The organism is Nostoc sp., from assembly GCF_036919615.1.
Lineage (GTDB): Bacteria > Cyanobacteriota > Cyanobacteriia > Cyanobacteriales > Nostocaceae > Nostoc.
The window spans coordinates 1-57,671 of record NZ_JBALCN010000062.1 but is presented as its reverse complement, the minus strand read 5'-3'; the positions used below and the strand labels follow the sequence as shown (position 1 = coordinate 57,671).

At 42.7% G+C, this 57,671-nt stretch carries 49 protein-coding genes and 3 pseudogenes (1 of these 52 running past the window's edge); 27 read left to right on the top strand and 25 right to left on the bottom strand.

Going from position 1 to position 57,671, the window contains the following annotated elements:
- Nucleotides 1–474, bottom strand: partial view of a PEP-CTERM sorting domain-containing protein gene (locus V7K48_RS18605; RefSeq protein ID WP_335074716.1) — the 5' portion only. It extends 198 nt beyond the left edge of the window; the window shows 474 of its 672 coding nt (coding positions 1–474); it begins with the start codon at nucleotides 472–474; its stop codon lies beyond the left edge, outside the window.
- A gap of 1,086 nt (nucleotides 475–1,560) precedes the next feature.
- Between V7K48_RS18605 and V7K48_RS18600 the strand changes: the two genes are divergently transcribed.
- Nucleotides 1,561–2,385, top strand: a complete 825-nt coding sequence (locus tag V7K48_RS18600; protein ID WP_335074715.1) for a SirB1 family protein — start codon at nucleotides 1,561–1,563, stop codon at nucleotides 2,383–2,385.
- Between the two features lie 77 nt (nucleotides 2,386–2,462).
- Here V7K48_RS18600 and V7K48_RS18595 read toward each other — a convergent pair whose 3' ends face one another.
- Complete coding sequence (locus V7K48_RS18595; protein ID WP_335074714.1) at nucleotides 2,463–3,053, bottom strand: DVUA0089 family protein; 591 nt, start codon at nucleotides 3,051–3,053, stop codon at nucleotides 2,463–2,465.
- A 406-nt stretch (nucleotides 3,054–3,459) separates the two neighbouring features.
- Entirely contained in the window at nucleotides 3,460–3,903 is a 444-nt protein-coding gene (locus tag V7K48_RS18590; RefSeq protein WP_335074713.1) for an SRPBCC family protein, read from the bottom strand.
- A 200-nt stretch (nucleotides 3,904–4,103) separates the two neighbouring features.
- Between V7K48_RS18590 and V7K48_RS18585 the strand changes: the two genes are divergently transcribed.
- From V7K48_RS18585 to V7K48_RS18575, 3 genes and pseudogenes are all read left to right on the top strand, one after another.
- Complete coding sequence (locus tag V7K48_RS18585; protein ID WP_335074712.1) at nucleotides 4,104–5,756, top strand: mechanosensitive ion channel; 1,653 nt, start codon at nucleotides 4,104–4,106, stop codon at nucleotides 5,754–5,756.
- Nucleotides 5,757–6,300: 544 nt separating this feature from the next.
- Complete coding sequence (locus V7K48_RS18580; protein ID WP_335074711.1) at nucleotides 6,301–7,332, top strand: HNH endonuclease; 1,032 nt, start codon at nucleotides 6,301–6,303, stop codon at nucleotides 7,330–7,332.
- A 153-nt stretch (nucleotides 7,333–7,485) separates the two neighbouring features.
- Nucleotides 7,486–8,313: pseudogene (locus tag V7K48_RS18575) on the top strand (Rpn family recombination-promoting nuclease/putative transposase).
- 110 nt (nucleotides 8,314–8,423) lie between these two features.
- On the opposite strand, the gene V7K48_RS18570 reads toward V7K48_RS18575, so the two are convergent.
- A complete protein-coding gene (locus V7K48_RS18570; RefSeq protein ID WP_335074710.1) occupies nucleotides 8,424–9,905 on the bottom strand; it encodes a GTP-binding protein in 1,482 nt (493 codons plus the stop codon).
- Between the two features lie 757 nt (nucleotides 9,906–10,662).
- Here V7K48_RS18570 and tpiA point away from each other — a divergent pair.
- Complete coding sequence (gene tpiA / locus V7K48_RS18565; protein WP_335074736.1) at nucleotides 10,663–11,394, top strand: triose-phosphate isomerase; 732 nt, start codon at nucleotides 10,663–10,665, stop codon at nucleotides 11,392–11,394.
- 52 nt (nucleotides 11,395–11,446) lie between these two features.
- The gene (gene folP / locus V7K48_RS18560; protein ID WP_335074709.1) at nucleotides 11,447–12,307 is read left to right on the top strand and encodes a dihydropteroate synthase; all 861 of its coding nucleotides are present in this window, start codon (nucleotides 11,447–11,449) and stop codon (nucleotides 12,305–12,307) included.
- Here the strand turns inward: folP and V7K48_RS18555 are convergent.
- A complete protein-coding gene (locus V7K48_RS18555; RefSeq protein WP_335074708.1) occupies nucleotides 12,304–13,146 on the bottom strand; it encodes an SPFH domain-containing protein in 843 nt (280 codons plus the stop codon). The two genes, folP and V7K48_RS18555, sit on opposite strands and share 4 nt — an antisense overlap.
- 412 nt (nucleotides 13,147–13,558) lie before the next feature.
- Here V7K48_RS18555 and V7K48_RS18550 point away from each other — a divergent pair, with 412 nt between their 5' ends.
- Nucleotides 13,559–13,903, top strand: coding sequence for a hypothetical protein (locus tag V7K48_RS18550; RefSeq protein ID WP_335074707.1), 345 nt, complete (start codon nucleotides 13,559–13,561; stop codon nucleotides 13,901–13,903).
- 418 nt (nucleotides 13,904–14,321) lie between these two features.
- On the opposite strand, the gene pth is transcribed toward V7K48_RS18550, so the two are convergent.
- The 3 genes from pth to psbH all read right to left on the bottom strand — a co-directional run bounded on the left by pth (nucleotide 14,322) and on the right by psbH (nucleotide 17,157).
- Entirely contained in the window at nucleotides 14,322–14,963 is a 642-nt protein-coding gene (gene pth, locus V7K48_RS18545; protein ID WP_335074706.1) for an aminoacyl-tRNA hydrolase, read from the bottom strand.
- A 189-nt stretch (nucleotides 14,964–15,152) separates the two neighbouring features.
- On the bottom strand, nucleotides 15,153–15,425 hold the full coding sequence (locus tag V7K48_RS18540) for a TatA/E family twin arginine-targeting protein translocase (RefSeq protein WP_335074705.1): 273 nt from the start codon (nucleotides 15,423–15,425) through the stop codon (nucleotides 15,153–15,155).
- A gap of 1,528 nt (nucleotides 15,426–16,953) precedes the next feature.
- The gene (psbH, locus tag V7K48_RS18535) at nucleotides 16,954–17,157 is read right to left on the bottom strand and encodes a photosystem II reaction center phosphoprotein PsbH (RefSeq protein ID WP_334978964.1); all 204 of its coding nucleotides are present in this window, start codon (nucleotides 17,155–17,157) and stop codon (nucleotides 16,954–16,956) included.
- 85 nt (nucleotides 17,158–17,242) lie between these two features.
- Here psbH and psbN point away from each other — a divergent pair, with 85 nt between their 5' ends.
- The gene (gene psbN, locus V7K48_RS18530; RefSeq protein ID WP_300422391.1) at nucleotides 17,243–17,374 is read left to right on the top strand and encodes a photosystem II reaction center protein PsbN; all 132 of its coding nucleotides are present in this window, start codon (nucleotides 17,243–17,245) and stop codon (nucleotides 17,372–17,374) included.
- 140 nt (nucleotides 17,375–17,514) lie between these two features.
- On the opposite strand, the gene V7K48_RS18525 is transcribed toward psbN, so the two are convergent.
- The gene (locus tag V7K48_RS18525; protein ID WP_335074704.1) at nucleotides 17,515–20,937 is read right to left on the bottom strand and encodes an alpha-mannosidase; all 3,423 of its coding nucleotides are present in this window, start codon (nucleotides 20,935–20,937) and stop codon (nucleotides 17,515–17,517) included.
- Nucleotides 20,938–21,042: 105 nt separating this feature from the next.
- On the opposite strand from V7K48_RS18525, the gene V7K48_RS18520 reads away from it, so the two are divergent.
- The gene (locus V7K48_RS18520; protein ID WP_335074703.1) at nucleotides 21,043–22,695 is read left to right on the top strand and encodes a hypothetical protein; all 1,653 of its coding nucleotides are present in this window, start codon (nucleotides 21,043–21,045) and stop codon (nucleotides 22,693–22,695) included.
- A 145-nt stretch (nucleotides 22,696–22,840) separates the two neighbouring features.
- Here V7K48_RS18520 and mltA read toward each other — a convergent pair whose 3' ends face one another.
- Both mltA and V7K48_RS18510 read right to left on the bottom strand, forming a co-directional pair.
- Nucleotides 22,841–24,124: a murein transglycosylase A gene (gene mltA, locus V7K48_RS18515; protein ID WP_335074735.1), complete on the bottom strand. Its 1,284-nt coding sequence runs from the start codon at nucleotides 24,122–24,124 to the stop codon at nucleotides 22,841–22,843.
- Between the two features lie 3 nt (nucleotides 24,125–24,127).
- Nucleotides 24,128–24,382, bottom strand: coding sequence for a hypothetical protein (locus V7K48_RS18510; RefSeq protein ID WP_099100341.1), 255 nt, complete (start codon nucleotides 24,380–24,382; stop codon nucleotides 24,128–24,130).
- Between the two features lie 477 nt (nucleotides 24,383–24,859).
- Between V7K48_RS18510 and V7K48_RS18505 the strand changes: the two genes are divergently transcribed.
- Both V7K48_RS18505 and V7K48_RS18500 read left to right on the top strand, forming a co-directional pair.
- Entirely contained in the window at nucleotides 24,860–25,183 is a 324-nt protein-coding gene (locus tag V7K48_RS18505; protein ID WP_335074702.1) for a hypothetical protein, read from the top strand.
- 1,333 nt (nucleotides 25,184–26,516) lie between these two features.
- Nucleotides 26,517–28,355, top strand: a complete 1,839-nt coding sequence (locus tag V7K48_RS18500; protein WP_335074701.1) for a hypothetical protein — start codon at nucleotides 26,517–26,519, stop codon at nucleotides 28,353–28,355.
- Nucleotides 28,356–29,000: 645 nt separating this feature from the next.
- On the opposite strand, the gene V7K48_RS18495 is transcribed toward V7K48_RS18500, so the two are convergent.
- Complete coding sequence (locus tag V7K48_RS18495; RefSeq protein WP_335074700.1) at nucleotides 29,001–29,210, bottom strand: hypothetical protein; 210 nt, start codon at nucleotides 29,208–29,210, stop codon at nucleotides 29,001–29,003.
- A 457-nt stretch (nucleotides 29,211–29,667) separates the two neighbouring features.
- Here V7K48_RS18495 and V7K48_RS18490 point away from each other — a divergent pair, with 457 nt between their 5' ends.
- Nucleotides 29,668–29,979 (top strand): hypothetical protein, encoded by a 312-nt coding sequence (locus V7K48_RS18490; protein ID WP_335074699.1) that lies wholly within the window; start codon nucleotides 29,668–29,670, stop codon nucleotides 29,977–29,979.
- A 460-nt stretch (nucleotides 29,980–30,439) separates the two neighbouring features.
- Nucleotides 30,440–30,793, top strand: coding sequence for a thioredoxin (gene trxA, locus V7K48_RS18485; protein ID WP_335074698.1), 354 nt, complete (start codon nucleotides 30,440–30,442; stop codon nucleotides 30,791–30,793).
- Between the two features lie 310 nt (nucleotides 30,794–31,103).
- Here the strand turns inward: trxA and V7K48_RS18480 are convergent, their stop codons facing one another.
- The 4 genes from V7K48_RS18480 to V7K48_RS18465 all read right to left on the bottom strand — a co-directional run bounded on the left by V7K48_RS18480 (nucleotide 31,104) and on the right by V7K48_RS18465 (nucleotide 35,777).
- Nucleotides 31,104–31,637, bottom strand: coding sequence for a dihydrofolate reductase family protein (locus V7K48_RS18480; RefSeq protein WP_335074697.1), 534 nt, complete (start codon nucleotides 31,635–31,637; stop codon nucleotides 31,104–31,106).
- A gap of 35 nt (nucleotides 31,638–31,672) precedes the next feature.
- A complete protein-coding gene (locus V7K48_RS18475; protein WP_335074696.1) occupies nucleotides 31,673–31,927 on the bottom strand; it encodes a TIGR03643 family protein in 255 nt (84 codons plus the stop codon).
- Between the two features lie 127 nt (nucleotides 31,928–32,054).
- Nucleotides 32,055–33,842 carry an ABC transporter ATP-binding protein gene (locus V7K48_RS18470; RefSeq protein ID WP_335074695.1) on the bottom strand — a complete coding sequence of 596 codons (1,788 nt, stop codon included), beginning with the start codon at nucleotides 33,840–33,842 and terminating at the stop codon, nucleotides 32,055–32,057.
- Between the two features lie 141 nt (nucleotides 33,843–33,983).
- Nucleotides 33,984–35,777 carry an ABC transporter ATP-binding protein gene (locus tag V7K48_RS18465; RefSeq protein ID WP_335074694.1) on the bottom strand — a complete coding sequence of 598 codons (1,794 nt, stop codon included), beginning with the start codon at nucleotides 35,775–35,777 and terminating at the stop codon, nucleotides 33,984–33,986.
- A gap of 201 nt (nucleotides 35,778–35,978) precedes the next feature.
- Here V7K48_RS18465 and V7K48_RS18460 point away from each other — a divergent pair, with 201 nt between their 5' ends.
- Nucleotides 35,979–37,040, top strand: a complete 1,062-nt coding sequence (locus V7K48_RS18460) for an L-histidine N(alpha)-methyltransferase (RefSeq protein WP_335074734.1) — start codon at nucleotides 35,979–35,981, stop codon at nucleotides 37,038–37,040.
- 7 nt (nucleotides 37,041–37,047) lie between these two features.
- Here the strand turns inward: V7K48_RS18460 and V7K48_RS18455 are convergent, their stop codons facing one another.
- A complete protein-coding gene (locus V7K48_RS18455; RefSeq protein WP_335074693.1) occupies nucleotides 37,048–37,710 on the bottom strand; it encodes a TetR/AcrR family transcriptional regulator in 663 nt (220 codons plus the stop codon).
- A 311-nt stretch (nucleotides 37,711–38,021) separates the two neighbouring features.
- Here V7K48_RS18455 and V7K48_RS18450 point away from each other — a divergent pair, with 311 nt between their 5' ends.
- From V7K48_RS18450 to V7K48_RS18410, 9 genes and pseudogenes are all read left to right on the top strand, one after another.
- The gene (locus V7K48_RS18450) at nucleotides 38,022–38,348 is read left to right on the top strand and encodes an antibiotic biosynthesis monooxygenase family protein (RefSeq protein WP_335074692.1); all 327 of its coding nucleotides are present in this window, start codon (nucleotides 38,022–38,024) and stop codon (nucleotides 38,346–38,348) included.
- A 156-nt stretch (nucleotides 38,349–38,504) separates the two neighbouring features.
- Nucleotides 38,505–39,809 carry an alpha/beta hydrolase family protein gene (locus V7K48_RS18445; RefSeq protein ID WP_335074691.1) on the top strand — a complete coding sequence of 435 codons (1,305 nt, stop codon included), beginning with the start codon at nucleotides 38,505–38,507 and terminating at the stop codon, nucleotides 39,807–39,809.
- Between the two features lie 34 nt (nucleotides 39,810–39,843).
- Nucleotides 39,844–40,401 carry a hypothetical protein gene (locus V7K48_RS18440; RefSeq protein ID WP_335074690.1) on the top strand — a complete coding sequence of 186 codons (558 nt, stop codon included), beginning with the start codon at nucleotides 39,844–39,846 and terminating at the stop codon, nucleotides 40,399–40,401.
- A 207-nt stretch (nucleotides 40,402–40,608) separates the two neighbouring features.
- Nucleotides 40,609–40,923: a hypothetical protein gene (locus tag V7K48_RS18435; protein ID WP_335074733.1), complete on the top strand. Its 315-nt coding sequence runs from the start codon at nucleotides 40,609–40,611 to the stop codon at nucleotides 40,921–40,923.
- A gap of 107 nt (nucleotides 40,924–41,030) precedes the next feature.
- Nucleotides 41,031–42,668, top strand: a complete 1,638-nt coding sequence (locus tag V7K48_RS18430) for an FAD-dependent monooxygenase (RefSeq protein WP_335074689.1) — start codon at nucleotides 41,031–41,033, stop codon at nucleotides 42,666–42,668.
- Nucleotides 42,669–42,700: 32 nt separating this feature from the next.
- On the top strand, nucleotides 42,701–43,006 hold the full coding sequence (locus V7K48_RS18425) for a putative quinol monooxygenase (RefSeq protein WP_335074688.1): 306 nt from the start codon (nucleotides 42,701–42,703) through the stop codon (nucleotides 43,004–43,006).
- 444 nt (nucleotides 43,007–43,450) lie between these two features.
- Nucleotides 43,451–43,621, top strand: a pseudogene (locus V7K48_RS18420) (C4-dicarboxylate ABC transporter).
- Nucleotides 43,622–43,637: 16 nt separating this feature from the next.
- Nucleotides 43,638–43,871 (top strand): DUF1392 family protein, encoded by a 234-nt coding sequence (locus V7K48_RS18415; RefSeq protein WP_335074687.1) that lies wholly within the window; start codon nucleotides 43,638–43,640, stop codon nucleotides 43,869–43,871.
- A 32-nt stretch (nucleotides 43,872–43,903) separates the two neighbouring features.
- Nucleotides 43,904–44,068: a hypothetical protein gene (locus V7K48_RS18410; RefSeq protein ID WP_335074686.1), complete on the top strand. Its 165-nt coding sequence runs from the start codon at nucleotides 43,904–43,906 to the stop codon at nucleotides 44,066–44,068.
- A gap of 206 nt (nucleotides 44,069–44,274) precedes the next feature.
- Here V7K48_RS18410 and V7K48_RS18405 read toward each other — a convergent pair whose 3' ends face one another.
- Nucleotides 44,275–44,484: a type II toxin-antitoxin system HicB family antitoxin gene (locus V7K48_RS18405; protein WP_335074685.1), complete on the bottom strand. Its 210-nt coding sequence runs from the start codon at nucleotides 44,482–44,484 to the stop codon at nucleotides 44,275–44,277.
- On the bottom strand, nucleotides 44,471–44,737 hold the full coding sequence (locus V7K48_RS18400; protein WP_335074684.1) for a type II toxin-antitoxin system HicA family toxin: 267 nt from the start codon (nucleotides 44,735–44,737) through the stop codon (nucleotides 44,471–44,473). The genes V7K48_RS18405 and V7K48_RS18400 overlap by 14 nt, the downstream gene beginning before the upstream one ends.
- 607 nt (nucleotides 44,738–45,344) lie before the next feature.
- On the opposite strand from V7K48_RS18400, the gene V7K48_RS18395 reads away from it, so the two are divergent.
- The 3 genes from V7K48_RS18395 (at nucleotide 45,345) to V7K48_RS18385 (ending at nucleotide 49,233) form a co-directional block, all read left to right on the top strand.
- Nucleotides 45,345–46,115 (top strand): pentapeptide repeat-containing protein, encoded by a 771-nt coding sequence (locus V7K48_RS18395; RefSeq protein ID WP_335074683.1) that lies wholly within the window; start codon nucleotides 45,345–45,347, stop codon nucleotides 46,113–46,115.
- Nucleotides 46,116–46,193: 78 nt separating this feature from the next.
- Nucleotides 46,194–46,817: a TenA family protein gene (locus V7K48_RS18390; RefSeq protein ID WP_335074682.1), complete on the top strand. Its 624-nt coding sequence runs from the start codon at nucleotides 46,194–46,196 to the stop codon at nucleotides 46,815–46,817.
- A gap of 1,012 nt (nucleotides 46,818–47,829) precedes the next feature.
- Nucleotides 47,830–49,233, top strand: a complete 1,404-nt coding sequence (locus V7K48_RS18385) for a collagen-like protein (RefSeq protein ID WP_335074681.1) — start codon at nucleotides 47,830–47,832, stop codon at nucleotides 49,231–49,233.
- A 3-nt stretch (nucleotides 49,234–49,236) separates the two neighbouring features.
- On the opposite strand, the gene V7K48_RS18380 is transcribed toward V7K48_RS18385, so the two are convergent.
- The 6 genes and pseudogenes from V7K48_RS18380 to V7K48_RS18355 all read right to left on the bottom strand — a co-directional run bounded on the left by V7K48_RS18380 (nucleotide 49,237) and on the right by V7K48_RS18355 (nucleotide 55,267).
- Nucleotides 49,237–49,797 (bottom strand): nitrate transporter, encoded by a 561-nt coding sequence (locus V7K48_RS18380; RefSeq protein WP_442949448.1) that lies wholly within the window; start codon nucleotides 49,795–49,797, stop codon nucleotides 49,237–49,239.
- A 463-nt stretch (nucleotides 49,798–50,260) separates the two neighbouring features.
- Complete coding sequence (secA, locus tag V7K48_RS18375) at nucleotides 50,261–53,053, bottom strand: preprotein translocase subunit SecA (protein ID WP_335074680.1); 2,793 nt, start codon at nucleotides 53,051–53,053, stop codon at nucleotides 50,261–50,263.
- 306 nt (nucleotides 53,054–53,359) lie between these two features.
- Complete coding sequence (locus V7K48_RS18370; RefSeq protein ID WP_335074679.1) at nucleotides 53,360–53,953, bottom strand: cytochrome C; 594 nt, start codon at nucleotides 53,951–53,953, stop codon at nucleotides 53,360–53,362.
- A 201-nt stretch (nucleotides 53,954–54,154) separates the two neighbouring features.
- Nucleotides 54,155–54,538, bottom strand: coding sequence for a type II toxin-antitoxin system RelE/ParE family toxin (locus V7K48_RS18365; protein WP_335074731.1), 384 nt, complete (start codon nucleotides 54,536–54,538; stop codon nucleotides 54,155–54,157).
- Nucleotides 54,528–54,785, bottom strand: a pseudogene (locus tag V7K48_RS18360) (type II toxin-antitoxin system RelN family antitoxin). The gene V7K48_RS18365 and the pseudogene V7K48_RS18360 overlap by 11 nt, the downstream one beginning before the upstream one ends.
- 242 nt (nucleotides 54,786–55,027) lie before the next feature.
- Nucleotides 55,028–55,267: a hypothetical protein gene (locus V7K48_RS18355; RefSeq protein WP_335074678.1), complete on the bottom strand. Its 240-nt coding sequence runs from the start codon at nucleotides 55,265–55,267 to the stop codon at nucleotides 55,028–55,030.
- A 174-nt stretch (nucleotides 55,268–55,441) separates the two neighbouring features.
- Here V7K48_RS18355 and V7K48_RS18350 point away from each other — a divergent pair.
- Nucleotides 55,442–57,671: NACHT domain-containing protein (locus V7K48_RS18350; RefSeq protein ID WP_335074677.1), on the top strand; the 2,230-nt coding region annotated here is incomplete at its 3' end.

The window sequence follows — 57,671 nt, the reverse complement described above, 5'->3', positions numbered from 1 at the left end:
AAAACTTCGGCTAATGGTTGTAAACCCTTGCGATGGGGGTAGGGAAAATGTTTCGTTAAACAAATTCCCCAGAGTTACGGTGACAGGGTCAATCATGGCATTTCGTTGGTTCCCAGCAAGCTGGAAGCTGAGGTTAACTATGTCTCCTGGTTGAAAGTTAAATGTTGTTTTAGATTGAAGTGTACCAGCTAGAAATGTTGATCCATCCAGATCTACATATAGTCCGTTACCAGGAAGGAAATCAAAAAAACCATTTCCAATCAAGTCCACAGATCCGTTTATAACATCAAAGTTGGCAAACTGATTGTAATTTAAAGTGCCAACACCGTTATTTTCTTGATTAAAATCATCCTGTAAGAGGGTTGTAACTGTTGCGGCGCTAGCAGAATTTGTAGTAGCAAATCCGATTGCAGTCAAGGCTGTTAATGCTATACCAATCTTATTTAAGCTTTTGAAAACAATTGATTTGTTCATGATTCTAGTTTCCTCAAAAATCCCAAAGGTGTGTATTCTTCCAAACGACAACTAATGACTGTCGATTAATGCTGATAAACTCAGTTGTGATTGCACTCGAATTTTTCAGCAAAATTAGGCATAAATTCCCCCTGTGATCAGTAAGGGTTTAGCCTTTTGCTGCGATCGCAGATATAAGCAACTAGTGAAAATGACTAAAGCTTAGAACTTAGCTTTAGTCTTCTAGTTATTAAGGAAATTATTACCAGTGTTTTCCTCACTTGCTTATTTACTTAGATTAGTAAAAAAATTATTTAGTGTCGATAACGTTTGCGTGTATTCACATAACAAATATATTCTAAATTAGATTAAATAGCAGTTAAAACCCAGATTTGACAGGACTTATATACGTAGTATCAAGTGAATATTGACTTAAGCTTTGTAAAATTAAGTTGTTGCTTTAAGATAGTTTTATCAACGTAATTATGCGTAAATATGGCTATGTAATCAGAATCTAGACTTAAGAACATTGTAGTAATACACTGTTATGATACCTAGCGATGAAAACCACAGCGGTTAAAAACTTAGGGTAGCGATGCCTGCGGCGAGCTTCTCTTCTTAGGCTACGCTAACGCTAACGCTTGCTAGATTAGCTTAGAAAAGCTTATATAAAAAATCTGCTCTCCCTAGCAGATCGCAGAAAGAGCAGAGTACTATACCATTTCATTCAAATAGTTAATACACATGCTCTCAACACCATTTCGGAATCTAAGCAATCAATAATTACTAACAGACCATTTAATAAAGTAAATCAAAAGTTAGGGTGTGTTATGGCTTTAGCCTAATGCACCAGATTAAGGCGAATTTAGGATGGCTGTTACTATAAATATGCATTTTAGTCAATAAAAAATAGCTATATTACCCATTTTCATCCCCTGGATAGGTTTATTTCATGAAACCTATGTACAACCTACATTTCCTAATCTTCTGAAATATCCCTAATATAAAAATAGGTACAGAAAAATGTTTTCAGTTTAGCCAAGCCGCGATGCCTGCGGTTTTTGCTAGTTTAGGCTTTATCCTCACACCTCCACCGAGCAACAGCTTATGAATTACTCGTCAGCACGACAATATTTTTACCAAGAGATTCAGCAGCCTGACGAGGGCATTGATTTAGCAAAGGCAGCTTTGTATATTGCACAAGAAGAATATCCCAACCTAGATCCAGAGGAATATCTCAATTCCCTTGATACAATGGCATGGGAGCTTCAAGAACGCCTGCCTGACTCACGATATCCTTTGCGGATAGTTCAAAGTATTAACCAGTATCTCTACGATGATTTAAAGTTTTCTGGTAATAAAATTGACTATTACGACCCGCGCAATAGCTTTTTCAATGATGTAATTGACCGCCGATTGGGGATTCCCATTACCTTAGCACTGGTTTACCTGGAGGTTGCTCGACGGATTGATTTTCCGATGGTGGGTGTGGGAATGCCAGGACATTTCCTGATCCGCCCAGATATTCCAGATATAGAGATTTTCGTCGATGCTTTCAGTAGCGGTGAAATAATATTTGCCCAAGATTGCGAAGAACGACTGTCTCAACTTTATCAGCAACCTGTGACGCTACAACCAGAATTTTTAGCCGTAGTCAGTCATCGGCAATTTTTGGCACGGATGCTGACAAATTTAAAATTTATTTACCTCAAACAGCAAGAGTTAAAAAAAACACTGGCAGTGGTTGAACGAATTTTGTTATTGTTTCCTGGTTTAACTCTAGAATTGCGCGATCGCGGTTTGATCTACTATCAACTCGGTTACTACCCCCAAGCCATAGACGACTTAGAAAATTATTTAGCAAAAGTTCCTGATGCCGACGATGCATTTGTGATTCGGCAGTTGCTTGCTAAGTTGCGTAAGAATGATTAAATCAAAAATGCTGTGTCAGCACCATATTGACACAGCAGTGGTTAGTTAAATTAAACGACTAAAATAAAAATTGATACTTATGCCTTAACTGCGGCTTGTTGTTTACGCTTGCGAACAGAGGTAATGCCGAAAGCACCTAAGCCTAAGATACTAATGAGAGAAGTGGGTTCAGGAACAGAAGCAGTCTTCTTGTTTAGGCTAATAGAGTAATCGCCAGAAGAAAAACCAGGGGCAATATCACCATAACTAGAAGCAGATAGGGCAAAGTTGGCGAAGGATGATATTCCTAACAAGTACTCACCAGTATCCAAAAACTCATTGAGAGTGGATTGCTTCGTATCCTTAGAATCGTCGTTCAGAGCGATTAGCGTACCTGACGAATCAAACAGTTCTAGTATAGTATCGAAGGATGCACCATCGACTGTCGTAGCTTTGAATCGCCCACTATTCCAAAAGAAAGAAAAGAGATCAGCACCGTTCTTAGAAGAGATAGTTCCTTTGATGACATTAATTCCACCAGGAAGATTTTGGGCGGTTTTTAAAGTCTTACCTGCATCACCCACTTCATTATAAGTCTTAGCTTGTGCGCTTCCTGCTGCTCCGAGTGCAATAACTGCTGCTCCCACTATAGTCAGTGATAAATGTGTCAAAATATTTACAGTAGCCATTCTGTTATTTACCCTAGAAACTAATCTTTTTATCTGCTTTCAACGCTTTGATACTAATATGTATCTCTGAAGACTGAAAACATTTTTACCTACTTTATAGAAAATTCACTGATAAATAAAGCTACTAATTTGGGGAACCGAACGTAAGAACACGCACTTTAAAAGGCTTGCAACCTCATCTACAGAGGTTAGAACCTGTGTTTATACTTAAGGTAATCATGAAGCCCTATTCTCAACAACTGCTTCAAAATGAATTCTAAGGGTCATAGCAAAAGTCTTGTGAAGAAGGCAGTAGGAATACTGCCTCCTACATCTTTTGTTAAAAAGGATTTCAGTCCCTTTTGAACGAATTGGACTATTGGACATGAACCAAAGTTCATAACTAGTTAATAGACCAATGATCGAATTATTCTTGTTCTTCTGCTACTCTTTTGAGGCGGCGCAGCTGGGATTGCATATCTTCTTTTGTCCAAGACGCAGCAAAGGTGTTGAAACCCCAACTAATTAAGGGGTTAGGGATATCGTACTCAAAGCGGTTGAGTAGAAGGGTTCCTTTTTCTGTGGGCTGACATTCCCAGCGATCGCGCCCGTGAAAAAATCCCTGAAATTCCCAAACAACTAAACCCGGTTGTCGTTCCACAACTACGCTATTCAAGGTGGGTTTTAGTAAAGGAATTTGAATGATAAAACGACTTTGACTGCCGACATCGGTACTCCAAACTTCGCCCACAGGTTCGCAACGGAGGACAGGGTTGAGCCAACGGTGCATGAGGGTTAAATCGCTAATACAACGCTCCACCACCGTAGCTGTAGCGTTAATTTGAATCGATTGTTCCAAAACTTGGGACATTCCACATCTTTGGTGCTGTTGCTGCAATTAGAGTAACGCAAAATTCGCCATTGCCAGTAGATTAAATCAAATATTTGGTAACAAAGTCAAAAATTACTCTTGATATCAATACCATAGATGTACGTTTTTACTGGTAAATTGATAGGCAAAACACTAACTCAGTGTTTGTGGCGAATACTTAAGCTTAATTCCCGAAAACCATGAACACAACTTGGCAAGGAATAACCCAGGTAATAGAAGTTGCTTTGTCCACCAGGGTGCAGCAATTTTTGGCACAATCGCCCAGCCTGCAACTGACGCAACCAGCAGTCAATCAAGGAATCGCTGATGTGCAAGGTATTGTTCAACAGTTGATTCTGTTTATACCCCGTTTGCTGGGGGCAGTGGCAATTTTGTTAGTAGGTTGGCTAATTGCGGCGATCGCAGCGGCAGTGACACGAGGAATCCTCAATCGCACAAACATAGATAACCGCATTGCCGCAGGGATAACGGGTCGTCAAGATGTTCCCCAAGTGGAGAAATTAATCTCTAGCTTAGTCTTTTGGAGCATTATTCTGTTAACGGCGGTAGCTGTTTTACAGACATTGGATCTGGAGATAGCGTCTCGACCCCTGAATAATTTTCTCAATCAACTTATTGGCTTTTTGCCAAAGTTGGTTGGTGCGGGAATCCTTTTGGTAACCGCCTGGTTTTTGGCGACCATTGTGAAGATTATCACTGTGCGCTCATTACAGGCATTTAACCTAGATGAGCGTTTGAATCCAGAACCAGCAGACAGGGCACCCAGCCTCAATCAGCTGTCTCTGAGTCAGACAATTGGCAACGCTCTGTATTGGTTTATATTTTTACTGTTTCTCGCCCCAGTTTTGGATACTCTGGGACTACAGCAGGCTCTACAACCAGTACAAGCTCTAATTACAGAAGTTCTGCTAATTCTGCCAAACATTTTAGCGGCGATATTAATTGGTGTAGTTGGCTGGTTCATCGCTAATGTGGTACGGCGGATTGTGACGAACTTGCTGGCGACAACTGGCATCGACAATTTAGGTAGTCGGTTGGGATTATCTGCGACTGCGGGAGTGCAACCTCTATCGAGTATTATCGGCACAATTGTCTATGTTCTGATTTTGATTCCTGTAGCGATCGCAGCGCTGAATGCCTTGCGAATTGATGCGATATCTATCCCGGCGATCGCAATGCTGCAACAGGTTCTCAACGCCCTCCCAGCCATCTTTACAGCCGTGGCAATTTGGATTGTTGCCTATTTTATCGGGCGGTTTATCGCGGATCTGATTACAAGTATCCTCACCAATTTAGGCTTTAATAACATTTTCAGCATACTGGGTCTGACAACACCCAGCAGACGAATTGTAATTTCAACAGAATCAACAACTCCCCCGATTCCAAGCCGCACGCCATCGGAAATTGCAGGTATTGTTGCTTTAGTGGGGATCATGCTGTTTGCAACCGTGGCGGCGGTGAATATCTTGAATATTCCAGCCCTGACAGCATTAGTGTCTGGTATTGTGATCATATTCGGACGAATTTTGGCAGGATTGGTAATATTTGCCATTGGCTTATTCCTGGCAAATCTGGCTTTTAACATCATTACCAGTTCCGGCGAACGCCAAGCCCAGATTTTGGGTCAAGTGGCGCGGATTGCCATCATTGCCTTAGTCTCGGCAATGGCACTGCAACAGATTGGAGTTGCCAGTGATATTGTGAATTTAGCTTTTGGACTTTTACTAGGTGCGATCGCAGTTGCTATTGCCCTAGCTTTTGGTCTTGGGGGGCGCGATATTGCCCGCGAACAAGTTCAAGAATGGCTAAACTCTTTCAAAGGTAGAAATTAAAAGTTGATGAAGGCGTAATTTCGTCTGTAAAGAAAGGAAAGTGCTGCCTTAAGCATCAGTAGTGGAGAAAATCTATCGGCAATTGTGCCTAAAAAGTTGAAAGTTAAAAGCTCAGAAACTCGGAGTTTGAGTATAGAACTTGAGGTTTATTCTGAAGCTCAAGTTCCGAGTTCTGAAGCTCAATTTAATCGTATTTTCCGAGTCACCTTTTTTAGCGGTGTAAGTGATAAATCCCTTAGTTTTATAGTCTAATCCATCAAGTGCACAGACTTTATCGAGCGAATCTCTTTCTTGCTGCGATCGCTCCTGTTGGTTCTGCGATGAGATGCTATCGTCTGCTGGGCAATGTCACAACTTATTTAGTCAGATTGCTATAGTCGGATAGTTCAGTTTTTGAAATTAACATACACAAACGATATAAATTGATTACTATCTCTTTAAAAATTTCGGAAGTAAATTCGTCATTAATGCTGAGGTGGTTCTCAGTTTTAGAAAGAGAAACTGGAACAAATATTCCATAGCATAAATGAAAGGTTACTAAAACATGGATTTTATCAACCAAGCACAGAAGTTAGCAGATACGGTTATAAATAAAGCTCAAGAAGTAGCCAACGATGTAGTAAACAGTATGGATGAGGTAGTTGATGGAATCAAGAACACTACTGCCGAGATGACTACTTCAAGTGTCCATGCAATTAATGATTTTCAAAGTTTTTCAACCATAGCAGCACAGTCAGGTTTTCAAACTGTTCAAAATGTTAGTAAAACATTTGAACAAACTGCTGTTGGAGTTGCTACATCTAGTATGGTTATGGCTGATGCTTTGCAAAATTTACCAAAGACAGCTGCCGAATTAGCCCAAGAGATGCCAAAGATTGCAAATAGGCTGAGATATCGTGCTGGTGTTCGGGTGGGAGACTTACCTCGCTCTGATGCAGATGTCATGAAGCTTTTTGAGAAAATTCCTGGCACATCAAAGCTTGGAGCCAAAGAATATACAATTCGGCAATTTCTTAGGGATAAGCACGGTAGCCACATCAATCCACGTTCCCAAGGTGGATCGAATGCTGCTGATAATATCCTTTGGGAAGTAGGTGTTGACAATCTCCGTCGAGGTGCGAAAGTAATGACTGTTGGCGAACAGTTTTATATTCGGGTTTATAATGCAGTAGATTCTATTGTCAGCAATTCTGGAACGATCGCTAAACTTGGTATTACTGCCACAGGAACAGCTATTCTCACCCAGGTTGTAGTAACGGCGATTTTCTACTCTTTGGATCTTTATCGAGGCGACATTACTGTTGAAGAGTATAAAAATCTAATTTTTGAAGCAGCAAAGGCAGCAGGTATTGCGACACCAATTGTTTTTTTAGTCTTGGTGGCTGTGTTAGCTTTATTTCCAGAATTTACAGTCATTTTGTCGGCACCAGTGGTTGTCGCTGGCTTCAATGCTTTATTTAGTATTAGTATTGCTACACCAATCATTCAATCGCTAGTTCGTCATGTCGAAGCTGGAGGTTTTGGGATAGAAACTGCTGATGCTTACAAGACTGCCTTTGATGACTCTGCGCTCTGAAATAAGCTGTTCCACATTATAAATTGCATAATTAGGGTGGGTGTCTCGCCCACCCGTAGCCAAAAGTGGGCTTTTCAACCATCTGACAAGATTGGATAATTTATTTGTTGTAAATCCCTAAATAATCCATAAAATCAGGTGCAACCTTTATAGATGGCAGAATATGACAACCTTTGTAAAATACTCGCAGAAAAATATCCCCGTGATTTTACCTGTTGGTTATTAAATCAAGAACCATGAACAATTGAAATCTTAAAAACCGAATTGAGCATCGAACCGATACGTGCTGATTCTGTGACATTTCTGCGAACAGAAAATCGGATTTTACACCTGGAATTTCAAACCACAATCAAATCCCAAAAACCAATTTCTCTGCGGATGCTAGATTACTACGTCCGATTGACACGGACATATCAAGTTCCTGTTACACAGGTAGTGATTTTCTTGCAAGAGACAAGTAACGAAATCGCTTTTACTGAAGAATATGTCAGTGAAGTTACAACCCACCGTTATCGAGTTATCCGAATGTGGGAACAAGATTCAGCTCTATTTCTTAGCAATCTGGCGTTATTACCTTTAGCACCGTTAACGCGAACAGATTCAGCCCAAGCGTTATTATCGCAGGTTGCCGAAGAAATTGCTAAAATTCCAGATATAGAGACAAGACAAAATACTGCTGCTTACACGGAGATTTTAGCAGGGTTGAAGTTTGAGAAAGATTTTATTCGTCAATTATTGCGGGAAGATATTATGCAAGAATCAGTGATTTATCAGGATATTTTGCAGAAGGGAGAACAAAAAGAAGCTTTTCGCTTCTTAAATCGTCAGTTAAATCGGCGATTTGGAGAAATCGATTCCTCAATATTCGAGAGAATTAGAGTCTTATCTACTGAACAATTGGAACAATTAGGAGAAGAATTTTTAGATTTTTCAAATGTATCTGATTTAGTTGCTTGGCTTGAGCAAAATACAAGCAACTAATTGCTAGTCCACTTTCAATACGGTTCGCACAAAATCCTCCCTGATTGTACCCCTACTCTTAAAGCAAGCTTACGCGCACCGTCTCTCCTTATTCACTCCACGTCTATGCATCACTTTTTGAGTTTTACCTTGTGGAGTAATTCATCTTTAATGCGGTTGAGAATTGAAGTCTCATCCAGGTTTGCCAAAATCCGATTAATCACTGCTTTCGGCCCATCAGGCCCCCAAGTCGCGCCATTGGCTAAATAAACTTTGGTAACTTGTCCAATACCGTAAGAAGAAACACCAGCTACTCCGGCTTGGGTGATTGCCACCGATATATAAGGGCCAAGGGCAATACCTGCGGTAGCGGTTGCAGAGATCCCAAGTAAAGTTTTTAATCCACTCAAGCCCAAATTTGCTAACAGTTCACTTGCACCGATGCCGCCCATACTCAGGGCGATTTTTTGTAGCAATTGTACAGCCCCTGCTTCGGTCATCGAGAAGCCATAGAGTTTAGATAAACCCAAAATCAGAGCAATATCAATAACCACACTACTGAGAATATCTACCACAGTTATGGGATTGAGTGCGATCGCTAATGCCTTAGTCATCACAGCCTTCCAAATCAACTGATTGGCATTCTGTTCCCGAATCATCAGTTTTCGCTCTACCAATTGCTCATTTACAATGTCGGCATAAAGCATGGTATTGAGGGCAACCAAAGCTTTGCCCTCACGATGCAGAATCTCCAAGATTTTCAGCTTGAGTTCCTCTACTTTGGCATTACCTGTACGCAATTGTATGCCCCTAGTACCATCAGGGCGACGAATCGCCGTCTTCACCAATGGCGATGCCGCAGCCATGACAATTTCTAGAGGTGTGAGTAATTCCCGCACCCTTTCATCCCGGATTTTGTGATAAATTGCCATCCGGTCTGCTTCTGGATACTGGTCTACTTTGTTGAACACTAGAATGATCGGTTTACCTGCTTCCCGCAACTGAGAAAGGGCCATGTATTCTAGCTTTGTCATGTCGCCAGATATCACAAACAGAATCAAATCCGCTTGTTTTGCAATCTGTTCAGCTAATGCGGCCCGGGTTGCACCATCTACTTCGTCTAACCCAGGAGTGTCAATTAATTCCACCTGCGATTGACCTACACCAGGGAGGGTGACTCGCAAAGCTCGTTCAGTTTCCCCAATCGCTTCCTCACTAATACTCCAATGAACTGTTTGTGCAGTACGGGTAACACCGTGCAGTGGCCCAGTTTCAAATACTGTTTGCCCAACCAAAGCATTGAGTAGCGAAGACTTACCACGTCCCACCATCCCAAAAGCCGCAATCTGCACCACCATGCGGTCTAACTTTCCCAGCATGGTTTCCAAATCAGCAATTTCCGTCTCCAATCCGGTTTTCTCTTGGGGAGTGAGGTCGAGATTGGCTACCAAGTTTCGCAGCGCCGTTTGTGCTTGTTTATAATTCAGTTCCGTCTGAATATCTTCAAAACTGAAAATGGCACTATTCAATTCTTCCTCCCAGCTGAGAGAATTTGCGTCAGTGTTGGCAGAATCGCTTTGATCAGGTTCAGGCACGGGCAATGTCGAAGTCATATCAATTTGAGATTTGAAATTTGGGATTTTTAAATTAGCCCTGTCTCTTATCCTAGTTATTTTTTACAGGGGTTTGTGGAAATAAGGGAGCAGGGGGAGCAGTGGGGCACAAGAGTGGAAGTCAAACAATTTTGGATTTTGGATTTTGGATTGACCCCGGCAAGATTGGGTATGGGGCAAGCCGAATAATAAAACTGAGAATTTTGGATTTGTTCCGCCCACGAAAGCGTTGCGGCACGTACCCCTACGGGGAAGCAAGCTACGCGTTAGCGTCTTGTAGAGTTGTCCGGGGCTGGGCATGAACCAAAAAATCTTTTATCTAAAATCTTTTATTTAAAATTCGTAGTCAAAGACTGATTAACGGAGTTCAAAGACTCCTCGGCGAGTATCAAAGACTGATTAACGGAGTTCAAAGACTCGTCAGCGAGTATCAAAGACTCATCAGCGAGTATCAAAGACTGATTAACGGAGTTCAAAGACTCGTCAGCGAGTATTAAAGACTCATTCACGAGTATCAAACACTCGTCAGCGAGTATTAAAGACTCATCCCCTATTCCCAATGCCCAACTAGTACAGCGGGCGCGTAAATAAGCAGACCATTGAAAAGCACTAAAGAGTTTATTCCATAATACTTTTGACTTTTGACTTTTGAATGAGTGACTTCCGCCTTGCGGTACTAGTGGACTAATGGCTAACAAAAAGTCATAAACTGAAAAATGCATCTAAATAACTCGTTAGGATCTTGACTAAATTACCTGTGCGGAAAATTGTTATTGCCGGCAACTGGAAAATGTTCAAAACCCAGGCAGAGACCCAGGAGTTTTTACAAGGATTTCTGCCCCACTTAGACGAAAGCCCCGAAGAGCGAGAAGTGATATTGTGCCCTCCGTTCACTGATCTAAGCCTTTTGTCCCAGAGTTTGCACGGTAGCCTCATCCACCTGGGGGCACAAAATGTTCATTGGGAAGAATATGCAGCCTATACAGGCGAGATTTCTGGACCAATGCTCACAGAAATTGGTGTGCGCTTTGTGATTGTCGGTCATAGTGAACGAAGGCAATACTTTGGCGAAACGGATGCAACCGTTAATCTGCGCCTCCGAGCTGCTCAAAGGTTTGGTTTGACCCCAATTTTATGTGTTGGCGAAACTAAACAACAACGAGATGCGGGAGAAGCTGAATCAGTGATTACTCTCCAACTCGACAAAGGCTTGGTAGATATTGATCAGGAAAATTTGGTGATTGCCTACGAACCTATTTGGGCGATTGGTACTGGTGATACCTGTGAAGTAACGGAGGCGAATCGGATAATTGGCTTAATTCGGAGCAAGTTGAGTAATCCGAATGTATCAATTCAATATGGCGGCTCAGTCAAGCCAAATAATATTGATGAAATCATGGCTCAACCAGAAATTGATGGTGTTTTAGTGGGAGGATCAAGTCTAGAACCTGAGAGTTTCGCTCGGATTGTGAATTTTCAGTCAGTGTAATGTGCCTTTTTCTCGTTCCCATGCTCTGCATGGGAATGCCTAATGTAGATTTATGCCAAGCAACTTGATAATTCGAGAACGCTGTTTTGAGTGGGGACAGCGGACTTATTTGATGGGCATTTTGAATGTGACGCCTGATAGCTTTAGCGATGGGGGTGAGTTTAACACTATCTCTGCTGCTTTAGTACAGGCGCAAGCACTGGTAGCTGCTGGTGCTGACATTATCGATGTGGGCGGTCAATCAACTCGACCAGGGGCAAAGCAAATAACTCTGGCGCAAGAACTTGACCGAGTACTATCAGTGTTACAGGTGCTAAGACCAGAAATTTCAATCCCGATTTCTGTAGATACAACTCGTGCTGCTGTAGCCAGGGCATCTGTAGAAGCTGGAGCGGATATTATTAATGATATTTCTGGCGGCACTTTTGACTCAGAAATGTTGCCAACAGTGGCAGAGTTAGGTGTGCCGATAATTTTAATGCACATCCGGGGAACACCACAGACAATGCAACAACAGACTGATTATCAAGATTTGCTGGCAGAGATTTATAGTTTTTTGGCTCGGCAAATTGGGGTAGCAACTGCTGCGGGCATTGAGCGGGATAAAATTATTATTGATCCTGGTATTGGCTTTGCTAAGAACTATGAGCAAAATTTAGAAATTTTTCGCCGCTTGCGATCGCTCACAACACTCAACTGCCCTATCTTGTTAGGAGCATCCCGTAAAAGTTTCATTGGTCGCATTTTAAATCAACCAGATCCCAAAGCCCGAGTTTGGGGAACGGCAGCAGCTTGTTGTGCTGCTATTTTTAATGGCGCTGACATCCTCCGAGTTCATGATGTTCAAGAAATGCACGATGTTACACTAGTAGCCGATGCCCTATTGAGACAAGCCGCACAAGGTCACTGTTAGGTATTACCGTTTTCGTGTTTTTTGCCGTTACCTTCTGAATTTTCTGGGTGGCCTATCAACTCATGAAACATTTCACTTGAGTTGGCTGGGTCTATAAAGACAATTTTGGCATTATTGCTCTCACCAAGTTTTTGGCTAGCATCTACGTAATCTTGAGCCACAAGATACCGCAAAATGTCCCTAGTATCTGGATTGGAACGTAGAGCTTGAGAAATGATTTGCACTGAAGCCATAGTTCCTTCTGCTTTTTTAATTGCAGCTTCTTTTTCCCCTTCTGCTTCGGTAATCAGCGCTCGTTTTTTGATTACAGCGGCTTGCTCCTCTTCCCTAGACTTTCGTACACTTTCAGGTAGTGTAATACTCTGAATATCTAACCGGAGAATATCAACTCCCCAATCTGCCGTTATATTATTCAACTGCTCTAAGATAGCTGAGTCCATCTCCACTCTAGAGACATTGGTCTGCTCTAGGGTGTTTTGGGCAATGCTTTCCCGGAGCGTGGTTGTAGTCACCTGTGTCAGCGCCCCTTGCAGATCCTCAATAGCATAAAAGCTTTTCTCAATATCTCTGATCCGCCAGTACACAATAGCGTCCACTTCCACGGAAATATTATCTTGGGTGATCACCTCCTGAGGTTTGATGTCTAAAATTTGCTCTCGTGTAGTATCTTCCATCACAACCTGATCTACCAAGGGAACAATAAAATTTAGCCCTGGCTTAAGTTTCCGATGATACCGCCCCAGGCGTTCGACTAGGGCTTCATTACCTTGATTAATCAGTTTTGCAGAACCTAAGGCATAACCTATAAGGGCTAAAACTATAGCAATAATTGGCTCCATGTATGCTCCTATTCAGCTTTTGGGAGAATTTAGTGTCAAGGATATGCTACTAGCTTGTCATATCTTTGAGTTTAATGTTTTGAGTCTGTAATTTGATCAACACCAGCAGCGATGTCTGATATCGAGTCGCTGCGTGTCTTATACATATTTTGTAAGTGGGACTGTTTTGCAGAATACGTAGAAGCTCTGCTTCTTGTCGTCAGACATCGCTATTAAAGCACCTTGATAAAACGCTGGCAAGGACTACTTTATGTAATCAAAATTACTTGTACTGACATCTTCAGACAGCCAGAAATTTTATTCAGTATATTCACTTAATTTGCTTTATTTAATGTAAAATTTAGTAGAACTTTAAAAACTCTACTATAATCGGATTTAAATTGGCTTCAGCCATTAAAAATCTAAAAATATTATGGGCAGGCTGTTAATCAAACTTATAGGTTTAATCCTACTTTTCATAGGCTTATACTTTTTTGGTCAAAACATCATATTTGTTAGCAGTTACTATTCATATTTTTACGGTAGATTACCTGCTACAGCTTCAGTTCTCGCAACGATGACAGGTGTATTTGCATTAGTTTTTTTTCGTAGAGAAACTGGTAACTTGGGATGGATTTTTCTAGGCATTGGCATAGTACTAGTTTTCTTAAGCGGTGGAGTTATTTTAAAGCCAACTAGCTTATGGGATTTCATAATTTCTTTTGCAGCATTAGCCTCTGGATATAAATTACTAAATGAGGGCAGAATCAACTTTTAAAATCTGTAAATATAATCATATTTTCTCATATACAGCGTATTGCAGGTAAATAAAGTACATCGTAGTGGCACAACATGTTCATTGGTGTCAACTTAAGCTCAAACACTCTATTTATTCTCGTTTTAGATCCCCCAACCCCCTTAAAAAGGGGGCACTCGATTCTAGTTCCCCCCAATTTATCGGGGGGTTAGGGGGGATCTAAAATCTAGGTGGTACATCGAAGAATTTTCACTCTTCTATTCTTACAAAAATTAAACAAGATGTGCCGCACCCCCAATTAGGGTGTAAATGAGTCACTTTTCCTATGCACAGAAGGTGTTAAGGGCTTTATCTTGGTTAGATGGATCAAGCTAAAATCGCTGCCTATCAACCAAAATAAGCGCCTTTGCCAAGCTTACAAGATAGTATTCATCTAACACTAAGACTCAGAATTATTAATGGTGCGGCTATTACAAACATTCATTGCCTTTTCTACTCCCTGCTTGAGGCTTAGTTCAATACATTCAACTACGAACTGAAGTACAAGAGACATTTGCTGATTTTCGGCAGCAGAAAATCGCCCTAGCACATGAGAAATAGCATCAGAATCATCGTTATTAGCTGCACCTTTAGGTTTACCAATACCGATTCGCAAACGAGGAAAGTTTTGGGTATTAAGATGTGCGATCGCACTTTTCATGCCGTTATGTCCCCCAGCCGAACCAGATAAGCGCAGACGAGTTTTTCCCAAGGGCAAATCCATATCGTCATAAATCACCAGCACTGATTCAGCCGACAATTTATACCAACTTATCACCGCTTGTATTGACTGTCCTGAGCGATTCATATAAGTTAACGGCTTTAGCAAGCGAATCTTACCTCCACCTGGGGCCATACCCTCGCCATACTCACCCTGAAACTTGCGGTTTTCTGCTAAGGGAATCTGCCAAGAACGAGAGAGAGTTTCTAGAGCCGCAAAGCCGATATTATGGCGTGTTTGGTCGTATTTAGCTTCTGGATTCCCCAACCCGACAATTAGCTGGGGAATCACTAAAGCTGGTTGAGTAACAGCTTCTGTCATTTTGCCTACAGTCGATCAATTTTAGATTTTAGATTTACAATTTTGGATTGAAAGAAACCACAAAGGTACAGGGCTTGTGATTTTAGATTGACGATTTTGATTTGTTCCATCCATCAAGGACGTTGCTCTGAACCGCGAAACAATCTAAAATCTAAAATCCAAAATCCAAAATTGGTATAGTGGACTCTCCTAGCTAGGTTGGGAAGAACTAGCGGTATCCTGCTCAGATTTAGCAGGGTGGATTTGCTTAGGTTCCAATTCAGCAGTAGTCTTTACAGTTTCTTCTAACTGTTCTGCTTCTTTTTGAAACTCGTTTTGAAACTCCTTGGAAGCTTCTTGAAAACTACGAATTGTTTTGCCCACACTCCGACCAATTTCTGGCAGCTTCTTTGGGCCAAAGATTAACAATGCTACTACCATAATTACAGCCATTTCCGGCAGACCGATACCAAATATATTCATTTTTGTCTCCTGTAAACTATAGAACCACTACATAGACTTACATATTATTATGTAGTCTACTCAATAATCGCCTATTATAGAAAGCGATCGCCCCACGAGCGAGTAATACCTTAAGTAGGTCAGCGCTAATATTTCCAGCTATCTTAAGAAACTTAAATGTAGGGAGCCAGTGCGTTGCAGAGGTTCCCGACGCTCGAGGACTCGCTACCGCTTCGCTATCCGTTGAAGCAAGTGGCGTTGCGTTATCACGCAGAGCAACGCACCGCCAACAATTCTACATCTACCTTAATATATTTCTTCTGTAGAGTTGAGCAACTGTTCGGCTGTAACACCTACCAAGCTACCCAACTCAGTTTGATTTTTGGATATAGTCACCGACATCACAGGAATAGGCTGGACTTTTCAGTTGCACCCTCAACAGATTCCCACCTGGCGACTCCCTATCAGTTACCAGTCATCAGTTATCAGTTATCAGTTACGGTTTGATGGTTGATTTTTGCTGTTTTGAGGATGGAGAAAAGAATTTTTACTATTTCATCTACATCTTCATAAATACTATTAAAAGCTTTCTGTTCAATGTCTCTTATATATAGGACTTGGGCATCAAGTACAAAATGTAGGGGTAATTCATGAATTGCCCCTACGGTAAATCTAGGTTTTCACTGCCTTTTTGCGTAAGTCCTGATATGATGTCCGCCAAATCACCCATAATCAGCAGTTTAATGAATGCATTCCTATACGGAGTATGGGAACGAGCAAAGCCTCATCAGGCTAATTGCTTTATAAAAATGCCTGATTACTTTCTCAAAATACTTAAATGCTTTCACAAAATGACCTTTGACTTACTCAAAATGACCTTTGACTTACTCATTTTGGTGTTTTCCGCAAGTTAAATAAACTTTGACTTATTCAAACCCTAGTTTGCTTACTCATTTTGGTGTTTTCCGCAAGTTAAATGACCTTTGACTTATTCAAACCCCAGTTTGCTTATTCATTTTGGTGTTTTCCGCAAGTCAAATAAACTTTGACTTATTCAAACCCCAGTTTGCTTTCTAATTTCAGTGTTTTCCGCAAGCAAAAGGTAGAGCGAAAGTCAAAATTATTTTTAAAATCCTTGATTTTCTGTTAATTATTTATCAATAAGCTGACACTATTGGAATCCGGTTTGATTTATGAAAAAATTACGTACATTTTAAACCTAAGTGTAGGGTAAGCTCTACCCCAATACGCTTGGGTTAAGGAAAATTGTAGATTGGATTGTAGCTTGCTTCCCCGCAGGGGTACGAAGTGAAATTCAACAAATCGCGAAGAATGTTGAGTTTGGTTCCTCAAAGGCCACTTGCTACCTTGCAGGAACGCTAAGAGCGAACAAGTCGGGAAACCGCAAGGGCGCAGTGGCTTTCCAACCTACATCTGCTGAATTATCAGTACTGAGTTATTGTCCAGTAGCAAATCACAACTCACAAAAAAACCCGGAGGAACCGGGTGTAACTTAACTTGTTATCCAAACTTGATAGCTATGTATCCGTTAGCGTCCTAAACTCCGCCAATCGACAAGTACATCCTGAACCAACAGTGATTTGTTGTAAAGTTGCAGAATAATCAGCAGAAACACTAAAAATAGCGCCATAAAAACAGCCATCACAGGGGTAGTACCCCAACCTGGAGCCACTTTCCCATACTCAGAGTTGAGTGGTTTCAGGATATCTCCCAACCAAGTCCTTTGTGCCATAGTTCACCTAAGATTACTTGCCAAAGCTTTTTTTAATCTTCTGTAATATTCTATAAGAATAGCACTCATAATCTATCCCTCAATTATGGAACCCGCAATAGTTCTTAGTATTTCTATGGCTGCCGTGGTGGTTGTCATCACCGGACTGTCGATTTATACCTCCTTTGGCCCTCCTAGCAAGCAATTGAACGATCCGTTTGATGACCACGAAGATTAAAAGAGTTAGGAGTAGAGACGCGATTAATCGCGTCTGTACAGGAATTAGGAGTTAGAAGTCAAAATTACTGGTGTGTGTGATTAATTTTAAGAGGTTGGTAGTTTGCGCTTTAGCGCTAAAGCGCAAACTACCAACAATACTTACCTGGGCTTAATCGCTGGTATCACCTTGAAACTGGCGATTTTCCAAGGCTGTATCGTCAAGATTTGTTGCCCAGATGAGAATTCAGTCGTAGAGGAACGCTCTAACAAATCTACTGTATCTCCTAGATTCAACCCTAAATCACTTTGCAAAGATAACTCGGCTGTTTCTCCGTGACATTCATAACACCGCAGAATTAACTGCTGTGGGTCATCCTCAGATGGCTTCAAGGCCATCAAGATTAAATTTTCAGATGATAAGTCTAGGAACGTCATCCCCAAACCCTCTTTGCCAGCACAGAGGGAAGAATTTTCAGGTGGGTTTTCATTAACAGGATTTAATATCACTTGCAATGGGATATTCAATTCATAGCCACGCCGTACTGTATGAGCTGATTCCCAGCCACCGACATGAGGATACAAGGCATAGGTGAACTCGTGAAAACCTCGGTCAGCCTCTGAGTCTGGCCAATTAGGACTACGTAGCAGTGTCAAGCGGAGTTGATTTAGTTTGCTGTCATAACCATATTTACAATCATTCAGCAAACTGACACCATAACAATTTTGGATTTTAGGTTGCACCAAAGGTGCGCTGGAAGCGCAACTTAAATTTGGGATTGCGGTATTTCTCTGTGTGTCTTCTACTGTCAAATCAGCCCAACGCAAAGCGGGAACTTCCCATTTTGCTTGTTCAGCGGGGGTTTCTGGTTTAGTTGGGCGGCGAATCGCCCCACAGGGAATTTCATAGGTAGCAAAGTCTGCTTCGATATTCAGAGGAAAAGCAGCTTTCACCAATACATGATTTTCTTGCCAATTAACAGTGGTAGCTATGTTCAACAGAGGCGAACCAGCTTGCAGAATATAGTCTTGGCAAAATTCCGATTCACCCAACTGACGCACCACGCGCACACGACTTTGCACTGGGCCTTGTTCTAACCACTGAATAGATTGAAGATTTGTTGCGGGTAAAGGATGTTGGGCATAATTGGGGTCAATATTCCAAGCATCCCAATATTGATCACTGTCTTTAAAAGCTTGTAGTTGATTTCCCGGATCACTCAAAACTTCTCGTTGATAAGTTTTGTCAAAAACACTTGATAAATCTCCGGTGTTAGGATCTATGACAACTCGCAGGAATTCATTTTCTAAAATCCAGTCTGGGAGGAGTGCAGAAGATGTAGTTTTAGCTTCCTGCAAGGTAGGGGATGAAGGGGAAAGCCAAAATATGCGGTAGCCGACGGGTGGGATTTCGGTGGCGAGAAATAGTATGGTTGATGGTTCAGATAATTGGCAGACAAGCTGCTTTCCAGAAGCATCGTAAATCTGCCATTCCTCTGGTGTGGGTAAGGCTACAGAGAGTACCTCAGAACGCTGCCAATTGAGAGAATTGAAAACGAAAATAGGCAAACTATCGGGTTTTGGTGGTTCTGATCGGGTAATGTGAGATGCGATCGCTAAAAGTGATTCCTGTAATATCTTCGTTCCCACTTGTTCCACTTGCTGCCACTGGGGCAACGCATCCGTGTAAACTTGGGTAATTGAAGAACCAGGTAAAATATCGTGAAACTGTTGAAATAACACCAGCTTCCAAGCTGCTTCGATTTCCGCTTTGGGATATGTTACACCACAGCTTACGGTTGCCAAAGTAGCAAATAGTTCAGCTTGATATAATAAATTTTCACAACGACGATTCCAGCGTTTTTGATCTGCGTGGGTAGTGTAGCAACCGCGATGGAATTCTAAATATAGTTCGTCATTCCAGGTGGGGCTTTGGATTTGGGATTTGGATTTTGGACTTTCCTGCGGAACGCTACGCGTAGCTTGCTTCTCCGTTCGCGGAGCGTCTGTCTGCGACACGCTGCGCGAACGTAGAGAAGGAGTAAGGCTACGCTCAGTCGAACGATTTTGGATTTTGGATTGTGAAGTTAACTGACTACTAATCTCCTGTAAATACTTTTCAGCCGTTGTAAATTCTAAATCTGGGAACAAAGGCGACTTTTGCCAGCGTTGGGCGGTTTCTAACATATCACGGGTGGGGCCGCCGCCGTGATCACCGACACCGGGAAGCCAGAGTGATTCTGGTAAACCAGTTTGGGTTTGCCATTCCAGAGCATAGGATGCCATTTTAACTGGATCAATGCTTTCACCGATGAGTGCAGACATCAAACTAAAGATTTCGCTCCCGTCAGGCGATCGCCACCAAAAAGCTCCATAATCAAATTTAGTAGTATCATTCCACCGCAACTTCTGCGTGACAAAATACTCAATTCCGGCATTAGCGAAAAACTGCGGTAAAGTTGCACAGAAACCAAAAGAATCTGGAACCCAAACTATAGTTGAAAGCTTACCGAATTTTTCCTGGATGTATCGCTGACCATACAATAGCTGACGGACTATTGATTCACCAGCAATTAGGTTGAGTTCCGGTTCCACCCACATCCCGCCAACAACTTCCCAACGTCCAGCAGCTACCTGTGCTTGAATCGCCTCAAACAAATCCGGGCGATGTTCCTCAATCCAAGCATAAAGTGCAGGAGTCGAATGACAGAAAATTAACTCAGGAAAATCTTCTTGCAACTTTAGAACCGACTCAAAAGTGTTTTGCGCCGCATTCCAAGTTTCACTCACAGACCATAGCCATGCTAAATCTAAATGAGCATGACCCAACAGGAAAATTTTAGATTTTTGATCCCCCCAACCCCCCTTCAAAAGGGGGGCTAAAATATCAGATTGAATTAGGTTTTGGCGTAAGGACAAAAACGATTTTACCAATCCCTTCTCTTCCTCCGTGTCCTCCGTGACTCTGCGGTTCGTAACCTCCCCCACCATCGCCGCCAAAACATCCAACTTCTCCGGTGCAAACTGTTCCAAATAAAGTTGCACCACAGCTAACTCATCAGCCACAAAACCCGGATCGGGATTATTATCAACAGTAGACTCATAAATTAGGAGCGATCGCACTAAAGCACCATCACAATGTCCCGGACTCACTAACCGCAAAGCTACAATAAACTCTTCCCCTAGCGTCACCCCTTGACCCAGAAGCACTCTAGGCGAACAATCAAATAAATCACCCTCCAGCACTAACTCCCCATTCACATAAATCTCAGCAGAATCTGCCCACCAAACCAGCGCCAGCCGCAAAGATAACCCAGCTAAGGGATAACCTTGTAAATTTTGGGGAACCACCAATCTTTGGACTAGCCATAGCACTTTTTTCCCACCTGTCCAAGCAATATGTTCTTTAGCATTCAACTCAACAGGTTGCCAATGAGACAAATCAGCAGTTACAACATCTGTAATAATCAGGTCAGATTCCTGGTATAGCCAGGTAGACTGAAGATTAACTTGACAAAAAGAGCGCAGTTGCTCAATTACTTGTGAGATAAATTTGGTCTGGGATTGAGAGACAGTCGGGGTCATATTTTCGCTAAGATGAGGTCACTTACGATAATTAACAGTTAGTCGTTTTTATTGTTTGGCGGGAGTCTCACAACTCAACAAGATTTGAACTAAATAATTACTACTATGTCTTCTGGTTCCTCTGGTCGTTATCAAAGCAGACTATTTAACTTTGTCCACCAACAATCTCGGCGGGTGACACAACAGTGGGAACACACCTTCCGGCATTTGCAAGTTGCCACTAAGTGGGGTGTGGAGCTACTACTTTACCCAGTGTATCTACTGTTTCAGTCATCTGAATCATCTGGGAAAACACTACACGCCAAAGAACCACAAACTAGACTAAAGTTACAACCAAATGATACCAATTTCCAGCCTGAAACTCTGCCAAATGTTGATAGTCCTATTCAACATGTACTAGAAGCAGTCAATTATCTGTCATCAGATGAACCCGCCTCTACATTTGCAAAGACATCTGAACCTTTCAATCCCTTGGCTTTCTTGGGAGTTTTTCGACTGAAATTTGTTGATAATAACTCGACAAATCACGTTAATCTTACTCAATCATTAAATATTACAGAGAATAAAGCCGGAAGTCTCAACCCTTCACAGTTAGATAATGCTCTAAAGCAGCATCTTCCAATAGTGCGGGGAATTGCCACAAATTTGATGAATCGTAATTTAGTACTTGTTACTGCCGACAATGAAATTCTAAATATTTTGACACCCCAGCAGCAGGCAAAATTAGAAGACCAGATTATTAACGAAGTTGCTAGATACTGGCAGTATTGGCGGTTGATTAAAGCTAAAAAAGAAACTGAGTTACTACCACAAATTGAACGTTTATTAGCAAAACTTACTGATGGAAATACATCGGAAATTCCAGTTTTAGCCGAAGGGATACCAAAAGATTTACCTAATACAGATAGATTCTTAGCATTTTTAGATACAGCCGTTGCTAAGTTGGAGTCAAATGCTTTAGTACCTGTACAAGAACGTAGCCAGGAAATTGCCCAAGTTGCCCAAACTCAGTTAAATATATTTCTTTATGGCAAAGAGCAATTAGCTGCTAAGGGAAAAATTGCAACTACTGCTGATGGTTTGGAAACTCATACACTGAATCTTCAGGCTTTGATTGAGGCGGCACTTAATTACTTTTTTGGTGTTGGTAGTAGAAAAACGCTTGAGCCAACAACCAGTGATCAGAGATTGCCAGGTAAACTATTATCATCACGCCCTAAAAAAGCCTTATCCAAAAGCCGTCAGTTGGAGAACCAAGATTTAACATCTGATCCTTGGCTAACATGGAATGATTTATTTGGTGATACCGAAATAGTTACTGACAAGCCAGTTACACTTTCTGGAAAAACAAATTCTGCTTTAGCCTCAAGTTTATCAGTAAGACATTCTCCACAAAAGAATTTGACTGTACAACAACCTAAAGTTGGATCTGGTTTGGTGCAAAGGAAACAACCAACTAATAATCTCACCTCCAGTCAAAAAATATCTGGAAAGATCGCTTCTGCAAAACAAACCCAAGCCCGCATTTCCCAAGCTAAAAGCGAGAGTCGTAAAGGGGAAATTTTGCAACAGCAATTTCACCAAAGCAGTCAAGTTGAGGCACAGCCAGACTGGATAGAAACTAAAGCAACTTCAACAGGCTATGAAAAGCACCCGTTAGAGCAACTTCTGGAATGGCTTGATTATGTTATGCTCTGGCTAGAAGAAAGATTTGTAAATATTTTTCAGTCGTTGCGGCAACTGTGGCAGAGAAAATAATAGTAATTCGTAATTCGTAAGTGATTTACCGGACATGATTATGATATATGATGAGTTTTGAATTAATAACTCCTAATTCCTATACAGACGCGATTAATCGCGTCTGTACTCTTAATTTTCAACTTCTAACTCCTAACTCCTAACTTTATTCTTTGAGCAGCAAATAATATAGTGAACCATTGCCGCCTGTGATGCCAGCGCGATCGCCTGCTAGTTTACCAGACCCCATAAAATAATCTACCCGGCCCGGGCCTTTGATGGCGCTTCCTGTATCCTGGTCTAGCACAAAGCGGCTGACAGTACGCCTCTCTAGTTTGCCATGAGCAGCAGGATAGGGAAATGAATTGTAAATCAGCGCTAGCGCTCCTGGAGGCATAAGAGACTTATCTGTAGCAATAGAACGTTCTGCTGTCACTGGCACATGAATACTGCCTGTAGCTGCGGTACCACCAGTTTCTTGAAAGAAAATAAATCGTTCCCAGCGTGGCAGATAATTGCTCAACTCCCGCGGCTTTGCTCGGAAGTAACTAATCATCCGTGGCAGTGTCAATCCCGCCAGTGGCAGTTTACCATCTTTGGCTAGTTCTTTGCCAATACTAGTCCAAGGGTAATCAGTTCCACCTGCGTAGCCAACTGACGTTGTTTTGCCATTAGTTAACTTAATTTGGGCAGAACCTTGGATATGTACCATGTATGCGTCAAAGCGATCGCGAAACCAAAGCAGTTCTAAACCGTGCAACTTGCTCTTATTCCCTTTTAAACCATCCTTACCTTCCAAATCAATCCGTTTTGGGTGGGGTTTAGGCCATTGGCTGAAATCAGGTGGTAGCCGATAAAGAGGATACTTATATATTGAAGTCCTGACGCGGCTAGCGGTGTAAACAGGTTCGTAGTAAGCAGTGAACTTAACAGTACCCCTGCCATCGTTGCCCACAGACTGGTAGAAAACAAATTCACGGCGGACAGCGGCTTGTAGTTGCGCTGCTGACGTAGAACTGACAACCAATTGGCGGAAACGTACCAAACTCTGGCGGACACGATCAAGGGTAATTTCCTTCATCGGATAATTTTGATACACTGCGATCGCGTCATTCTTTGTTAGGTAAACCAGACTATTATCAATAGAAGTCAACAACGCATTGCGATCGCCTCCGGTGGGCGAAGCGCCAACGCCTGTTTTACCTCTTTGACCCCAAATTTGGTCATCCCAACCCAAGCAAGTCTGCCGGACTGTACAATCGCTTCCGATAGTGATTGGTTTTAGTGGCGGCGTTACCTCAGGAATTATTGGTACTGGCAGAAGTGGGAGATCAGGAGTAGTCGGTATTGGCAACGGCAATAAGTTAGGAACCTGAGCAATAGCTGACCAGATAGGGTTTACAAGGACAATTCCCAAACTCAAGCAAAGCAAAGCAAGGGTTTTTCTCATCATTTAGTTGAATCTTTCAACACTGGAACTAAAAATGGGTTCTACGCGGATTGCCACGATCCGAGAGGGTCTTACTACCATATATTCCCCTTGAATATTTTTGATCGGCACGCTAATAAAGTCATTAGAAGCAGACTTTGGCACAAGTTCGCTGCTATACCACTTCTGAAACTCTTGAATAGTAGGAAAACGTACCTCTTCCCGGTGACCGCTTTCCAGTAGGAGGTATACGGCATATTCATTTGCAGTTCTAGCCATAAGGTTGAATCTATTTAAAAAACATTCAACCCATTGTTAACCACGTAACCCCCGAATGAAAAGGGTAAGCATACGGGAGCAGAGCAGCAGCGGGCAAGAGGGAACAAATGCCCAATGCCCAATTGCTCAATGACTCTTCACTCTAGACGGCTAATTTTTTAACCAGTTCCTTAAAAAGTGTAAGTTTACGTTAGCTCTTGTTTGACACTCCCCGCAGCTATTGCCCGTTCGCGCAAGCGTCTCGCTAGAGAGGGGATTTTAATTTCATCCTAGCTACTTGTTGAACCAGGCTTTCGCTGAGTTTCCTCCTTAACACCTTGAATGAGATCAGTCAGTTCCGGATATTTGCAAGATAGTTTAGCTGATTAATTCACCCATTTGTGGGAGGTAATTAGCAAGCCAATAAGTGTAATTTGATTATAATCAAACCAATACAAGATGGTTTGAAGCAGTATTCATGCAACATATGTATCAATCATGTTTAACCTGATATTCACCGGATGTATAAAAATAAAACCCTTGGTGGTTTCAACGGCTTTTTTACTGGCTGTACAGACTTCTGCCAATGCTGAACAATCCTTCCCTAGCTTGACTCCAGCACAAGCTCAACATTTATCCCGTGACTTAGTTCCATATAATTCTCAATACTTTTTTAGGCAAGGAAAAGATTCTCTTGAGAGAGAAATTCAAATTCTTAGCCAAAGACAACTGCGCTCAATTAAACCTGTTCTTAAGATTGATTTAGTACCGCAGATAAAAAGACCACAGACTCAGCAAAATCCTAACATCTTATCTAAGTAGTAATTATTATTCTATAGGACTCTTATTTGATTTTTGAAATAAATCCATACATTAGAAGAGTGCGGAAATCGAAAGTACTGTGTCGAATAAAGCACTTTTTCCATCCACTTTAAAAGAGAGAAGGAACAACTATGTCTAATTTGCTCATATTGAGACTATTTGCTTGCCAGACTATTTGATCAGCACGAATGGCAGCCAGATGTAGTTTTACTTTTTGAATTTCAACGATAATCCAGTGACATGGAAAGAGTTTTAGCTAAAAAGCTAGGGTTTTTGCGGATAAAGAAAACTTAGTTGCTCATTTTGGATAATATCAAAATCAAAGATTCTAACTGAAAAGCGATGTTTACAAGCATATAATTTTAACAGTTTGTGGGTTGATCAGAATTGATACTTGGATTTTGCAGTTCATCGAAGTGAATAAAATAGTGATAGCTTAACAAGCGTGAAACTGTATTTTTCTGCTCTAAACTATCGGTAACGATATCAAACCTTAATTTTTAAGTTTCAAAGTCTTGTAGATATTGGCTTGCAAGTTTTCGGACGGATATATCGAGATTATCTGCTATCAAATCACCTGAATAAAAACAAACTACTTTAAATTTATCCTCTCTTAGTACACCCTTTTGACAAAAGTATAACTACTTTAACCTCTCATTAATCACCTGAAAGATAAAGTGTCAGGCTTCTTGCTGTTTAAAATGATGTTTTAAAAGTGTTTGGCTGTGATTTTAGGCACTTATTGATCCCCCCGAACCCCCTAATCAAAAGGGAGAACCGGAATCAAAGTCCCCCTTTTGATTGGGGGATTTAGGAGGATCTAGAACGTTTTGATACCGACAATAGGACTTTTAAAACATCCTCTAAGGTAAATTGCAAATTTTTTTAAAAAGAGTGATCGCTAAAAAATTATAAGAAAAAATACTTTTTCTTACTCAACTATTTAAACCAGCAAGTTCGCTTATATTATTTTTATTTATAGAAGCGTAAGCGCATCTAATTTTGTGCTGAAAAGTACAGATGATTTTACTAAAGTAAGTAGTTAAACAGAATTAATTACACAACATCATTGCGAATTGAGCGTTCACGGTAGCGTCTCTAAGAGTTGCGAAATGTAGCAATCACAAGGGTTAGGCTTGCTTACTTCGTACCCTTCCGGTTCTCTAAAGGAGTACGCAATGATTGTAAATATTTTTGTCTACCTACTTATTGAGGGTAACGCATTTAATTTGAGCAGAAAATGTGTTGGATGGTGATTCATGTCTATTACGGTAAAAACCACACAACCAAACTTTTGTCAATACGTAAGTTTCAACAATGGCTGGGGAGAACTATGAAAAGGAAAAGTCTAATCCGAATTTTATTCCTGTTATTTGGAATTATACTCTTTAACGTTTTACTTCTGGGCTATCCCACCCGTACATTGACGAGTGAAGCAGATAACCCCAACAGCATCACCATCAGTAGCAATATACCTAAAGATATTTTCTCTGATGGTACTCCCGCATCAAAGGCCACTCTAAGGCAGGCTGCCATCTTTGCCTGGAAAGAGTTCATTGCCCTCAATTGGCCCGCTGATCCCGACTTGCGAGGCAAACCGAAACCAAATTTACCTTTCGGTTCAGATGACAAGCCCCTTGTATGGGAAACACTGCGAAATAAGATAGAGATTTATCCAGGGAATAGCAAGCAAGCCAACCAACCTTTCTACAATGGCTCTCCCTCTAAAGGTGGACCGCATTACTATTACGATCCTGCAAAGGTTCTGACCACAGATGGTCAAATATATAGCTGCAATGGCGCTGCCCCACGAAGAAATGCTTTCATTAACTTAGATGAAGCGGACGAGATTGGCCTGAATCGCATGTACGCTGGCAAAGCTCCTACAAATTACCCAGGACAGCAATTTTTATACCTGGCCAAAGCGAACGAGCAAGAGTACGACTATGTCAAAAATCTAAAATGGAATACTTTTGATAGTCGTGTTCCAAACAAGAATACCTCCTTTTCTCAAGCGACACAAAACACCATAAGCAAAATCCAGAAGTCGAAGGAATATCCAATTCCAAACCCTACTAATCCTAGCTTTATCTCCTTGCCATACAACACGATCGAGGTCAAGAGTGGTTGGCGTCACTTAAACACAGATGAAGATACTAGCAAGTTCCACGTTGCCCCTGTGCGCTTCTACGAAAACCAATCGTCTACTAATGGACAGGGTAAATACTGCTTTATACAATCTGAAAAAGGCTGGGGCATGGGAGCTTTGCACATTATCCAAAAGACACCATCGGCTCCCTACTTCATCTTCGCCACTTTTAGTCAAGCTGACAATATTACCAAAAAAGATGGTACTTCTGTTGAGGACGTAAATGGTCAGTTGAAAAATCCCAGCATTCTTCAAAGTAACCCGTTTGACCCCAAAATCTTTACCGATACACCCAAGCCTCGAAATCCTGATCCGAACGCAATATATGAGACAGCTGCCAGCGGGATTAATGATTCACAAAAATTTGACCCATTGACACCTCCAAACGCACCGGAAAATCATCTTCCAAACGATCTACGGCTCTACTATGAGAATATCCTTGGCGCGTCGGCGCTGCCTCAAGTGCCAATCAGCATTAACAGGCGCGCCAACCCAATTCCTGATCAGATCATTGCAGTTAATCAATATGCCCACTCCGTAATTTCAAACTATATTCATGCCCATGGTCTTTCCTCATCTCCTTGGCTCAACTACAAGCTGGTGAATATCCAGTGGGTTCCTTTGACTAAGAATGCGAATGCTCCTGGTAAGCCCTACACTGGTTCGGATGTCGCCAACTACTATCTAGCTAACGAGGTGGTAGAGACTGATTTAAACTTGCAGTTATTCAGTGGACAGTTCAAGAACACAAACGAGAATTTGATTACCGACTTTGCCTATAAAAATCAGATCCCAGGATTTGCTTTCGGTCCCAAAAATCAGTATGCGAATGTTGTCCACCAAGGTAAACAATTTAACATGGGAGGCTGCATGGGTTGTCATGGCAATGCAACAAATAAAGGCGCAGACTTCAGTTTTATCCTGTTAGATGGACCTGTACCATTTAGCTACCCAGAAGTGGGTGGAGATGCCCTTCCTAACCAACTAAGGTTTATACGACAACAATCGAAGCGATCTCAGTAGCGGTAAAAGTAGTCAGCCTGCCATCAGGCGTCATGCAACGCCTGAAAGTTTTGCATCAAACATTGGTAACAAGTTAAACCTTTATGGCAGTTGCCAAGGATAACCGTTCAGGGGGGTACACAGCAGGCACACCCCCCTGAACGGTTATATATTCTGAATTTGAGATTAGCATTCGTAATATTACTTCTACAGGAGTTGATTTTCTGACTGTTTTGGTTGTCTGAGGATAACGTCAATCGAAGACGCTAGATTTTGAGGCTTTATTGGCAGTTAGGGTAGTCCAAGTAGAGTTCACAGCATTCAAGGAAAAAATGGCACCTAAACCACACCCCCAGGCATCACAATCACTATGCTCTGCTTCCTAATAATGTAGATGGATCTAAATAAATATAAGATAGTTCGTCATTGCGTACTCCTTTGGAGAACCGGTTCACCTTTGTCTTTGCCAAGAGAAGTGTACGAAGTGTTCACGGTAGCGTCTCGTAGAGAAGCAATTGCAAAGGCTGAGATTGCAACTCTACTAGACGCTTACGTACCCTACGGGAAGGCTTACGCCAACGCAATGACATTTTATATTTAATTTCGCCTTGTTTAATAACAAAGTTTTTGTGTTTTCAATAAACTTTGCAATACAAATTTACAATCTTAATCGTCTAGTAAACTCATCAACGCCTGAATTTCAACGTCTTGCTGCTCTGACAATTGACACTGTAACTTTAATAATTCATTCTGTAATCCTTCTGCTACATAGAGCATATTAGATTCTTGTGCAATTTTTAGCTGGTTTTCTTTAATTTGGATTTGTTTAAGCAAGTTGTTTTCAACATGAATTGAATTGTAATGTTGAGCAATCATAGCTTTACATTTCTTATTAATCTCTAGAGTACAATTAAATTTACCACCTACGTATTATTCCACACTTCTCTCATTTTTTAAATATTTGGTGATTTAATCTTTATTGCTCGTAGTCTTTACGGGGATGGTGTTTCTTCTTGCCTGAGTAGTTTAGTTTCTGTTTTTTGGAGTCTTTGAGGCATTAGATCAGACGCTCAATGCTATTTTCCTCAATCCCCGGATTTTTAACGATAAATCCTCAAACAAGAAGACTGCATAGTTTTTTTCACAGATCTATTCTCAATAGTTTGGGAATATTAGCTTCATACACCATGTCTATATTTTTACAGACTTTTACAAAAATGGAAATCATGATATAAGATTGGTTGACTTAGGGGGAATTTTAGATAACACACATTAACTTGTTTGTTACTTCACCGAGTCTTGTAGATATGTTAAATATTTTTTGGTGAACAGGATGAGCTTAAAGTTTATAAAGAGAAACACTTTTGTCGGTGTAAAAATTATATCTACAATGCTTATAACAAGCGCAATTGGATTGGAATCGTGGAATATTTATGCAGTAATAACTAATAGTAATGTACCAAGCAGCCTTAATCCAATTTTTTGGATTGAGCGTTTTGCCATGACGAGCCATTTTATCGAGAGTATTATAGCAGCTTTTTATGCACCTTCGAGAAAAAAGATACCAATAAAATATGCTACTTATACTTTTTTTGTAGGCACAATTGGGTTGTTAGAACTGTTTGATCAAGAGAATGACTACTGACCACTCGCAACTCTTGGAGACGCTACGTGAACGCTCGAATTCACTCATTCAAAAGTCAAAAAAGGGATACAGAGCCAATAAATTTATTTATGAAAAAAATAAATTTATTTGAACCGAGATGCGTAGCATAAGGTTCAATGCGTCCTTGTTACAGAGCCAATAAATTTATTTATAGTCAAGCTTAATTTTGACTTTTGAATGAGTGATTTTTGACTTCCCCGTTCGCGTAGCGTCCAGTAGGGAAGGGGCTGACGCTTCTGTGCCTTGAGGGTTTTTGGATTAGGTCGGTTGGTAGGGTGTATACAAAAGTTATAGATTATTAAATCCACGTTACTCAGCAAAACTCAGTTGCGGGGGTTTGCCAATGTCGGTCACTGGTAAATCTGACAGGCAGAAGGGAGTATAGTTTGTATAGTTAGCTTTTTGCTGAAATTTTAGTTTGACACTAAGGAATTAAAAAATGTCTACTGATACTGACATAGTTGCTTACGTTCAAGAAAGTGAATTTGATGCTGTTTTAACTGAAAGTGAAGAGAAGGTCATTGTTGTTGATTTTACTGCTACTTGGTGTGGACCCTGTCGCCTGATCAGTCCGTTAATGGATCAACTCGCCCAGGAATACAAAGGTCGTGCCAAAGTCGTTAAGGTAGATGTTGACAGCAACAAGCCGATTTTCAAAAAATTCGGTCTTCGCAGTATTCCAGCGGTTTTAATTTTCAAAGATGGTGTTTTAGCAGAAACCATCGTAGGAGTTTCTCCTTACGAGGACTTTAGCAACGCTGTTCAGAAGCTTCTTGAGGTTGTTTCAACCTAATTCGTAATTCATAATTAAAAAGGGTTTATACCTGATGCCTAATAACGGCAGTAACGTTTCAGGTGCAGTTTAAATTCCCGGAAGTTCCGAGTCTCCAAAGCCGATCCTCGGACTTCTCACTATTTGAAGCACAATTATAAATTTAGCCTTTTCAAGGTGGGTAAAATTTTTGGACAATAATTCCTATTTTCTCTGTGTTCTCTGCGCCTAATAAGGTTAAATAAATTGTTTTTCAACCGCAGAGGCGCAGAGAGCGCAGAGAGAAAAGCAGAGATTTTATGAGTCACCTTGAAAGGGCTAATTATAAATTTTAAACCTTTACTTTTCGCCTATAATGTGCTTGGAGTAAACCATTAGGATATTGTTTTGAGTTAATCAGCTCCAATTTCTCTTCAGGGCTAGGCGGTGGGAAAAGGTGTACACCGCCACCTAAGATAATCGGAATAGTTGAAATAATATATTCGTCAATCAAGCTATGCTGAAGAAACGAATTGATTAATGCTCCGCCACCAACTAGCCAGATATTTTCAAAACCTTGGGCCTCTATATTTGCTAAGGCTTGTTTTACTGTGTCCGAAACAAACACAACGTTCTCGCGGTCAGATTGGAGATGGCGCTGGGTGAAAACGAAGGATTTTTTTTCTGGATAAGGCCACTCATCGAAACTAAGCCCGACTTCATATGTATTGCTACCCAAGACAATAGCATTAATCGATTCGTAGAAAGCAGCGTAACCGTAGTCTTCCCCTTCTGTATCAAGGATTGATAGCCAATCAATTTTGCGATCGCTGCGAGCAATGTAGCCATCCAAACTAGCTGCAATATAGAGTGTAACTTTCGTCATTGTTTTAATGAATGTGTTAGTTTTCACCCAATTACTTAGGTTTTTTGATTGTGCGACTTAAACCGACCTGCAATAAATTCTCGCTTAGATAAATGCTTTGTATCGCGTTTGGTGACTCGCTCTCGCCACATATGGAAACTAGATTCCTTCATTTCGCGCCTCATTAGGGCAATTACCTGTTTCTCCAGCAGCCCAAACTGAGCTTCAATGGCATCAAAAGATGTTCTATCTTCCCATGCCATTTCAATGATGCGATCAATGGTTTGTGAATCGAGGTTAGGTAGCTTCATTCGTTTGCTGGTAATTGGTAAATTCTTGTGAAGATTCGCGTTGTCCAGATCCCCGGCAACTTTTACGAAGTCGGGGATCTAACTTTTCACGAATGATTTAGGACTACTATCTATTTTACTTTTCGTTTTAAAGAACCATTGTGTCTGCTGCACCAAGTTGCAAGGCATAGAGGTTGGCATAGACACCTTGCTGATCGATAAGTTCGGCGTGAGTCCCCTGCTCTACAATTTGTCCCTGCTGAATCACTAACACCTGATCTGCCTGGGTAACTGTACTGAGGCGGTGGGCAATCACGAAGCTAGTACGACCTTCCAGCAAGCGGGCGATCGCACTTTGTACCAGCGCTTCTGTGCGGGTATCGATGCTGCTGGTTGCTTCATCAAGAATCAGAATTCGCGGGTTGATCAACACTGCACGGGCAATACTGATCAGTTGTCGCTGTCCTTGGCTCAGGGGTGCGCCCCGTTCACCCAATTGAGTTGTATAACCCTGTGGCAGTGAGGTAATGAACTCATGCACATTTGCTAGTTGTGCAGCCTCTTCTATATCAGCTTGAGTGGTGTAAGGAGCGCCAAAGGCAATGTTTTCGGCGACGGTACCGCTGAACAGAATATTGTCTTGCAGGACGATGCCAATTTGACGCCGCAGACTTGCTTGAGTAACACTACGCACATCAATATCATCAATTTTCACTGCCCCGCCAGATACATCGTAGAAGCGCAAAATCAAGTTAATGAACGTACTTTTTCCCGAACCGGTCGGCCCTACTAACGCAATCATCTGCCCTGGATAGGCGTGCAAATTTACCCCTTTGAGAACCAGTTGATCTGGGTTGTAACCAAACTTGACATTTTCAAATGTCACCTCACCCTGAATGGACGGCATTTCTGTCGCATTGAGTGCGTCTTTGAGTTCTGACGGTTCATCTAGTAATAGAAAGATTCGCTCTAATCCAGCGAAGGCAGATTGAGCTTGGGTGTAAAACTGGCTGAGAATCTGGATCGGGCGGAAAAACTGCTGGACGTAAAGTAAAAAAGATGTCACCACACCCACTGTTGCAGCTCCTGTGACTGCGAGATAGCCACCATAGGCCAGCACGCCTGCTGTTGCTAGTGTGTTGAGAAAATCAATGGAGGGCAAGAAGGCTGAAGTAATTGCCACAGCCTCGACGTTGGCATCACGATTGGCGGCGTTAAGAATGTCGAATTCTTCGATATTCATCTGTACACGATTAAATGCCTGTGCTTCTCGCACGCTGACAATATCTTCTTCCAACTTGGCGGAAAGCTCTCCAATCGTCTGTCGGGTGACGCGAAATCTGACTCTTGCCCAACGTGCAAATAAGCCTGTAGTAAAAATCATCAGTGGCACGACTACGTTGCTCAACAAGCCGAGTTGCAGATTGATTGAGAGCATAGCAATAACAATGCCAACCAAACTGAAAGTGTTGCCCAGCATTTGAGCGATCGTCAGTCCAAATGCCTGATTCACGGTATTGACATCATTTAGCAAGCGGCTCATTAAATCGCCTGCTTCGCTGCGGTCAAAAAAGCTGAGTGGCAGACTTTGGATTTTAGTGAAAATATCTTGCCTCAGTTGAGCCAGCAATCGCTGCATAATCCAGCCGACTCGAATAATTTGACCCCGGATTGCCAGGACACCAAGTCCGTAGTTCAGCGCTAGTAACCCTAATAACACTAGTAGTCCCTGCAAATTCCCTTGTGCAATTAGGTGATCAATCGACCAACCGATAAAGAACGGCCCAATTGCCTGGGTTATGGCACCTATCAATACTAATGTCAGGGCGATGGGAATTTCTTTGCGATAGAGTAAGACGTATTGCAAAAAGCGCCGCAGAGTGGAGAGTTGCTGACTCGCCTGCTCAGATGCAACAATGGGAACTGTGGCTCTCATACCAATTTTGGATTTTGGATTTTAGATTTTGGACTTCGGCTTCTCTACGAGACGCTCTTGCGTTCGCTCAGTCGAACGATTTTGGATTAAAAGTCTTTGTCTTGATTACAAGGCTGTTATAAAAATCTCAAGCAATACTACTTATACTAATTTAGGATCATTTTTCACCTTCGGCTTTACCTGAGATTCCAAAATCACACCGTAGAGCGGGCTGGTTTGCATCAATTCTTCATGAGTACCTTGTGCCACCAATCGTCCTTTATCCATGAGAAAAATGCGATCGGCATTCTTGACGGTGCTAATGCGTTGAGCCACGACAAAAGTTGTACAAGCTTTTTGGCGCATTAAGTCATCTAGTTTGGCTTGAATCTGAGCAGCAGTCCTCGCATCCACAGCCGAGGTACTATCGTCCAAAATCAAAATGCCGTAATCGGTCAGTAAGGTACGAGCGATCGCAATTCGTTGTTTTTGTCCACCAGATAAGCCCACTCCCCGTTCACCCACAATCGTCTCGTAGCCATTGGGTAGACTGGTAATAAAATCGTGCATTTGTGCGGTTTTAGCAACCTCAATCACCTGCTCTAGAGTTGCATTGGGTTTTGCGTAAGCAATATTTTCGCGGATTGTACCAGAGAAGAGGGTGGTTTCCTGGAACACAATACCAATACATGATCTGAGGCTTTTGAGCGTGAAACTTTTGACATCTCGTCCGTCAATGCGAACCGCTCCCCCTGTGACATCGTAAAAGCGGGGAATTAAGTTCATAATTGTGCTTTTTCCCGAACCAGTCATTCCGAGAACGGCGATCAGTTCGTTGGGTTTCGTTTCAAAGGAAACTTCTTTGAGAGTTTCGGTTGTCGCTCCTGGATAGCGAAAGGAAACATTTTCAAAAGTAATTCTCCCACCACAGGTGTCAAATGGGACAGCACCAGGGCAATCGCGAATTTCTACCTCTGCATCTACAACTTCATAGACTCGTTCGGCAGAAGCAGCTGATTGAGCGATCGCCGGGGCAGCAAATCCAATCAACAAAATAGGTTGGAGAATCAACGCTAGGTAGGAGTTAAATGCCACCAGTTCGCCAATGGAGAATCTACGCCCAATCACCTGCGCTCCTCCGTAGGCGAAAACTGCCAGTGTTACCAAATTACTCAGCAAAAAGATTAATGGGAAGGTATCACGGATGGCGCTAATCGTCTTCATGTTTGCCCTGACTAGGGCATTATTCATGGTCGTGTAACGCGACCTTTCGGTTGACTCTCGCACAAAGGCTTTCACTACCCGTATTCCTAGCAAGTTCTCTTGCAATACAGCATTGAGGTCGCTCAGTTGCTCTTGTACTTGCCGAAAAAGTTTGTTATTCCGGGTAATAAATCGCGCCATCACCCATCCGGCTAGGGGCACTACTGTCAGCGTAATCAGTGCTAATCGCCAGTTCATCACCAGCAAAATCACCGAAATACTCACCAATGTCACAACTGAACCGACGACCTGAATCAAGCTAGTGCCAACAAAGGTCCGGATTTGCTCAATGTCGCTGGTGACACGGGTTAGTAGTTGGGAAGTCTGCGCCTGGTCATGATAACTGAAACTGAGATTTTGAATCTGGCTGAAAATTTTGTTTCGCAGGTCATAGGCTACACCCTGAGACACGGCTTCTGCCAAATAGCTTTGTCCAAAATTAAATAAACCACGAGCGATCGCGGCGACTACCATCCAGGCGGCGCTATATAGCACAATTTGGAGGTTTTTTTGGCTGATGCCCTGATCAATTCCCCAGCGAAATAGTTGCGGGGTAACTGCGTTTGCGATCGTCAGCAGCAACAGGCTGACCAATGCTCCCAGCGAAGTCCATCGGTAAGTACTTAAACTTCTAAGCACGCGCTGGGTTGACTGTATCGACGAAGTTTCCTGGAGTTCTGGTTGCTGAACCAATGGTATTTACCCCTGTATCTTTGGAAAATTATCTCCTATTTTGATTGTATAAAACCAATTGGCCAGTTGAGAGTGGGGAATATAGGATCTACTTGTATGTGGTGGAAATTTCAAATTTTGGGACAACGGTATGAGAAAATACCTCTTTGGCAAGCATTGTGGCTAATCTTAAATACTCAAGAAAACCAAAGAACAAGAATAATGGCTCAAAATTTTTATAGCAATTCCCAACTCCCATCGGATATGTCAACTGCTATCAGTTGCACAGCAAAGCCAAGTTCTGAGTTCTACTCTATTTTTTCTGAAGAAGAAGTTTTAGGGATAATTCATGCATTAGAAATCAGACGAGAAATCCCTCTAAAGTATTCTTATAAAGGTAGAGGCGCAAAAATCTGGGATGATTTTTATCTAAAATATATTATTCCTAAATGGTATCGAACATCGAGTGTAGAAATTGACCTTTTAGAAAATAACTTCAAATACCTTAATGGCAATATTGCCAGTGGCGAAAAAGTTAATATTATAGATGTTGGTGCTGGAAATTCATATCCAATTAAAAAATTTATCCATCAACTGAATAAACTGGGGAAGGTTAATAAATATATTGCCTTAGATATTAGCGAAGAATTGCTTCATTTATCCAGAAATAATTTTAGAAAATGGTTTCCTCTCATTGAATATATCAGTTCGACGATTGACATAGAAAATAGTTGTATACCCAAAGTTTTATTCCAAAATCAAGCTAGCCTTGAAATTGATCACACAGCAAAAATATTTTTTCACTTAGGTGTTACCATTGGTAATCATCAAAATAGAGATGAGGTACTCAAAAACTTTAGAGATAGCATGGGAAAAAATGATTTTCTGGTGTTCACTAACGAAATTGGCTCTAACTCTACATGGGATAGAATAGTTAGAGGTGGCTGCAAGTATCATGTAGAAGAAATATATGGATGGGTTAAAAACAATATTGGGATTAAATCTGAAGATTGTGAACTGGTGAGAAAGTATGATTTAAAAACAGATAGTATAATTGCTAATCTGAAACTCCGTCATGATTACACTATAAATTTCAGTCGGATGGGGATAGATAAGAAAATTGATATCTCTGAAGGTGAAGAAATTACTATTTGGCGACATCATAAGTATGAAATCCCTAAACTTTTGCAAGAAATAGAACATTCTGGATTGCAACTTATTTACTATAGTACTGACAAATACAAATCACATATTATGGTGATTTGTAAGGTTGCCAGTAACTAACCCAAGTTTACTCTTTGCCCGTGTGTGCCCGCAAAAATACGTCTACAGCACTCTGAACCCACTCTGCTAGCGCTTCGTCAGTTTGAAACAACGAGGGTAGCTGAAAACTGGCGCGGAGCATCGGCCAACCGAATACAATACTCATAAAGTGGTCCGCTGCAAGATCAGTATTGTTGATCGAGAGAACTTGACGCTGCACCAAGGACTCTAAATACTGCTTGACAATTTCTCGTCCCCAGCCTGGTCCGTTCTGCCAAAATGCATTGGCGAGATCACAAAACACGGGAGCTTCAGCGATCAACCGCCTTTGTAGTTGCTGACCATTGTCGCTCAAATTTGCACGCAAAACCTGCAACCCGTACTGATACAAGACTTCGTGGGCAGGCGCATCCTGGCGGAGGATGGCAGAAGCGACAGGATCGACCAGCTTTTCAGAGCGACGCTTCATCAGCGCGGCGAAGAGTGCTGCCTTGCTGGGATAAAGCGAGTAGAGCGTCTGCTTAGAAGCACCCGCTCGGTTTGCAATCTCATCTGTGCTAGCACGGGCAAAACCCTGTTCGAGGAACACCGCAGTCGCGGCTTCTAGAATCGCCTCATTCCGCAAATCACGTTCATCTGCACGGGGTCGCCCTGGTCCATGCTTTTTGACCTTGGAGCCTTGTTTGCTCATTTCTGAATCGGACTCTGTAACCTTCCAATCCTAACTATAGCGATATCTACTGCTAAATTTAGGCGCTAACAGGAGGGCTGCTTTATTCTTCTTCACATATCGGGCTTGCAAATAATCTTTGAAGTTGATATTTTAATAGTACTATTCAGTACTATTAAATTGTAACTGTACACCCCTCTGACACTGTTGATGATTGAGTTCACATGATTCTACAAAAGCTGCATAATTTCAGCATCTCAATTTCGAGAACGTATAGAGCATTATCGCCAAACGCCCTTTTAACGACGATCCACAATCAACGGAGCTAAAATATGCCAGTTGCTTTAATCAATCCCTTTGTTGTTCCCGCAGACAAAGAAGAAGAATTCTTGAGAGCTTGGAACGAGACCACGCGAGTCTTCTCCAGCACACCCGGTTTCATTGAAACCCACCTGCACAAAAACACGGGTGTCGGCGACGGAACCTTTCAATACATCAACATCGCGCTTTGGGAAAGTGCAGACGCCTGGAATGTGACCCACGGCGGCTACAAACCGGGTGAAGAAAGCATTCCCGGTGTCGAACACCATCCTGGCATCTTCCAGGAAGTGATCGCTTCCAAGAGTATGCGCGAAGTAGACTGGCGAATGCCGTTGTAAGGGCAGCCGCTGATTCTGCTGCTGAATCCATGCACTAAGTTTCAAGAACGCCTCTACGGTGATTACAGGTTTGCCGCAAATGCGATCGCAGTTGCTGAGACAAGAGACCACCGAAGGCTCTACGCTTTGAAAATCCTCAAACAAAGGAGTAAACTCATGCCGACAATGCCTCTCAATCTCACTCGCCGCGTGAAACGGCTCTCAGAACAACGCTGGCTATTAGATGCAATCATCAGCCTGATGGGACCCGATTGGGATCAGGGTCGTCTGGGCTATATGTCCAGTGCTTGCGGACACGATTCGCAGGGTGACTTCATCGGACTGCGCCAGCGAATCAAGACTTACAACGACATGACACGCGAGTTCATGCAGGCGGCACGACGCCGCGAACTACGTGCCGAAGCCGAACTAAAGCTGGGACATGATTCTACAGCCCGTGAGAGCTTTTTTACAGCTAGCATTCTCTATGGTGGAGCGCAGTGGTCGATCGAGGCAAACACACCTCTGAATCTCGCTCTGAATCAGAAGAAGACGGATTGCTATGCCAAGTTCATCCAGCTCGCGGGTCGGCACGTTGAGCCGCTCGACGTGCCGTTTGAAGATCGATCGGTACCAGCGATTCTCTCGCTCCCACCGACATACAAGCATGGCGATCGCGTTCCCTGTGTTGTGATCGTCTCCGGTATGGACGGCTGGAAAGAGCTATCGGTGGCAATGGACGGGGACAAGTGGTTACAGCGAGGCTTCGCAGTTCTGGCGATCGATGGCCCAGGGCAGGGCGAGGCACTGATTCGGGAGGTCTGGTACGACCCGGACACCTACGGCAAATTGGGTTTATCTGCGTTCGACTTGGCGGCTGCCCGTCCAGAGATTGATCCCAGTCGGATCGTTGTGCATGGTCTCAGCTTCGGCTCTTATTGGGCGACCACGCTGGCGGCGGCTGAACCGCGTTTTCTCGCCTGCGGCGTCGCCATGACCTGCTTTGAAGCTGGCGGCTTCTCGCTGTTTGAAACGGCAAGCCCAACGTTCAAACTGCGGTTTATGTACATGACTGGGGCAACAGACGAAGCAGAGCTTGACCGGATCGCCCAGAAACTTGACGTCTTCAAGCTTGCTTTGCAGATCAAGTGTCCATTCCTGGTGGCGGCAGGTGAGGACGACCAGTTGAGCGATTCCCACTATACCTTCGACTTCCTCAACAGCCTGACGGGTGCTAAATCTTTGATCTTCTACGAAGGCGAAGACCACGGCATGCACGCCAGCCGTGCCGGACAGCTAGGGCCGGAAGCGTACACGATGGTAGCGGACTGGCTGGGCGATCGCGTGCGAGGTATCGAGGCTCAGTCTATGTACACCGAGGTGGATGCAACTGGCATGGTTCATGTCGAACCGTGGGGAGACCAGCGTGAGTATACCTATGGCATCACGGAGAATACAAAGAAGCTGATCTTTGGCAACTAATTGCGATCGTCAACCTTCAGCCAGGAGATTCAAGATGGCAGTAGAACACAAAAATGCAGCCGGGACATTTCCCGATCGCCAACACCTTGAGACAGCCCTGAGTCAACTCAAAGCCGCTAGTTTTCCCATGCACAACGTCTGTGTCGTTGCCCAGCACGGTGACTCAAACGAGGCGACACTGAACCCATCGGAGCCAACGGTACAGTCTGAAGCCCAATTTGCTCGTCACCGCACGATCGAGCGAATTGAGCATGGTGCTTTAGATGCTGGGGGCTGGGGCGGTGTTGTCGGCATTTTAGGAGCTGAACTCGTAACCTTGGCAGTTCCAGGAGTTGGCTCGATTGTCTTAGCCGCAGAAGCCGCTTCTGTGGGACTTGCGACCGGAACCTTTTATGGAGCTGTGGCAGGTGCAATCCTTGGAGGAGCGATCGGCACAAACATCTCAGACAAACAAATAAAGCGCTACCGGGAGCGGTTAGCGCAAGGAGAGTATCTCATCGTGATTAAGGGAACGAACGATGAAATTCACCAGGCAGAAACAGTTCTGAAGACCCAAGGTGTTCAAGATTGGATCATCTTTGACACACTTTAACACTGCACTTATGAACTCATAAAACAAGCCACAAGCTTTTGAAGTCAACAATGCTGAAGGTCGCGCCTATTGGGGGATGGGCATTCTCTGGATTATGCTGGCAACTGCCGAAGATATTAATGGAGCCTATTCCTGTATCGAAGAGCTGATCCGCACGGTCTGGCAGCACCGCCGCACATTCATGAGGCGGCAGATGAAACCTTTTAAATTATCGAAGGTGAAGCCACCTTTTTTGTAGAAGACCAACCGATCCAAGCAACTGCTGGATCATTCGTGTCCATTCCACGGGGCACAAAACATGCGTTTCAAGTCGATTCGGAAATAGTACGACTAATCAACACCTATGTGCCCGCAGGGTTTGAGTACATGATTATAGAGACGACTGAACCTGCAAAGGCACGCACATTACCTCCCGCTTCGATGCCTTCTCCTACTAAAGAACAACCTAATCGAGTCATGGAGCAAATCATTCAAAAGTATCCTGCGGCGAAAACCAACTTCTTGCAAGGTTACGAAAGCTAAGTCGCGCTAACACCGAATCAGCCGAAGCTTGGCTTCAAAAAGCGTAGGCGTAGCCCGTCGTAGACATCGCTCATTTGCAGTACTAGCTATCAACAACAGAACTCTTTATGAACGAGCAAGACAAACGGACAACAAGCAGTCCTCGTCCAGTGCTGATTGTCGGCGCCGGACCAACGGGAATGACAGCAGTGATGGAACTCTCTCGCCTCGGCGTTCCTGTCCGCATTGTGGATAAGCTGCTGTCACCTTCCACTACATCTCGCGCTCTTGCTGTGCAGACACGCACATTGGAACTCTTCGAGCAGCGCGGGCTGATCCAAGAGATGCTGCGAATTGGCAACAAAGGCACTACAGCTACCATCTATGGAGATGGCAAGTGCTTGGGTAAAGTACATCTTGAACAGATCAAGAGCCGTTACAACTTCATCATCCTCATCCCTCAGTCGGAAACAGAACGCATTCTGCGGGAGCAACTGGTTCGCCAGGATGTTGAGATCGAGCGCGGTACAGAAATGATCGCGTTTGCTCAATCAGAGTCGTCCGCTCAGCCTGGACAAGGTAGTGTGAAGGCTGTACTTCGCAACCGCGAAGGGGAACTTGAAGAAATGGAAGCGGCTTATCTAATTAGCGCTGAAGGTTCACACAGCCTGGTTCGCCATACCCTGAATTTGCAATTTCAGGGTAAATCCATCGACCAGAATTATGCCCTAGCAGACCTATATCTCGACGGCGATCTTCCCGACGATGAACTCTCGATATTCACCTCTGCACATGGCTTCATGGCTGTTTTTCCAATGGGCGATCGCCACTTCCGGTTTATGGCTACCGATCCAAATCAGCACGCGAACGACGAGCCGACATTGGAAAAGCTGCAAAAACTCTATGACGAGAACTCGCACATTCCTGCGCGACTGCGAGATCTGACCTGGAGTTCTCAGTTTCGGATCAACAGCCGGATGTTGCACACCCTACGGGAGCGCCGCATCTTCTTTGGCGGTGATGCGGCTCACATTCATAGCCCGGCAGGTGGACAAGGGATGAACACAGGCATTCAGGACATGATCGACCTGAGTTGGAAGCTAGCTATGGTTTGGCACGGTAAAGCGGCTCCAGAGCTGCTGAACACTTACGAGGAAGAGAGACTGCCGATCATCCGTAATATTGTGTCGAGGACAGAAGCCGCCACAGATGCGCTCAACTCTAACAGCATGATTGTGCATCAGCTGATCACGCTTCTCACACCAGTTTTCCTCAACACTCATTTAGTGCAGCAGTTGAGCACTGGAATGCTCAGCGAGGTCGCTGCGAATTATCGGGAAAGCTCACTTTCCCAAACCGATCATATTCATGGCAACCTCCAGGCAGGCGATCGGATGCCAGACATGGATATACTGACGTGGAATCTGGATTCATTGAGTGATATCCAGCCTCGCAAAATGCACCTTTATGAAATCCTCGATCCATCGTGCTTTACTCTGCTGGTAGCAGGGGGTGAAAGTACAACCGACCTCCCTGCTACCTGGAAAGAGCAGCTCGGACCTTGGCATGGGTTTCTGAAACTGCAACGGATCGCGCCTGCCTCTACCCAACCGGAAGCAAAGATGCAATTTGATAGCGCCTTTGGCAGTAGTCAGAGCCTTTTCCTCGTGAGACCAGACTCATATCTCGGCTTTGTTGGCAATCAGAATGCAATACCTGCACTGATAGAATGGCTCGGTCGATGGTTCCCACCAACTGCAAATTGATTGAATCAATATAAATCTGTAAGGAGAATGAAATGGATAGGTTTGCCATCTGGTCACGCATGGAAGTTAAACCGGGCAAGGAACAGAAATTGGAAGAGTTCCTGAAATATGCACAATCCCTGATTGAGCAGGAGCTGGGGACGACCACCTTTTACGCCTTGAAAGTCGGACCGAATACATACAGCACCTTCGATACCTTCGCCGACGAAGCAGCTCGTGATGCCCATGTGAACGGACCTGTTGCGAAGGCACTACTCGCAAGGGTAGATGAACTGTTTACTCAGGCACCAGAGATTATTCAAACGACAATCATCGGGGCAAAGATATCGAACACGTAAACCGCACCGAGATTCGGAGTGCTACGCTCAATCAAACTAACAAGGAAAATCATGACGACAAAATTGACTGTTCTAGTTGCTGGTTCTCCTGAGATGCTGGGGACTAAGATTGTTGCTGCTCTGCTCAGCAAGGGTGTGGTCAAAAGTAGTTGGTAAGTGAGCGATCGCTGAAAATGATATTTAGGACTTACACACATTCTACGAATTATCGGCGCTCTTCTCTACCAGATGCTGCGCGTTGGCGTTCGCGGAGCGTGTCGCAGACAAGCCTCTCCAAGAGTTGGCATCTTCTCTGCAAAACGCTGCGCGTACCCCTACTCTTAAGCAAGCTACACGTAGTATCTCCAAGAGTTGGCGGTTCGATAAATTAAGCGAAGTTAGCAATTTTTGCGTAAGCCCTGTATTAAATAGGTGATTTATACCGTTAAGCCATTCTAATTCTTCATTTATTTATCTCAGACTCTCTCCCACTCCATCAGTTCTTATTGCTCCTTATTGAAAATCAGTTTTGATGCTATTTTTGGTGATTCATAGCTACTTAAATGTCTTTTTTCACTGAATGTGTTTGTTTTTATTCTCACTTGGCTTCTTTCTCTCCGTAATTTCCTTTTGTGACACTTAGGGGTGTGGAATGTGGGTTAAAAACCCTCACTGTGCAAAATCTGCTTACGTTTTGGGGCAAAGAGTAATGTTATGTGCTTACGGGGATGGTACAAAACAACGACTAATTCTGGAGGTTGTACTTGTAGATAAGTTTTGGTTTTACCTTGTCGAATTGGTATCTCTGGCATTAATTAAAACACCGACCATATTTAATCGTTTCTCGTTGATTGGTAAGAAAAGTTTAGTGCGCGTGAATGTCTAAATTTTCGAGATTTAGTTAGGAGTCAAATCAATATGAGTTTAACTTTGAATCAAAATGTTTTAATCGAGTCTCCCTCATTGAGAACTTCTACACTTTCTAACCTTGATGATGCCCGTTCCAGTGATGTTCTAAACAAAGCAAAGGCTCTTGTGTTCGCTTTTGGAATGGGCAAGGTTGGGCAACAGTTGAACAGTTAGCCTGATTTCAAGTCATTAGTTATTGATCATTGATCATTGGTCATTAGCACCAATGACCAATGATCAATAACTAAATCGGTGAGCGGCTATCCCAGACACCCCTTGAAGGGATAGGATTACCGCAGATTTTTTTGACTCTTTTTTGGCCAAAGTTCAAATATTTATGATCATGCTAAAAAATCAGTTTGACTTGGTTTGTGTATCAATTAAATGTACATCAAACGCGGTCTAGGTTCAGGAACGGGGCGCCCTAAATCCTTAGCTGTTTCTATCCATTCCTGCATAACTGATTCTATATTATGCAGGGCTTCTTGATAAGTATCGCCATCAGCAGCACAGCCTGCTAACTCTGGTACTTCAGCAATAAAGGCTTGATCTAATTCACTCCAGTAGAGAATAATTTCATAGCGGAACATCTTTTTTACTTCCTAGCTTATACTTGAGAATCACTGCACGGATTTTTTGAATTTGATAGCTTTTGGCTTTTCCTCTCTTATGTTGCAGGTTCAATATTTCCTCAACATCGGCTTTGATAAAAATCCGATGATCGCCACGAATCCGTTCATCAAAGCCTAGTCTATATAAAAGTTGCCACAGTTGAGCGAAAGGGATGTCTGTATCAGAAGTCCCAGAGAGAATTTTTTCTAAGAGGTTGTCTTGCTGACTCACGTTTTCCTGACTGTCTTAATGTTTCTATAGTCTCATATTTATTTAAAATCAGGGCATATAAGAGCAAATCTATCATTTTGCTCCTGAGTCAGAGCATTCCAGATGACAATGCCTAGTCTAGTGATCAGGGCAAATTGTAGACTTGGATACTACTCTACAGTTTTACTTGATTACAGAAAATCCTCTTTATTTAGATGTTACAGATGCTTTCTTTGAAACAATGTTTTGCAGTGAGTTTAGTGTTGTGACATCAGTTTTGACTATCGTGGAGGTGTATTATTTTTCTTGACGAATGATGCTCATTTACCATTGTTACCGGAAAAGGGAACTGGGGACGCTTGTTGAATCCAGTTTCCGCCAGTGATTAGAAATTCGGGGAAAGGGAAACCAAATTATCCTTGCTGTGGCGAATTCATAAATGGTCTTACCGATCATCCCTGCATTCCTTACCAGAAGCAAGAAATACAGGGTCATTATGTTTACTCAAATTTATATAGTGATATAGACAACTACAGAGGGCAGATTTTTGAGATTGCTCATATCATAGGCTGAGGTATAAATCAATCTCAGTTAATGTTGAATATTGAGTAAGAAATATTACACGAATATGAAGAACCAAATTCTAGCCATAGCTGCCTTTTTAACCACGATTAGTTTGACAACAACCGTAGAAGCTGCAAATTCTGAACATGTTAAACAGTTATTGGCAACCAAACAATGTCAAAACTGCGATTTAAGCAGTGCAGGTTTAGTAATGGCTGACTTATCTGGAGCCAATTTGAGCGGTGCTAATCTCACAGGTGCTAACCTCAGCCGTGCAAACTTGAGCGGCGCAGATTTGCGGGGTGCAAACTTGAGTGGCGCTAGTTTATTTGGTGTTAACCTGAGCGAAGCTAAATTTCGTGGGGCAAATTTGACGGGTGCTGATTTCAGAAATACTTATCTAGCAAATGCAGAACTGACGGGTGCTTACCTGAATGGCGCTAACTTTCAGGGTGCAGTTGGTATACCATCACAAATTGCTTCACCAGAAGAATTTTATGCTTGGGGTGTAGCAGAAGCGCAAAAAGGTAACCAACAGCAAGCAATCAGTTATTTTAATCAAGCGATCGCTATTAAACCAGAATATGCAGGTGCTTTTTTAGCTCGTGGTGTCGCCCGTTACCAAATACTAGATAGACAAGGTGCATTCCAAGATGCCCAAGTTGCTGAAAAATTGTTTACATCTCAAAACAACAGCCCTGGAACGTTAACAGCCCAAGCTTTTATTAAAGAGCTGCAAACACCCGTCAATGATAAGGTAAGCGCTGGTAGACCCAGTTTCGTTGACTTTTTAGGAAGTCTTGGCTCAGTCTTGCTCCAATTCTTACCTTTTTGAGTGCTTTCTTTTTGAGAGGGAGAGTTGAAAGAATAGAGGGATAATAACAAATGACAAATGACAAATAACAAATGACAAATGACTTTATCTAACGAATTATGGGCAGCAAATCAAGATTTAGCCCAAGCTTGCCTAAAGCATCCTTTCGTTCAAGGCATTGGTGATGGTACTCTTGAGCAGGCGAAATTTGCTTACTACGTAGGGCAAGATGCTTTTTTCCTAGAAGCTTTTGCCCGTGCCTATAGTATCGCCGCAGCTAAAGCACCAGACTCGTTAGGTTTCACCACATTTCATAACTTAGCTAGTGAAGCTTTAGAAGAACTGCGGCTGCATAGTGGCTATGCTTCCCAGTGGGGAATCAATTTGGATTCTGTGGAACCAGGAGCCACTACCCGCCGCTATACTGACTTTTTGTTAGCAACTGCTTGGGGTAAAGATGTGGGTTTAATTGCTGCGGCGATGTCTCCGTGTATGCGTTTGTATGCCTTTTTGGGAGAACAGTTAGCTCATAACGGCATTCCTAATCATCAATATGCAGACTGGATTCGTACTTACAGCAGCGCAGACTTTCAACTAATAACACAACAATTAGAAAGTCTGGTAGACAATTATGCTACTACCAATCCTATTGTGCATTCAACCTACCGTTATGCTATGTTTTGTGAGCGCGACTTTTTTCAGGCTGCGTGGATTTTGGAGTAGGGGCACTAGAGGGAAATAACTATCCCTCTTCTAAGAAACAGAAATGTTTCTTTACATCCATTGGGAATGCAATCGCTTTCCTCAGACGCTTTTATCACTTTGGGCGAACCCAATAGCTGAAAGCCTTTCGAGGCTTTATTTTCCACTTGGAAGCTAGAAATTTTAGTTACGTTTACAGCTTAGAAAAGATTGCTATTAGTAATAAGAATGCTATTACTACATTAATTAAATTACTGCCAAAAATTAAAAACATTGATTATTGGGACACCGTTAAGACGTTATGATATATTGGAGTCGGTAATTCCTCTGCAATTGCTGCTCTTACAGAAATACGTTCTACCTGCTAAGATGATAATAATCGAAATTTTTTGACTGGTTTATTGGAAAAAATGACAGAAAATCGATTTTAATAACTAACTAAGTTTTTACTAGAATATTTTAGGCTATTGAATATCATAATATCTAGCATTTTGAGTATTTACCATTTTATGACAACCAGATATTCAAATTTATTGAATATTCCAATCTATCCAAGAAATTCTGGATCGTTTAATATTTCCTCCATCATTTCACCAAAAGAACGATACCTATATATACTAAATGAACTTGAAAAACTGCAATACCAAGCTTCCCACTCATTATCTATGACAATTATTTGAGGATTAAATAAAAATATATAGCCCATATCTTCACTGCAATAAGAACCCCACCCCGCCAAAGCTACGCTTTGTCTCCCCTCCCCGCTTGCGGGGAGGGGTTGAGGGTGGGGTGTTAGGGACTTTTGCAAGAGGTCTACTAGAGAATTTATCTTTTGCTTTTTTACTTTTTACTCCTGGTTTAAATCACCAAAATGATGCCTTCTCTACGAGACCCTATGCAAACACCAACGCAGTCAAATGAAATAGCCTCCAAATGAGCGACAATTTTGGCACACCACTGGACAAAAGGGAGCAAATTGTTGAAAGTCAGCGTCAGAAGTAGTTAATTCAACTAAAGTTTTAGGTGTAACTAGATGCACAATGGTTTTAGGAGTAAGCTGCCACTACTGCTGACATTCTGCTTATTTACTGCCTTTTTGCCTGCCTCTGGTTCAGTTTTATGTCCAGCCGTTGCCTCTGACGAATACTATAAAGTAGCCAGAAATTATGGCAAAGATGGACGTGCAGGAACTGATGGGCGATCGGGTAGAGATGGTCGCAGTGGTGAAAACCAAAATATTTTTGTCAATAGTTCACCCGTTAATCTTGACTTGTCCGGTAAAGATGGTGAAGACGGGGAAGATGGGGAACATGGTGATCAACCTGACTGTGGTTCCCAACGCGGTCGCGTCAGCCACGACATAAATGCACCAAATGGTGGTAATGGTGGTAATGGTGGGAAAGGAGGAGATGGGGGAAATGGTGGTTCCGTGATAGTGTATTACAGCAATTTGGCAGATTTACGGAACATTGGCGTCCGGGCAACTGCTGGCGAAGGCGGACGCGGCGGTCGAGGTGGCAACGGTACGGAGGGTTGTAACTGTCAAAGACGGAGTTGGGAAGTGGAAACGTGTAAGGGAACTCCTGGTAGTCCTGATTATAAGTGTACTGACAAGGTTTATCGATGTACCGATGGTAGCAATGGGCGAAATGGCAGCGATGGTAGCGATGGTAGCCAAGGGCACTTAGGAACTTTGAGTATTATAAATAGCAAGGAACCTTTGGCAGGTGATACTCCAACTGTAAAGCTAGCAATTTCGCAACTGACAAACAAACAGTTCAACCTCTCGAAAAATAAGTGGAATCTTCGCAAAGGGGCAACTTCTCTACTTGCGCCTGGTTCTGCGATCGCCGATGATTACTCTGAGTTTGAACAGCGTCTAGAAGCGGCTTTTCAAATAGTTTGGCAAGAAAGACAACCCATCACCAGCTTTGGCAATCAAGCTGTAACATTAAATTTAACTGATAACAAACAAGTAGAAATTACTTTTCCTGAGGAATTATGGGTTGATGGTAACACTAAAAGTGAGCCTAACTTAACAACATTTACTGTTAACTATGCCATTCCCAAAAAGGATGTCACTCGGTTAGCTGTGGCAGAGTTTGCCAATGCAGGACAAAACCTCAACTTAAAAATAGTCGATTTGGCAGCAAAGTCTGATGCTATTAATACTCAGTTTCGCGTGAAATTCCGTGCACAGGATAGCTTGCAAGGTTTTTCTAGCTACAAAACTGAATATGAAGGGGATATTCCCAACGAACTTGTAACTCGTGACTACAACCGTTTTACTTTAGCTTTGGGCAAGCTCAAAATTCCTGACAAAGCTTTACGCCCTGGTGTCAACGTTGATATTGAAGTCGTAGCAACTCGTTCTTTGGGAATACGTTCTGCAAAGCAAACTATTAGCTGGCAGGGTGCAATCCGCATGCCCAGATAAAATTTAGGAAGATTTTTTCCCATCTGAAACCATTTGTGAGAGGATATAGGCTGCGAAATCTAGTAACTGATCCAGCAAAAAGCCAATGATACCGATGTATAAAATTAACTGGATTATGTAATCGGCATTGCCAGCTTTATAAGCTTCCCAGAGGGTAAAGCCAAGTCCTTTTGGGCCTGTTAACATTTCTATAGCAATAACTATAAACCAGGCTACCCAAATGCTAACTTTCAGGGCATGAAATATATGAAATATAGCTACTCGAAAGTTATTATTCTGTCTCTGAAAATGCCGCATACCTATTGCTGTATTAATGATCATCGTCCAGAGAGTTCCCAGAAAAACTACTATAATAGCAGCCGAATCGCTCTCTTGAAACACTATTAGGGCAATAGGTAGCAAAGCTATAGGAGGGATACTATGTGGTATCTGAAATATCAGCCTAAATAGCTGATAAATCATGCTATTCATGCCTATTAAATATCCAATGAAACTACCCAAGACAGCAGCTGGGATGTAACCCACAAATAACCGTTGCAGGCTAGCTAAAATGTCTAAAAACATATTATTCTCTATGCCTCAGTTCTCATTGAGAATATCTGGGAAATACTGTGGCAACAATACAAAATAGCAAATAGAAAAGTGATTTTAATGGCACTTCCTCTTTGATCACTACAAGATTTCCTAGATTCTCTCCTCCTTGGCGGTTACTCAAAAAAATTAGGTGTTTTTACGATGTGATAGTAGTAGTACAAAGAAGATGTAAAACTTGGCTTTACTAAACTTTATCAGAAAAATAAATTCTGATTAGTAAATTAAATACAATTTCCAGAATTTCCTTAATTGATAATTGTATTTAAGTATAAATATTTAGAAGTTTTAATACTAAATGGCTTCCCGCAGGGTAGAAATAAGAGTTTCAGAGAGTTTTTGCGTAAGTCCTATTGATATTTCTTCAATAAAACAAAGACGCAAAAACAACTATGCGTCTTTGCGTCTCTACGTGAGATTATTTTCTACCTGAATATCAAACCATCTCTGATGATGCTTGCACCATCTGTTGCGGCTGCGGCTGGAACATGAATAACGAGTACACTACATCTCGGCGAATGTTAACCATCATATCCAAGAAGAGTTCGTAACCCTCACTCTTGTACTCAATCAGCGGATCTTTTTGACCATAACCACGCAGCCCCACCGATTCGCGCAAGGCATCCATTTGTTGCAGGTGTTCCCGCCACAGGGTATCAATGCGTTGTAATATAAAAAAGCGTTCAGCTTGGCGCATAAGTCCGGGTTGAACTTGATCAATCTGCGCTTCTTTGAGATCGTAAGCAATTCGCACCTGTTCATGGAGGAAGGCTTTAATCTCAGTAACCGACATATCTTCTAATTGACTAGGTTGCAAATCCGCTAACAGATAGACGAATTCTTTGACTTTCTCAACCAACTTTTCTAACTCCCACTCTTCCGAGGGCAACTCTATGTTGATGTAGTAGTCAACGATGTCATCCATCGTTTTTTCAGCGTACTTGATTACCTGTTCTTTCAAGTCTTGACCTTCTAACACCCGGCGGCGTTCGGCATAAATAGCACGACGTTGATTATTCATCACCTCATCATATTCAAACACCTGCTTACGGATGTCGTAGTAGTAGGTTTCAACTTTTTTCTGTGCGCCTTCCAAGCTGCGGGTAAGCATCCCAGATTCGATGGGCATATCTTCTTCCACTTGGAAAGCATTCATTAACCCAGCAACGCGATCGCCACCAAAAATCCGTAGTAGGTTATCCTCTAAACTTAGGAAGAATCTCGTTGTTCCAGGGTCACCTTGTCTTCCTGCACGTCCGCGCAACTGGTTGTCAATCCGGCGCGATTCGTGGCGTTCTGTACCAATTACGTGCAAACCGCCGATTTCCACTACCTCATTGTGTTCGCGGGTAGTAAATTGTTCGTATTCTTGTTTAATCCGGTTGTATGCTGACCGCAATTTCAGAATCACGGGATCGTCAATAGGAGCTTTTTCTGCGGCTACAGCTACCTTGTCTTCGGCTTCCAGTTCCGGTAAACTGCGATCGCCATACTCACGCACTGCAATTTCTACTGCTTCTTTAAGCAGTTTTTCTGTTTCTTTTGTCAATTGGGTGGGGAAAATTTCTGGCGAAGCCCGCCAAGTTTTGACTTTTTTGCCAGGGACGAAGCCTTGACCACCGCCGTGTCCTGTAGGCAAGCCGGCTGGTCTTTGAACGCTAAAGGTGTCTTCATCTTCTGGCATGACGATCCGGGGCATGAAGTATTCCCGCAGCTTCAGACGCGCCATATATTCGGAGTTACCACCGAGGATGATATCTGTACCTCTACCAGCCATGTTAGTAGCAATAGTAACAGCACCTTTGCGTCCGGCTTGGGCGACGATTTCTGCCTCACGCTCAACGTTTTCCGGTCGGGCGTTGAGTAATTCGTGGGGTATCTCTAGCTGCTTCAGCAGTCGGCTGAGAAGTTCGGATTTTTCCACACTAGTGGTTCCTACTAACACAGGTCTGCCGAGTTCGTGCATTTCGGCACATTCTTTTGCGATCGCACCCCACTTGCCTGGTTCTGTCTTAAAGACCATATCAGACAAATCTTCGCGTCTTCTAGCTTGATTGGTGGGAATTACCGCGACTTCCAGTTTGTAAATTTTTTCAAATTCTGGTTCTTCCGTTTTTGCCGTTCCGGTCATTCCACCGAGTTTTGGATACAGCAAAAACATATTTTGATAAGTAATTGTCGCTAAAGTTTGAGTTTCTGGCTGAATTTCTTCGTGTTCTTTGGCTTCAATAGCCTGGTGTAGTCCATCACTCCAACGCCGTCCGGGTAGCACCCGACCGGTAAATTCATCCACAATTACCACTTCCCCATTGCGGACGATGTAATTTACGTCCTTGAGAAAAAGTTCTTTGGCTTTAATCGCATTGAAAACAAAGTGCGCCCAAGGATCTTCTGGGTCAAATAAATCTGTGACTCCCAAAAGATTTTCAGCTTCAGCAAAGCCTTCATCTGTCAATAGCACGTTACGAGCTTTTTCATCCACATCGTAATGCTCGTCTTTCTTGAGTGTGAATGCAATTTCAGCAGCTTGCAGATACTTTTCTGTAGGTCTTTCCACCTGCCCAGAAATAATCAGTGGTGTCCGCGCCTCATCAATTAAAATCGAGTCTACCTCGTCAATCACGCAATAATTGAACGGGCGTTGCACCACATCTGCCATTGATGTCGCCATGTTATCCCGCAAGTAGTCAAACCCAACCTCGCTGTTGGTAACATAGGTAATATCGCAGTCATAATTTTTCTGGCGTTCGCTGGGAGTCATGCTTGCCTGGATTAATCCCACACTCAGCCCCAAAAATCGATGCACCTGTCCCATCCATTCCGCATCCCGACGAGCCAGGTAATCGTTCACGGTGATCACGTGTACACCTTTACCAGTGAGGGCATTCAAATAACTCGGCAAGGTGGCTACCAGTGTTTTACCCTCGCCGGTTTTCATTTCGGCAATTTGCCCTATGTGCAAAATGATCCCGCCAAGGAGTTGGACATCAAAGTGCCGCAAGCCTAAGACTCGCCGTGCTGCTTCCCGGACAACAGCGTAAGCTTCTGGCAAGATGTCATCCAGAGTTTCGCCTTTGGCAAGCCGTTGTTTAAATTCAGCGGTTTTACTTTTTAACTCCTCATCGGAAAAAACCTTAATTTCTTCCTCTAAAAGGTTAATTTCAGTAACAGAAGGTTGGTATTTTTTAAGCTTACGAGCGTTGGGGTCGCCCAACAAAAGTTTTAGCATGGCAGATTATAGAACTCAATCAAGGGGGATGGGGATTAAAGGTTCGGTATTGATTATAAACATTTAACCCAACCCAACCGGCTTGGTCGTGGATGGGTGTGAAATGAGAATTAACTCAAAAACAGGAAAAAAATTAGCCAATCAGTTACTAAATGATTGGTTTTAACTTTTATCTTATATTTAGTCTTTCTTCATAGTATCATTTTGCCCCTAGATGGGGCCAGAGAGGGAGTGGGGGAATAGAGTCAGGAGTTATGAGTTATGAGTTATGAATTTTTCAACTTTTAACTCCTCACTTTTAATTCCTCACTTCCATTCTGCTGTCAGGCGGCGGAAATTGTAATCACTAGCACTGGGATGACAGCTGACACAGCTGCCAATCTGGACGGGACGTGGTAACTTAACTCCTGGATGCAAAGCTTTGAAATAACGCGAGTCGTTGATGCGATAGGGTGTTTCTTCGTCGTCTAACTGGACACGGGAGAAAGTCAAAAGATATTTCCACACTAAAATACGCGGCGGATCGACTAAAGGCTTTAGTTGTGCGCCGTAATGCTGCGAGTCTTGCAGGAGATTTTTCCAAGTTTGGGTGGGCAAAACGGCTGGTGGTAAGCCGATGTGGCATGTGGAGCAGTTTTCTAAATACAGTTCTTGCCCCAGTTGGTACTGTGCAGGCACTACATCAACAGTGCCAATTTCAGCAGTAGGAGTAGCACTTTGGGCGTTAGTTGCTAAGGCTAGAAGCCAGCCCATAGCTAGGCTCCATGTTACAATCACCAGAAGTAAACCGAAAAATTGGCGTTTGAATTGGCGTTTTGCGCTTTGCTGTAGCGCTTGGCGATCGCTGTAAGGCGATCGCTTTTCGCCATCGCGGGTTTTGCGCTTAACAAAAATTGACATTCCTCACATTCCCAGAAATTTAGAAGTGGCGCTTGTGCTAATCATAGGACTTACGCAGTCTTGCCAGTGTTTGGTGATTTTGCGTAAGTATTTTCGGTGATGTGGCGATGCCTATTGGCAAGCGGTTCTGCGTCTATGCATCTCTTACATTAATACACAGTGGCGCACCACTGACTGTGCAAGAGACATCCCTTGATAGTTTTAACCTGACTGACTAAAAAAATCAGCCACAATATTTAAGATTTCGTTTGTACTAATATCTTCTCGGTCAGACTTGGAATAAATCGTTAGTAACAAAATATTTTTAGGTGACTCGACTTGATAAATCAATCGGTATCCAGCACTCTTACCTTTTTGGATACTACTGTTGCGAACTCTCACCTTGTAAATAATATAATCCTCACCAATGCCCCCAATGCGTAGGTGTAGCCCGCCGTAGGCATCGCCGACAATATTTCTTTGTTGTAATTGCTCGATAATCGATTCAACATCAGAGCGAATATTGCGAAATCCCTTTGAAAGTCTGTAAAGTTCTTGTTCAAACTCATCGGAGAATCGAATTGAAAGCGCATCATCACTCTGGATCAATCCTGTTCCATAGCTCACTAATTGGTCTAGTCTGACCCATTTTTGCTTGCAGTAAGGCTCTCCTCAAGCTGGCTTTAATCTCCTCAACAGGTGTATCATCCGGGTCATCCTCTTCTACTTCTGCTTGCTCTGGAACCAACACAATCACGCGAACCTAATGAGGATAAGTCATTTCCTGAATTGGCTCATCTAGAACCAGATTTCCCTGAGGATCAATCCTGCCAGTAACTTCGATCGCTTTCATCTGTTGTTCATCTTATGTTGTAAGAGATCCTAACATCTGAAATCCAAGCAGGATACGGAAATTTAATTTTAACCAGTCCAGCGATGTCTACGACTGGCGTAGATGCAGCACCAATGACGATGGAGATGTACAGAGCAATCGCTCTTTGCGTATGAATCCGTGTAACTCTATCCTGGTAAGCATTTATAATTTGCGTATAGGTCTATTAGCCCAGAAATTAACTTCTGGGCTAAATGTGGGGATTAGCTAGATTTTAGGGTTTTAATCAGTCCAACGATCGCACCAATGACGATAGAGATGCTGAGTGCGATCGCAAATGGGCTAGAAGGTTGTTGCAGCAATACAGGTGTAATATCAACTTGGTATGGTGCATGACCAGCATCAACCACTTGGATAGCTTTTTGCGGCTTTACATCAAGTTTTTCTACTCCTTTTTTTAGTTGCAGGGTGGGGTTCTGTAGCTTTTGATTTACTATTGTCATTGTCGTAACTCCGTTTCACGTGCTTATAAGACAAAGTTACGTTGAGTGATAAGTGAGGCGCTGGACATTTAGGGACAAGACAGGGACAGAGATTAATTGACCTTTTCTGACCCTCAAAAAATCAAGCAATCTCTATAAACTAGAAATATCCTCATCTGCAAAAATATATTAACTATGAGGGAAATACGGAACCGCAATAGTGTTCAAGTCAATGAAGAGGGAAAAGAGAAACTTTTAAATGCGAAGGCTACAAAACGTAACCATGAAGGCAAGCGTTTAACTTATTTGGAAATTGCGGGATATGCCAATGTGAGTGAGAAGACGGTTAAGCGTTTTTTCAGTGAACAAGAAATTGATTGGGAAAACGCTAGTCTCATCGCCACAGCCTTAGATTTAGAACTAACAGACTTAATTGATGCAAAACCAACGACTCCGCCACATGAAACCGCAGCTTCTCCCATTGATTGGCGCGAAGTCTGTAAGACGATGCTGGAACCGCAGCGGCGGACAACCAGCAATTTCATCATGCAAGATGAATCTGCCAGAAAAGATAAAGAACAAATTTATGTTCCTCTGGCACTGGTACAACGCACAAAAACAGATAAACGCGACAAGGGTAATTTTTCTCCAGATGCGGGAACACGGCTTTATGAACCGCAGTATGAAACGCAGCAGCGATTTGAGCATGAAGCTTTCTTAAGTCAAATTATAGAACATGGCGAAGGTAAAACCAAAGGTCAGCAAATAGCTGTGATTGGAGAACCGGGTGCAGGAAAAACAACACTCCTGCAAACTATAGCTTTTTGGGTGTTAGAGAAAAACTTAGGTTTACCAGTCTGGATTTCTCTGGCAGACTTAGGGCGAAATGGTATTTTGACAGATATTCAAACATATATATGTAATAGTTGGCTTGAGCAAGCAATTCCTGCAACACAATTAACTCAGGAAGTGCGGGAAGACTTTACAAACCAAATTCAGCAGAGACGAGTGTGGCTGCTATTAGATGGCGTAGATGAAATGTCTGAAGCGTCTCACCAGCCATTAGAGGAAATTTCCCGTCAGTTGAATGGATGGCTACATTCATCACGAGTAGTGTTAACTTGTCGGCTGAATGTTTGGCAAGCGGATGTCAACGCCCTAGAAACCTTTGAGACCTATCGCCTACTGGACTTTGACTATCCCCAACAGGTGCATCAGTTTATTGATAACTGGTTTGGAAACCTAAGTGAAAAAGGAAAACGGTTAAAGACAGAATTAGACTCTGCCGAACGGCTACGGTTGCGTGACTTGGTGCAAACTCCCCTGCAGTTGGCGTTGTTGTGTGGTATTTCGCAGACTGAGGAGGGGAATTTACCAGAGACAAAAGCGGGATTGTATCATCAATGTGTGCAGCAGTTCTACAGATGGAAACAAAACCGTTTCTGCACCAGTAAAAAAGACCAACATGACTTAAACCAGGCTTTGGGACGTTTAGCCTTGCGGGATATCAACGAAGGTAGTTCACGATTTCGCTTACTGGAAAGTTTTATCAGTGAAGAACTAGGCTATCCAGATGATGAGACTTCGCTGTTTTACAAAGCTTGGCAACTGGGCTGGCTAAATCATGTAGGGATTGCGGCTGAATCTTCTAGCAAAGAAAAGGTTTATGCCTTCTACCATGCCACCTTTGAAGAATATTTCGCCGCGTTAGCTGTTGACGATTGGCACTATTTTCTAAAGCACGTTCCTGAAAACCCAGAACAAGGAATATATCGCATATTTGAACCGCAGTGGAAAGAGGTAATTTTGTTGTGGTTCGGGCGAGAAGATGTAAAAGAGCAACAAAAGAAAGATTTTATCAAAGCGTTAGTAGAATTTGAGGATGGCTGCAACAGTCAGAGTCAAATTCCTGACTGGAAAGGATTTTATGAATATCGAGCCTATTTTATAGCGGCAGCCGGTATCGCCGAGTTTAAAGATTGTGATTTAGCAGATACGATCGCAAAGCAAATTGTCAGATGGGGCTTTGGTTATTTCAACATTGAAAAACAGAAGTGGCAGAGATTTGACGGAGGGATAGAAGGAAAGGCTAAAGCTGTACTGGCAGAAACGGATCGCAAAAAAGCAATCGCGGCATTAGAGGAGTTAATTCGTGATTTTCAATCTGAAGAAACCCGTTGGCAAGCGGTATCAATTTTAGGGGAAATAGCTGAAGATAATCCCACTGCGATCGCGGCATTAGTGGAGTTAATTCGGGATTCTCAAGATGAATTTACCCGTAGGCAAGCGGCATCAAGTTTAGGGAAAATAGCTAAAGATAATCCCACTGTGATCGCGGCATTAGTGGAGTTAATTCGGGATTCTCAAGATGAATTTACCCGTAGGCAAGCGGCATCAAGTTTAGGGAAAATAGCTGAAGATAATC

Coding starts and splice junctions, on each gene's coding strand:
- V7K48_RS18600 (WP_335074715.1), top strand. CDS start 1,561: ATGAATTACTCGTCAGCACGACAATATTTTTACCAAGAGATTCAGCAG.
- V7K48_RS18595 (WP_335074714.1), bottom strand. CDS start 3,053: ATGGCTACTGTAAATATTTTGACACATTTATCACTGACTATAGTGGGA.
- V7K48_RS18590 (WP_335074713.1), bottom strand. CDS start 3,903: ATGTCCCAAGTTTTGGAACAATCGATTCAAATTAACGCTACAGCTACG.
- V7K48_RS18585 (WP_335074712.1), top strand. CDS start 4,104: ATGAACACAACTTGGCAAGGAATAACCCAGGTAATAGAAGTTGCTTTG.
- V7K48_RS18580 (WP_335074711.1), top strand. CDS start 6,301: ATGGATTTTATCAACCAAGCACAGAAGTTAGCAGATACGGTTATAAAT.
- V7K48_RS18570 (WP_335074710.1), bottom strand. CDS start 9,905: ATGACTTCGACATTGCCCGTGCCTGAACCTGATCAAAGCGATTCTGCC.
- folP (WP_335074709.1), top strand. CDS start 11,447: ATGCCAAGCAACTTGATAATTCGAGAACGCTGTTTTGAGTGGGGACAG.
- V7K48_RS18555 (WP_335074708.1), bottom strand. CDS start 13,146: ATGGAGCCAATTATTGCTATAGTTTTAGCCCTTATAGGTTATGCCTTA.
- V7K48_RS18550 (WP_335074707.1), top strand. CDS start 13,559: ATGGGCAGGCTGTTAATCAAACTTATAGGTTTAATCCTACTTTTCATA.
- pth (WP_335074706.1), bottom strand. CDS start 14,963: ATGACAGAAGCTGTTACTCAACCAGCTTTAGTGATTCCCCAGCTAATT.
- V7K48_RS18540 (WP_335074705.1), bottom strand. CDS start 15,425: ATGAATATATTTGGTATCGGTCTGCCGGAAATGGCTGTAATTATGGTA.
- psbH (WP_334978964.1), bottom strand. CDS start 17,157: ATGGCACAAAGGACTTGGTTGGGAGATATCCTGAAACCACTCAACTCT.
- psbN (WP_300422391.1), top strand. CDS start 17,243: ATGGAACCCGCAATAGTTCTTAGTATTTCTATGGCTGCCGTGGTGGTT.
- V7K48_RS18525 (WP_335074704.1), bottom strand. CDS start 20,937: ATGACCCCGACTGTCTCTCAATCCCAGACCAAATTTATCTCACAAGTA.
- V7K48_RS18520 (WP_335074703.1), top strand. CDS start 21,043: ATGTCTTCTGGTTCCTCTGGTCGTTATCAAAGCAGACTATTTAACTTT.
- mltA (WP_335074735.1), bottom strand. CDS start 24,124: ATGAGAAAAACCCTTGCTTTGCTTTGCTTGAGTTTGGGAATTGTCCTT.
- V7K48_RS18510 (WP_099100341.1), bottom strand. CDS start 24,382: ATGGCTAGAACTGCAAATGAATATGCCGTATACCTCCTACTGGAAAGC.
- V7K48_RS18505 (WP_335074702.1), top strand. CDS start 24,860: ATGTTTAACCTGATATTCACCGGATGTATAAAAATAAAACCCTTGGTG.
- V7K48_RS18500 (WP_335074701.1), top strand. CDS start 26,517: ATGAAAAGGAAAAGTCTAATCCGAATTTTATTCCTGTTATTTGGAATT.
- V7K48_RS18495 (WP_335074700.1), bottom strand. CDS start 29,210: ATGATTGCTCAACATTACAATTCAATTCATGTTGAAAACAACTTGCTT.
- V7K48_RS18490 (WP_335074699.1), top strand. CDS start 29,668: ATGAGCTTAAAGTTTATAAAGAGAAACACTTTTGTCGGTGTAAAAATT.
- trxA (WP_335074698.1), top strand. CDS start 30,440: ATGTCTACTGATACTGACATAGTTGCTTACGTTCAAGAAAGTGAATTT.
- V7K48_RS18480 (WP_335074697.1), bottom strand. CDS start 31,637: ATGACGAAAGTTACACTCTATATTGCAGCTAGTTTGGATGGCTACATT.
- V7K48_RS18475 (WP_335074696.1), bottom strand. CDS start 31,927: ATGAAGCTACCTAACCTCGATTCACAAACCATTGATCGCATCATTGAA.
- V7K48_RS18470 (WP_335074695.1), bottom strand. CDS start 33,842: ATGAGAGCCACAGTTCCCATTGTTGCATCTGAGCAGGCGAGTCAGCAA.
- V7K48_RS18460 (WP_335074734.1), top strand. CDS start 35,979: ATGGCTCAAAATTTTTATAGCAATTCCCAACTCCCATCGGATATGTCA.
- V7K48_RS18455 (WP_335074693.1), bottom strand. CDS start 37,710: ATGAGCAAACAAGGCTCCAAGGTCAAAAAGCATGGACCAGGGCGACCC.
- V7K48_RS18450 (WP_335074692.1), top strand. CDS start 38,022: ATGCCAGTTGCTTTAATCAATCCCTTTGTTGTTCCCGCAGACAAAGAA.
- V7K48_RS18445 (WP_335074691.1), top strand. CDS start 38,505: ATGCCGACAATGCCTCTCAATCTCACTCGCCGCGTGAAACGGCTCTCA.
- V7K48_RS18440 (WP_335074690.1), top strand. CDS start 39,844: ATGGCAGTAGAACACAAAAATGCAGCCGGGACATTTCCCGATCGCCAA.
- V7K48_RS18430 (WP_335074689.1), top strand. CDS start 41,031: ATGAACGAGCAAGACAAACGGACAACAAGCAGTCCTCGTCCAGTGCTG.
- V7K48_RS18425 (WP_335074688.1), top strand. CDS start 42,701: ATGGATAGGTTTGCCATCTGGTCACGCATGGAAGTTAAACCGGGCAAG.
- V7K48_RS18415 (WP_335074687.1), top strand. CDS start 43,638: ATGTGGGTTAAAAACCCTCACTGTGCAAAATCTGCTTACGTTTTGGGG.
- V7K48_RS18410 (WP_335074686.1), top strand. CDS start 43,904: ATGAGTTTAACTTTGAATCAAAATGTTTTAATCGAGTCTCCCTCATTG.
- V7K48_RS18405 (WP_335074685.1), bottom strand. CDS start 44,484: ATGTTCCGCTATGAAATTATTCTCTACTGGAGTGAATTAGATCAAGCC.
- V7K48_RS18395 (WP_335074683.1), top strand. CDS start 45,345: ATGAAGAACCAAATTCTAGCCATAGCTGCCTTTTTAACCACGATTAGT.
- V7K48_RS18390 (WP_335074682.1), top strand. CDS start 46,194: ATGACTTTATCTAACGAATTATGGGCAGCAAATCAAGATTTAGCCCAA.
- V7K48_RS18385 (WP_335074681.1), top strand. CDS start 47,830: ATGCACAATGGTTTTAGGAGTAAGCTGCCACTACTGCTGACATTCTGC.
- V7K48_RS18380 (WP_442949448.1), bottom strand. CDS start 49,797: ATGTTTTTAGACATTTTAGCTAGCCTGCAACGGTTATTTGTGGGTTAC.
- secA (WP_335074680.1), bottom strand. CDS start 53,053: ATGCTAAAACTTTTGTTGGGCGACCCCAACGCTCGTAAGCTTAAAAAA.
- V7K48_RS18370 (WP_335074679.1), bottom strand. CDS start 53,953: ATGTCAATTTTTGTTAAGCGCAAAACCCGCGATGGCGAAAAGCGATCG.
- V7K48_RS18355 (WP_335074678.1), bottom strand. CDS start 55,267: ATGACAATAGTAAATCAAAAGCTACAGAACCCCACCCTGCAACTAAAA.